The organism is Acidimicrobiia bacterium (assembly GCA_035651955.1).
Lineage (GTDB): Bacteria > Actinomycetota > Acidimicrobiia > IMCC26256 > JAMXLJ01 > JAMXLJ01.
This window is the reverse complement of sequence record DASRES010000046.1, coordinates 1-57671: the sequence shown is the minus strand read 5'-3', so window position 1 is coordinate 57671 and position 57671 is coordinate 1. Positions and strand designations below refer to the sequence as shown.

Below are 57671 nucleotides of genomic sequence, written 5' to 3'. Positions count from 1 at the left end.
TCGGACGTCGCGGCGGGCGCCGCATTCGGGCTCGCGCTCGGGCTGGTCGCCCGCCGGGTGATCCCCGATCCTTCACGGTGAGACCGTCGAAAAGGTCGTGAGGCGACAGGTTCGTGGGAATCATTCATCGGGTCGCCCGGTTGTGACCGTCGTCGCAGACGCAGGAGGTGTGCCCGTGCCGCGCTCGTTCGCCGTGACCTGGGACTATCGCTGCCCGTTCGCCCGGAACGGTCACGAGGCCGTCGTGAACGCGCTCCGCGAGGGGCGCGACCTCGACGTCCGCTTCCTGCCGTTCTCGCTCGACCAGGCCCACGTCGAGGAGGGCGAGGCCCCGGTGTGGGAACGCCGGCCCGGTGAGTGGGGCACGGGCGTGCTCGCGCTCCTCTACGGGATCGCCGTGCGCGACTCGTTCCCGGAGCGGTTCCTCGACTTCCACGTCGAGGCGTTCGCGGCCCGTCACGACCACGGGTTGAAGCTCGGTCACGAGGACGTCCTGCGCGACGTGTGCACCAAGGTCGGCCTCGACCCCGACGCCGTCGCGAGCGAAGCGCACTCCGGTCGTCCGCTGAAGACGCTCGCCGCGGAGCACACCGAGGCGGTCGACAACTGGTCGGTGTTCGGCGTGCCGACGTTCATCGCCGGCGACGAGGCGGTCTTCGTCCGGTTCATGGAGCGCGGGCGCGTCGACGACCTCGACCGCGCGCTCGACCTGCTCGACTGGACGCGCCTCAACGAGTTCAAGCGCACACGGATCCCGCGATAACGCGACCGGCGAGCGTTTGCGCCGCCTCCGGCGAACGGCGACGCTGACACGATGCCCGAGACCACGGACGGCTCCCGCGACGGCTCGGTGCGCCGCATGACGGACACCGAGTACGTCATGTGGACGCTCGACGACGACCCTGCGCTGCGGTCGGACTTCGTGAACGTGACGGTCCTCGCGTCGCGGCCCGACGAGGCCCGCCTGCGCGCGAAGGTCGTCGGCGCGCTGCGCGCCGTGCCGAACTTCGCGGACCGTGTCGTCACGGCGCCGTTGCGACTCGCGCCGCCCGAGTGGCAGCCGCCCCGCGAGATCGACCTCGACTACCACCTGCGCAAGGTCGCGGTGCCGGCCCCGGGCGGGATGCGCGAGCTGCTGGACCTCGCCGCGGTGCTCGCCGCGACGCCGTTCGACCGCACCCGCCCGTTGTGGGAGTTCACGCTCGTCGAAGGGCTGGCCGACGGTCGGGTCGCGCTCCTCGAGAAGGTGCACCACGCGATCACCGACGGCGTCGGCGCGCTGAAGCTGTCGATGTCGCTCGTCGACTTCGAGGCCGATCCCCCCGCCACGCGCACGACGTCGGACGAGATCGCCGACGACGACGTCCCGCTCGCCGGTCTCGTCGTCGACGACCCCGTCGACCGCACGACGCTGGTGGACACGGTCGCCGACGCGCTCTCCTTCGTGGTGCGCCGGCAGCTCGGGCTCGCGCGGTGGAGCCTGCGCGCGACGGCGGATCTCCTCGCTCACCCGCAGGACGTCGCCGAGCGAGCGGCGGACACGGCGGCCCTGCTCGCCTCCGTCCGGCGCCAGGTGCTGATCACCGAACCGGGCCGGTCGCGCCTGTTCGCGACACGTTCGATCGCGCGGCGCTACGAGACGTTCACCGTGCCGTTCGAGCCCGCGCGTCAGGCGGCCCGCGCGCTCGGCGGGACGCTCAACGACCTGTACGTGGCCGGCGTCGCGGGCGCGCTCGGTCGCTACCACGAGCGGCTGGGCTCACCCGTGGACGAGCTGCGCATGGCGATGCCCGTCAACCTCCGGTCCGACGGCATGGCGAGCGCGGGCAACGCGTTCGCGCCGACGCGCGTGCTCGTACCCGTCGTCCCGAAGGACCCCAAGGAGCGGTTCGACGCCGTGCGGGCGAGGCTCGCGGGGCTGCGCGACGAGCCCGCGCTCGGCGCGGTCGGCTCGTTGTCCAGCCTGCTCGCGACGCTCCCGCCCGCCGCGCTCGTCGCGATGGCTCGCCTCCAGTCGGGCACGATCGACTTCGCGACCTCGAACCTGCGCGGGAGTCCCGTCGATCTCTACACCGGCGGCGCGCGCATCGTCGCGAACTACCCGATGGGGCCGCGCGAAGGATGCCCGCTGAACGTCACGATGCTCTCCTACGGCGGCGAGCTGCAGATGGGCCTGAATCTCGACCCGGCCGCGGTGACGGATCCGGACGCGCTGCTCGCGTGCCTGCGCGAGGCGTTCGACGACCTGTTGCTCGCCGGGACCTGACCTTGACGCGCGCGCCCGGCTACGGGCGGTGCATGCGCACGCCCGGCTCGGCGAGCGCGTCCTCCCACTCGGCGTACCCGGGGTCGCGCCACCGGCGGTGCTCGCACTCGCTGCACTCGTCGACGACGTAGAGATGCAACGTCGGCGCGTCGTCGGCCAGCTCGAGGATGTCGGGGACGCGCGGGTGTGGCGGTGCGGCGTCGAGCAGGTCGACGAGCGCGACGACGGCCACGACGCGGCTCCGGCAGTCGGGGCACGCGGAGACCGTCGCGGCATCCAACCCACCGGCCAGCGCGAGCAGGCTCGACGCCTCGGCGGGGTCCAGCTCGACCCGGTTCCCGTCGTCGTCGACGAAGGTGAGACCGCCCCGGGACGGTGTCTCGCGCCTCGCCATACGGGCAAGCTACCGCCGCGCGGGCGGCCGGTGACCACGGTCGCGCGGGCTCGACCGGGTCGGCCGGCGAACCGGGCGAACGCCGCGAATCGACCACGTCCCCGGTCTAGCCTCGGGCCGTGCGAGCGCTGACGATCGCCGACGGCGGGCGGCTGGCCGTCGAGGACCGCGAGCGGCCCCGGCCGGGCCCCGGCGAGGTCCTCGTCCGGGTCCACGGGGCCGGTCTGAACCGGGCCGACCTGCTCCAGCGGGCGGGCCGGTACCCACCGCCGACCGACGCGCCGCCCGACGTGCCCGGGCTGGAGTTCGCCGGCGTCGTCGAGGAGACGGGCCCGGGCGTGACCGAGCCGGCGGCCGGCGACCGCGTGTTCGGGATCGTCGGCGGCGGGGCGCAGGCGGAGTACGTCCGGACCCGGGCCGAGCACTGTGCCGCGGTGCCGGAGAGCCTCGACCTGCGCCTCGCCGGGGGTGTCCCCGAGACGTTCATGACCGCGCACGACGCGCTGGTCACGCAGGCCCGCCTGCAGCCCGGCGAGCGCGTGCTCGTGCACGCGGTCGGGTCCGGTGTCGGGACCGCGGTCGTGCAGCTCGCGAGCGCGTGGAAGTGCCCGACGGTCGGCACGGCACGCCACCGCTCGAAGCTCGAGGCCGCGGACGGGCTCGGGCTCACCCGCGGCGTGCTCGCGCCGTCGCCGTTCGACGCGCACGCCCTCGCGCAGCAGATCACGGAGGTCGCAGGACCGTGCGACGTGACGATCGATCTCGTCGGCGGCTCGTATCTCGAGACCGACGTCCACGCGGCCGCGCCGCGCGGGCGCATCGTGCTCGTCGGCACGCTCGCGGGCGGTTCGTCGGCGTTCCCGATCCTCGTCGCGATGGGCAAGCGCCTCACCGTGATGGGGACGGTCCTGCGCGCGCGGTCGAACGCGGAGAAGGCCGAGGTGACCGACGCGTTCGCGGTCGACGTCGCGCCGCTGCTCGGCGACGGAGGCATCGCGCCCGTCGTCGACGAGATCGTCCCGCTCGCCGACGCGGAACGCGCCTACGAGCGGCTCGCGTCCGACGAGACGTTCGGCAAGGTGATCCTCGACTGCACGTGACGCGCTTCTGCGCGTCAGCCCACCGCGACGGTCACCGCGCCCGGGGTCGTCGCGGTGTCGACCCGGAACGGTCGCGGCGCGTCGAGACCGATCACCCAGCTGAGCACGCCCTCCGTGGCGTCGAGGAGCTCGACGTCGCGCACGTGCGCGAGCCCGGTCGGGTGCAGCGACGTCGGGCCGGTGTAGGTCAGTGGCGCGCTCGGGTTCGTGAAGTCGGTGATCGACGCGCGGTCGAAGCGCACGACGAGGAACGCGTCGCCCTGCACCGCGTGCACGCGGCCTTCGCCCGAGTCGCGGAACGGCGGGGTGCCGGAGCGCACGTCGTAGCCGGGGACGATCGCCGCCGGCGTGCCGCGGAAGATGAACGTGACGTCGTCGCCACAGTGCCGCGAGGCGGTCGTCAGGCCGGTCATCCGCACGACATCGGTGCTGGGCGGCGTCTGCTGCTCGGTGGTCGCGCCCGGCCGGCAGGACGTCGAGGTCGTCGAGGTCGTCGACGCCGACGTCGTGCTCGTGACGCCCGAGCCGGCCGAGCGCTTCGAGCCCGAGCCGGACCCGCACGAGGCGAGCGCGACGGCCGCGACCACGACGACGGCGACGCGCGCCGAGGGGGGCGGTCCGTGAGACCTCGTCATCGTTACCATCGTGACCCGTCGCGCATCGGGCGTGACGTCACCCCGGGAGGACGACTCGTGGAGCAGGCGTCGCTCGCCGAGCGACTCGGTTACGCACCACACGACAAGCTGCTCGTCGTCAACTGCGACGACCTGGGCTCCACGCGCTCCGCGAACGTGGCCGTGTACGAGGCGCTGCGTCACGGCGTCGCGACCAGCGCGTCCCTCATGGTGCCGTGCCCGTGGGCGCGCGACGCGGCGGCGGGCTACCGCGGCGAGGACGTCGGCGTGCACCTGACGCTGAACTCCGAGTGGGAGACGTACCGGTGGGGGCCGATCACGCACTCGCCGAGCCTGCTCGACGGCGACGGCGGGTTCCCGCGAACGGTCGATGACGTGTGGGACCACGCGGACCTCGAGGAGGTCCGCAAGGAGTGCCGCGCGCAGATCGAGCGCGCGATCTACTGGGGCTTCGACGTCAGCCATCTCGACTCGCACATGGGCACGTTGCAGCTGCGACCCGAGTTCTTCGACGTGTACCTCGAGCTCGCGGTCGACTTCGGGTTGCCGCTGCGGATGGCGGGCGCGAGCGGTGAGCAGGCGATCGGGTTCCCCTACCGGCGACTCGCAGCCGAGGAAGGCGTGGTGTTCCCCGACTTCTTCGTGCTCTGCCCGGTCGGCGCGCGACGTCGCATCGAGCGCGTGCTGTTCGAGCTGCGGCCGGGCGTCACCGAGGTGTACCTCCATCCCGCGGTCGACTCCGACGAGCTGCGCTCGTCGCACCCCGACTGGGCGGGACGGGTCGAGGACCACGCGTACCTCACGTCCGACCCGTCGCTCCCCGATCTCGTCGAGCGGGCCGGCGCGATCCTCGTCGGCTACCGCGAGCTGCGCGACCTCCAACGCGCGGAGGCGGCCGCGTGAGCACCGTCACCGCGGCGGAGCTCGCGGACCTGGTGCACGCCGCGCTCCCCGACGAGGACCTCAGCGCCGCGGACCTGCTCACCTGCTGCGGCGGTGAAGGGTCGGTCACGATCGGCGACGGCGACGCCGCCGCGGTCGTCAACGTCGCGCGCTGGTCCCCGGTGGCGACGCCGATCGCGTGGATCCTGCTGCTCGCGGTCGCGCCCGAGCGCCAGGGCGAGGGCCGCGGGCGCGCGCTCGTCGAGGAAGCCGCCGTGTACGCGCGCGAGCAGGGCGCGCGCGAGCTGCACCTCGGGAACGCGATTCCCCGCTACGTCTGGCCCGGTGTCGACTTCCAGCTCACCGCCGCGCTGTCGCTGTTCGAGGCGTGCGGGTTCGAGCCGTACGGCGCGGAGATCAACATGGCGATCCCGACGGCGTTCCGCGCCCCCGTCCCGGAGGGTGCCGTCCTCACGGTCGAGGACGGCGACGGCGCGGTGCAGCTCGCGACGCGCGTGCACCCTCACTGGGCCGACGAGGTGCAGCGCGCGACCGCGAACGGCACCTGCTTCGTCGCCCGCGACATCCACGGCGCAACGCTGGGCCTCGCGTGCCACTCCGTGAACCGGCGCGCCCTCATCGGCCCGATGGCCACCGACCCCGAACGACAGGGTCTCGGGATCGGCACCGCGCTGCTCTCGACGCTGTGCGCGGACATCGCCGAGCAGTACGGCGTCGACGAGGCCGAGATCTCGTGGGTCGGGCCGGTCGGCTTCTACGCGAAGGCCGGTGCGCGCGTCAGCCGCGTGTTCCGCACCGCCCGCCTCGCGCTCTGACCTCGCCCGCCCGTTTTGTGAAGCGTCAAGCACACATTGTGTGGTTGACGCGTCAGAGAAACGTGGTGGAGGCGCGCAGCTTCTCCTGCATCGCGCCGTACTCCGCCGTGCGCGTCGCCGGCATGGTGGGCAGGAGCACGCCCATGTCGCCGTTGACCTTCGCCCGTCCCCGCATGAACGCGACGTTCGGGTCGAGCTCACCCTGCTGCACGGCCACCGCGTCGGCGTACGGGATCGTCACGGTCACGTCGGCATCGGGACGAGTTCCGAGCGTCGCCTCGCGCAGCTTCCCGCCGTCGAACACGAGCACGTACGACACGTCGCCGTCCGGCGCGCCGGTGACGGTGTGCTGCACGGTTCCGGTCGCGTCGCCGTAGTCGATCCCGGCCGCGTCCCCGCGGAGCTCGTCCAGCCACTCCTGCGTGAGGAACACGGGCATCGTCAACGCGACGCGCTCGTGCGCGCGTCCGTCCGGACGCCGGCGAAGAGGTCGTCCTCGACGTCTCCCTCGGCGACACCGTTGTCGACCAGCGACCGCGCGAGCGCGTACTCCTCCCAGGGGAAGACCTCCCGCACGACGTCGTCGGGAAGTCGCATCCAGAAGCCGGTCGGGTCGACCTGCGTGCGGTGCGCCAGCAACGCTTCGCGCCGCTTGTGCAGGAAGTCGGACACGTCGACGAGCGTCGTGAACCGGTCCGGACGCTCCTCGAAGCCGCGCTCGAACCACGACGCGTACGGGCTCTCCTCGCCGCGCTGCTGGAACGCCTCGTGCAACGCCTTCACGCGCGCGACGGAGAAGCCCGTGTAGTACATCTTCGACGGCTGCCACGGCTCGCCCGCGTCCGGGAACCGCTCGGGATCACCGGCCGCGTCGAACGCGACGACGCTGATCTCGTGCACCCGGATGTGATCCGGGTGGGGGTAGAACTTGCGATCGTCGCCGTACGTGACGATGACCTGGGGTCGCTCCGCGCGGATGATGCGCACGAGACGGCCGACCGCTTCGTCGAGCGGCGCGTTCGCGAAGTTGTCGGGGCGCGCGTTCGTCTCGGTGTCGGGCATGCCGGAGTCGTGGTAGCCGAGCATGTAGAGCTTCGAGTACCCGATCGCGTCGACGCTGTCGCGCAGCTCCCGCATCCGCACCTCGGGCAGGTTGGCGCGCACCTCGGGCGTGTCGACCGCGGGGTTCAGGATGTCGCCCGCCTCCCCGCCGGTGCAGCACACGAGCACCGTGCGGACGCCCTCGGCCGCGTACTTCGCGACCGTCGCGGATCCCTTCGACGCCTCGTCGTCGGGATGGGCGTGCACGGTGAGCAGGCAGAGCGGGTCGGCGTCCGGCATCCCTCGAAGCTACCCGCTTCCGTGCCGCGGACGGCCGGCCTCGACCGCCTCGCGTGACGGCCGCAACACCCAGACGTCCACGCGGCCGATGTCACGCACGCGCCGCGGGCGGAGCCGCCGCCACGTGAACGCGTCCTCGCCGGCGAGCGCGTCGTAGACGTCGGCGGACACGAGCACGGCACCGGGCTTGGCGATCTCGACGAGACGGCTCGCGAGGTTCACCGTCGGGCCGAAGTAGTCGCCCTCGCGAGCGACGACCGGACCGGCCGCGAGCCCGGCGCGCGCGACGGGGAGCACGTCGTCGCTCTCGACCGCGCCGGTCAGCGCGAGGGCGATCGACGCGCCGACCTCGCACTCGTCGGCCGCGAACATCACCTCGTCACCGATCATCTTCACGACGCGTCCACCGCGCGCCGCGACGGCGTCGTACGCGAGCGCCTCGAAGCGCGCGACGAGACGCGCGAGCTCGTCGGGTTCGAGCTCCTGGCTCAGCGCGGTGTAACCGACGAGGTCGACGAAGCCGATCGTCAACGGCCAGCCGGACTGGTCGCCGACGTCCTGGTTCGCGAGCTTCCGCCACAACGCCGCGCGTGTCTGCAAGCGGAGCGTGTAGTCGAGGAGACGCGCGAGCGTCGACCAGTTCGTCCCGTCCATCACTGCCACCGCGAGTGCCTCGTCGTCCACGCCCGACGACCAGCCGGCCTCGATCGCGCCTGCGATCTGGTCCGAGAAGAACTCCGCCAGCCGCGCGAGCCCCGACGCGACCGCGCGTGCCTGCTCGACGAACTCGTCGGCTTCGTCGCCGATCGTCATGCGCGCCGTGTGCAGGAACGTGTCGAGCATCTCGGCGTCGCGGTCGGTGAACACGGCCGCGCCCGCGGGCGGATCCGGGAACCCGAGCGCGCGCCAGATCCGGTCCGCGAGCGCGCGGTCGACGCCCGTCTTCGCCGCGACCTCGGCCTGGTCGTAGCGCGGGCGGCCGGGCACGAGCAGGCGGTCCGCAGTCAGCAGCGCGAGCCAGTGCTCACGTTCGGCGCGCGCGATCTCCTCCGCGGACGCACCGCGCCGTTGCAGGAAGCCGCGCAACCGGAGATCCACGGTCCGGACGATACGTGCGGACAAAGCCCGGCCGTGGGCGGACGCCCGGGACGGCCGGGCCCGAGGGAGCCGACGATACGTGCGGACGAAGCCCGGCCGTGGGCGGACGCCCGGGACGGCCGGGCCCGAGGGAGCCGAGGACGCGCATGGGCCCGGTGGGGACGCGGGCCGCGGTGCGGGGCAGAATGGCCGCTCGTGCCTCCCGCCCTCTCGGTCTCCGGCGTGACGAAGCGCTTCGGCCGCCGTCGCGTGCTCGACGGCATCGATCTCGACGTCGACCGGGGCGAGGCTGTCGCACTCATCGGCGAGAACGGCGCGGGCAAGAGCACGCTGCTGAAGATCTGTGCCGGGTTCCTCGGCCCCGACGGCGGCACGGTGACGACCAGCGGTCTCGTCGGGTACTGCCCACAGGAGCCCGGGCTCCTCGACCTGCTCACGGCGGACGAGCACCTCGTGCTGTTCGGCCGCGCGCAGGGGCTCTCGCGTGCCGACGCGCTCGACCAGGGACGGCAGCTGCTCGGCGAGCTCGGCTTCCCGGTCGGCCGGCCGGTGCAGACGCGACGCCTGTCGGGTGGATCGCGTCAGAAGCTCAACCTGGCGCTCGCGCTGCTGGGCACGCGCGACGTGCTCCTGCTCGACGAGCCGTATCAAGGCTTCGACCACGGGACGTACGTGAGCTTCTGGCACCACGTCGAGCGCTGGCGTGACGAGGGCCGCGCGATCGTCGTCGTCACGCACATGCTGGCGGAGCTGCACCGCGTCGACCGAGTGGTCGAGCTGCAGCCCGCCGCCCAGGCCGTCGCATGACGACGACCATCGGGAGGGTCCTGGCGACGGCCGAGGTGCTCGGTCGCGACCTGCTGCGACGCCGGCTCGCGCTCGTCATGCTCGTCGCGCTCCCGGTCGCGTTCTACGCCGCGACACGCTGGTCGGAGGGCGGCTACGCGTACACGTCGGGCGGCATGGGGATCAGCTGGTCGATCGCCGGCGCGGCGCTGTACTCCGCGCTCGCCGCGCGACCCGTCGACCGCCGACTCGTCCTCGACGGCTACCGGCCGGCCGAGCTGCTCGCGGGACGGGTCGTGGTCCTCATGGCGTTCGGGCTCTCGCTCGCGCTCGCGTTCGGCGCGCTGATGTACGGCGTCGCCGTGCCTCGCGACGCGATGTCGTTGTTCGTGTCGCTCGTGCTCGTGGCCGGCATCGCGGTGCCGTTCGGGCTCGCGATCGCCGCGCTCGTGCCACGCGAGCTCGAGGGCACGTTGCTGCTCATCGGTGTCGTCGGGATCGAGATGAGCCTGCCGAGCGGGAGCGCGCTCGAGGGCGTGATGCCGTTCGGCGGTCCGCACCGGCTGCTCGCGCTCGCGTCGGGTCGCCACGGCGGCTTCGCGCCACCGGTCCTGCGCGCGGTCGCGTGGTCCGTGCTGCTGCTCGCGCTCGCGACCGCCGCGTGGTGGGAGCGTGTGCACGTCACCCGGCACCCGCGCGCGGTGCCCCACGCGCGCCATGTCGGACGGGTCGCCCTCGGCCTCATGGCCGCGGGCGCCATCGTCCTCCTCGCGCTCGCCTGACTCCCACCCAGCTTTTGGGAAGCGAAGCGGCCACCATGTGGCCGGTTCGCTTCACGAAACCGAGGGCGAGACGACCTCAGCTCTGGTCGGTGAGCGTCACCTTGATGCGCATCGTCGAGCTGCCGCGCACGACGGTCGTGAGGACGGAGTCGCCGGGCTGGTGCGGCCGCAGCGCGCCGATGAAGTCCTCGACCGTGTTGACCGGCGTGGTGTCGACCTGGGTGATCACGTCACCGGCCTGGATGCCGGCCTGCGCGGCGGGGCTGCCCCCGACGACGTCGAGCACGACGACGCCCTGCGACGCCTTCAGCCCGAACTGCTGCGCGATGTCGGGCGTGAGGTCGGTGATCTGCACGCCGAAGAAGGGGTGCACCGCCTTCCCGTTCTTCAGCAGCTGCGGGACGATGTCCGACACCGTCTCCGCCGGGATCGCGAACCCGATGGACACCGCGCCCGTCGACGGCGGCAGGTACGCCTCGTTGAGGCCGATGACCTTCCCGTTGCCGTCGACCAGCGCGCCGCCGGAGTCACCGGGCGAGATCGCGGCGTCCGTCTGGATCAGGTTGACGAGCGAGCGTGTCTGCTGCGCGGAGCCCGGGATCGATCGTTGCAATCCCGAGACGACGCCCGCGCTGACCGTGTTCTGGAAGCCGAGCGGGCTCCCGATCGCGATGGCGAGCGCGCCGACCTGGGGCAGCGCCGTCTCGAACTGCGCGGCCGGGAGACCGGTGCGGTCCGCCTTGACGACCGCGACGTCCGTCACGGGATCACCGGCGACGACGTGACCCGCCACGCGGCGGCCGTCGGCGAACGCGACCGTGAGCTGGCTCGCGTTCGCGATGACGTGGTCGTCGGTGACGATCGTCCCGTCCGCGTTCCACACGACACCGCTGCCGAGACCCTGGTCGGTGATGATCGTGACGACCGACGGCGACAGCTTCTGCACGATCGCGGGGATCCCCGGCTGCGCGGCGGGAACCTGCGCGGCGCTGTTGGACGACGACGTCGACGTCGAGCTCGCCGACCCGCCCTTGGCCGACTTCCCGCTGCCGCCGCTCGAGCACGCCGCGAGCACGAGAGCCAGGACCGCCACGACGGTGACCACGCCGCGGTTGATGCGCGTCACGAGTCTTGTGTGCCCCACGCGGCGTACGACCATACCGGCGCGCTCACGCGTTCCTGAGCACGTCCTTCCAGGGCAGCTCGCGCGACGGGTCGGGCTCCTTGGGCAGCCCGAGGACCCGCTCGCCGAGGATGTTGCGCATGATCTCGGACGTACCGCCCTCGATGGTGTTGGCCTGCGCGCGCAGGAACCCGACCGCGACGCTGCCCGCGTCGTCGCGGTCCGTCGGCATCCACCCGACGCGGCCCTCGCCCCGCAGGGCGGCCCCTTCCCAGGCGATGCCGCGGGGCCCCTCGAGGTCGACCGCGAGCTTCTGCAGCCGCTTGTTGTACTCGGCCTGGAAGAGCTTCGTGACGGAGCCCTCGGGCCCGGCCTCGGCGCCGCTCTTGCGCCGGGCCGCGGCGCGCTGGTTCGTCAGGCGGATGAGCTGGCCCTCGATCCACGCCTGCGCGAGCCGCTGCCGCATCACCGGATCCTCGACCGGGTGGTGACGCGCGATCAGACGGTCGACCGCGCTCCCACCGACGGCGTCGCCGCTGACCGAGCCGGCACCGGACAGCGACACACGCTCGTTCATCAGCGTCGTGATCGCGACGCGCCACCCGTCGCCCTCACCACCGAGACGCATCGAGTCCGGGATGCGGACGTCGTTGAGGAAGACCTCGTTGAACTCCGCGTCACCCGTGATCTGGACGAGCGGCCGGACCTCCACCCCGGGTGCATGCATGTCGACGACGAAGTAGCTGAGGCCGCGATGCTTCGGCACGTCAGGGTTCGTGCGCGCGAGGAGCATCCCCCACTTCGCGCGGTGGGCGAGCGTCGTCCACACCTTCTGGCCGTTCACGACCCACTCGTCGCCGTCGCGCACGGCGCGGGTCGAGAGGCCGGCGACGTCGGATCCGTTGCCCGGCTCGCTGAAGAGCTGGCACCAGATCTCCTCGTTCGTCGCGATCTTGGCGACGAGGCGCTGCTTGAGCTCCTCGCTCCCCCACGTCAGGACGGTCGGGCCACCCATCCCGATGCCGATGATGTTCATCGGCCGCGGGACCCGGTAGTGGTTGAGGACGTCGTTGACGTGCTTGGCCTGCCCCGGCGTGAGTGACAGCCCCGCGCCGTACTCGGCCGGCCAGGTCGGCGTCGCGTAGCCGGCGCGCCCGAAGCGCACGCACCACTCGTCGTAGTCGAGCTCCCTGCGCAGGCGCGACACCTTCTCGTGGTCGCCGGCGTCGACGGCCTCCATCCACCCGGCGGGGAGGTTCTCGCGCAGCCACGCGACGGTCTGCTCGCGCAGCTGCTCGGGGGTGCGCTCGGGGGCGTCGACGGCCATGGCGGTCTCCAGTGGTGCGAGCGAGCGGGGCGACCGATGATCGTACCGGCGTCTTGACCGGCCGGTCAGGTGGGGCCCGGGCGCGCGGGAACGGTGTCGCTACCCTGGGCCGGTTGAGCGTCGACCGCCCGCAGCTCTCCCCGACGCGGACAGGACCACTCGACGTCCCCTCCGACGGGTGGACGTCGGCGCGCGCGCGTCGCCCGGCGGTGCTGCGCGTCGCGACGTGGGCCGCGGTGAGCCTCCTCGGTGTGCTCCTCCTCGCCGCGGCCGGGCTCGTCCTCGGCGACCGGCTCGCCGCGCGCGGCCGCGTCGCGCACGACGTCGAGATCGCGGGCGTGAAGGTGGGCGGCACGTCCGACGCGGTCGCGGCGCGACGGATCGCGCCGGTCGTCGCCCGCGTGCGCACCGGGCCGATCTCGGTCGTCGTCGGCGGGCAGCACCTGTCGATCGACCCGAGCGCGATCGGGCTAACCGTCGACGACCACGCGACGGTGCGCGCCGCGCGGCGGGTCGGGCACGACGGTGGAGTGGGCGCGCAGGTCGTGGACAGCATCGCCCGGCGGTTCCGGCCCGACCGTCTGCCGCTCGTGATCCACGTCGACGGGCAACGGCTCGCCGGCGTGCTCGACGGCTGGAGCGTCCAGGCCGCCGGTGGGCTCGACCCGGGTGCGGTCGTGTTCGACGGTGCCGTCGTCCGGGTCGCGCCGCCGCAGGCGGGCCACGGGATGCAGCGCAGTGCGGCGCGCGCCGCGCTCCTCGACGCATTGGGCAACGGCCGCGTCCACGACATCGCGCTGCCCGTCGGTCGCGTCGACCCACCTGCCAGCCGCGCCGAGCTCGAGCGCGCCGCGGCACGCGCCCGCCGCGTGCTCGCCGCGCCGGTGACGATCGTGGTCGACGGCCACCCGTTCACGCTGACGCCCCCACAGCTCGCCACCGCGCTCACGACGACCGTGCACCGGCACCACGTCGCGATCGCCGTCGACGCGACGAAGCTGCGCGCCGCGCTCGGCCCTCCCCTCGCCGCGCTCGAGCAGCCACCCGTCGACGCGTCGTTCGCCGTCAGCGGGACGCACGTCAGCGTGGTCCCGTCCAAGCCCGGGCGGATCCTCGCGACGGGACCGGTCGGAGACGCGATCCTCCGCGGCGAGCGGACCGTCACCGCGACGCTCGCCGACGTGCAACCCGCGCACGACACCGCGTGGGCGCAGCGGCTGAACATCACCGAGCTCGTGTCGACCTTCACGACGCATCACCCCGCGGGCGAGCCACGCGTCGAGAACATCCACCGCGCGGCGGACATCCTGAACAACACGATCGTCGAGCCGGGCCAGATCTTCTCGATGAACGACACGATCGGTCCGCGCACACCCGAGCGCGGGTTCGTGAAGGCGCCGATCGTGCTCGAGGACAGCTTCGGCGAGGACTACGGCGGCGGCGTGAGCCAGCTCGCGACGACGACGTACAACGCGATCTTCTTCGGCGGTTACAAGGACGTCACGCACGCCGCGCACCTCGTGTACATCAGCCGGTACCCGCTGGGGCGCGAGGCGACCGTCAACTACGGCGCGATCGACCTGAAGTTCCAGAACGACTCGCACTCGGGGATCCTGATCCGCACGTCGTACACGTCGACGTCGATCACGGTGTCGTTCTACGGCAACACCGAGGGGCGAACGGTCCGCGCCGAGGGCCCCGACATCCTGAAGACGACGCCCGTCACGACGGAGTACGTCGACGACCCGACGCTGCCGCCGGGCGCGACACGCGTCATCCAGCAGGGCGACACCGGCTACGACGTCGTCGTGTACCGCGTCATCTCGCGGCCGGGCCAGCCCGACGTCCGCGAGCGCTATTACACGCACTACGACATGTTCCCGACCAAGATCGCCCGCGGCGTCGCGCCGGGGACGCCGACGACGACCACCACCACGCCGCAAGGGACGCCGCCGGCCGCGAACGTCGGGGACTGACTCCCGCGCTGCCGATCCGCGCCGCCGATCCGCCCGATCCGCGCCGCCGATCCGCTCAAGCGGCCGCGCCGCCCGTCCGATACCGCGGCGTGTCCCGGATGCTCGCCGCGCTCAGCCTGACGGTCGCGCTCGCCGCGGCCGCGACGGCGTGCACCGGCACCATCCGCACGACGGGCGTACCCGCGGACGTCTCGCCCACCGCGCGCGAGCGCGCGATCGCGGCGGATCTCGTGGCGCGCGCGAACGCCGAGCGCGCGGCACGGGGACTCCGCCCGCTCGCGTGGGACGGCGCGCTCGCCGCGAACGCGTACCGGTGGAGCGGGACGATGGCCGCGTCCGGGTTCCGCCACAGCGACATCCACCCGCTGCTCGGCCGGTTCGTCGCCGCGGCGGAGAACATCGGGACCGGTGATCACGGGACGACCGCGGGCGACATGCACGTCGCGTGGATGCGATCGGACGGTCACCGCCACGATCTGCTCGCGCCGAACCTCGACCGCGTCGGCATCGGGGTCGTGTGCGCACCCGACGGCACGATGTGGGCGACCGAGCAGTTCGGATCGACGCGCTCGGGGAGCTTCGGCGCGCTGCCGCCCGTCGACCCGATCGCGCGCGCCGACCGCGGCACGCTGACGTGCTGAGCGCGTCCCGCGCGGGCGCTCAGTTGGTACACAAGTCGCGGTCAGAGGCGCGACTTGTGTACCAACAGGGTCACTCAGTCGGCCGCGTGCGGATGGCGCTCGAGGAGCTTGGCGCCGTACACCGCGGCCTGCGTGCGTCGCTCCATGCCCAGCTTCGCGAGCAGGTTCGACACGTAGTTCTTCACCGTCTTCTCCGCGAGGTGGACGCGGTCCGCGATCTGGCGGTTCGTGAGGCCCTCGGCGATCAGCTCGAGGATGCGCCGCTCCTGGTCGGTGAGCGACGCGAGGCGCTCGTCCTCCTCGGGCGGGTGACGCAGCCGGTCGAGGACGCGCTTCGTGACCGCGGCGTCGAGCAACGACTGACCCGCCGCGACGCGACGGATCGCGTCGACGATGTCCGGGCCCTTGATCTGCTTGAGCAGGTAGCCCGACGCGCCGGCCATGATCGCCTGGAACAGGGCTTCGTCGTCCGCGAACGACGTCAGCATCAGGCACTGGATCTCGGGATGGCGCGACCGCACCTCGCGGCACACCTCGACGCCGTTGCCGTCGGGCAGTCGCACGTCGAGGACCGCGACGTCGGGACGCGTCGGCGGGATGCGCGACAGCGCCTCGTCGGCCGTCCCGGCCTCACCGACGACCGTCAGGTCGTCCTCGGCGTCGAGCATGTCGCGCAGGCCACGGCGGACGACCTCGTGGTCGTCGAGCAGGAACACCCGCGTCGGCTCGCCGGCATTGCCCACGGCCATCCTCCGTGTGCGATCCTCTCGGCCCAGTGGGTCGCAGTGGGGTCTCGAACGACGAGCGGCTGAGCCGACTGCTCGACGCGGTGCTCAGCATCGCGTCCGATCTGAGCCTACCGGTCGTGCTGCGGCGGATCGTGGAGTCCGCGTGCGATCTCGTGAGCGCTCGGTACGGCGCGCTCGGCGTGATCGGCGACGACCAACGGCTGAGCGACTTCATCAACGTCGGCATGGACGCGCAGACGTTCCGCGCGATCGGGACGCTGCCCGAAGGACGCGGGATCCTCGGCCTCCTGATCGTCGACCCGAAGCCGCTGCGGTTGCGCGACCTGACGACCCACCCGGAGTCGTTCGGGTTCCCGCCCCACCACCCCGCGATGCGCTCGTTCCTCGGCGTCCCGATCCGTGTGCGCGAGCACGTGTTCGGGAACCTGTACCTCTGCGAGAAGCAGGGCGCGGACGAGTTCTCCGACTCGGACGAGGCGCTCGTCGTCGCGCTCGCGACGGCCGCGGGCGTGGCGATCGAGAACGCGCGCCTACACGAGCGCGTCTCGGAGCTCGCGGTCATCGAGGACCGCGAGCGGATCGCGCGCGATCTGCACGACAAGGTGATCCAGCGCCTGTTCGCGACGGGCATGGCGTTGCAGACGACGGCCCGCATCGCCGCACGCCCCGAGGTCGGCGCCCGCATCGCGCAGGCCGTCGACGATCTCGACGAGACGATCCGCGAGATCCGCAACACGATCTTCGCGTTGCACGAGCGCACCCGGCGCGGCCTGCGGGTCGACGTCTTCGCGCTCGCCAGCGAGGCGCGCCACGCGCTCGGCTTCGATCCCCACGTGCACCTCGAGGGGCCGATCGACAGCGTCGTGCCCGAGCCGATCGCGGCGGATCTGCTCGCCACGCTGAACGAGGCGCTCTCGAACGTCGCGCGGCACGCGCACGCGTCACGCGTCGACATCGCGATCGCGGTCGACAGCGACGTGTCGCTGCACGTCGTCGACGACGGCACGGGCATCGACGAGTCCGCGCCCACGACCGGCCACGGCCTCGCCAACATGGCGGTCCGGGCGAAGGAGCGCGGCGGGCGCTTCACCGTCCAGCGGCGCCCGCGTGGCGGTACGACGCTCGAGTGGCGGGTCCCGCTCTCGGACCTGTGACGGCGTGCGGTTCCTCGTCGTCAACTGCGGGAGCTCGTCGCTGAAGTTCGACGTCGGCGACCTCGACGGCACGGAGCTCCGGCGGGTCGCGTCAGGCGAGATCGAGGAGATCGGACCGCACGCGGTGCTCGACGCCGTCGCGGACGGCGCCGCGACGAAGGTGCGAGTCGACGCACCCGACCACGCACGCGCGCTGCGCGTCGCGCTCGACTGGCTCGAGACGGCCGGGGCGGGCACGGGCGTCGACGCTGTCGGGCACCGCGTCGTCCACGGTGGCGACCGGTTCGTCGACGCGGTCGTGATCGATGACGACGTACTGCGCGGCATCGAGTCCATGACGGAGCTCGCGCCGTTGCACAACGCGCCCGCGCTCGCCGCGATCCGCGGTGCGCGTGACGCGCTCGGCACCCGTGTCCCGATGGTCGCGGCGTTCGACACCGCGTTCCACGCGTCGATGCCGGCACGCGCATCGCACTACGCCATCGATCCCGACCTCGCTCGCCGTCACCACGTGCGTCGGTACGGGTTCCACGGTCTCGCGCACCGGTCGATGCTCGACCGGCTCGACGCGCGGCACGCGCTCGCGCCACTCGACACGGCACACGCGCGCGTCGTCGCGCTGCAGCTCGGGAACGGTTGCTCGGCGGCGGCCGTCGACCACGGCCGCTCGATCGACACGTCGATGGGTCTGACCCCGCTCGAAGGGCTCGTGATGGGGACGCGCTCCGGTGACGTCGACCCGAGCCTGGCCGGCTACCTCGCCCGCATGGAGAACGTGGACGTCGACACCGCCGACGGGTGGCTCAACACGCGCTCGGGACTGCTCGGGCTCTCGGGACGGTCACGCGACATGCGCGACGTCCTCGACGCCGCGCACGACGGCGACGCACGCGCCACGCTCGCCGTCGAGATGTTCTGCTACCGCGCCCGCCGCTACGTCGGCGGCTACCTCGCCGCGCTCGGCGGCGCGGAAGCGGTCGTGTTCGGCGGCGGGATCGGCGAGCACTCGCCCGAGGTCCGCGCGCGCATCCTCGACGGCATGCAGTGGTGCGGCATCGAGGTCGACCCGCGGGCCAACGACACCGCCGTCGGCGGCCGCGAGGCACGCATCTCGACCGACGGGTCCGCGATCGCGGCGTGGGTCGTCCACGTCGACGAGGCCACGGTCGTCGCACGCGACACCCTCCGCGTGCTCACCACCGCCTGAACATGCGGCACTGACCGTCGGAAACCGAACGTCAGTGCCGCATCTCTGGGCGGCGGGTGAAGCGGAGCGCGATCTCGAGCGCGGCCGCGGCGACCGCCGCGATGGCGACGCCCTCTACGACCACGTCGGCCGAAGGAAGGTGGAGCGCGTAGAAGTCCTGCAGGCCGGGCACGGCGACCGCGACGACGAAGGCGAGGACCATCGCGCCCAGCAGCAGCGCGCGCCACCAGTTGACCGGGCGCGCGAGCACGAACAGCACCCACAAGGCGTAGGTCATCAGCACGACCGTCGCGGTCGTGCGCGCCTCCACGAGGGGGACGCCCGAGGCGCGCGCCACCCAGTAGGCCGCGAACGTCGCGATCGCGGCGAGCGTCCCGGCAGGCACGGCGAAGCGCAGCACACGGTCGATGAACCCCGGGACGTACCGCCGCGGATTCGGTGCGAGCGACAGGAAGAACGCCGGGATGCCGATCGTGAGCGAGCTCACGACGGTGAGATGCCGGGGCAGGAACGGGAACGGCCAGCGCGCGACGCCGATCGCCAGCGCGAGCAGCATCGCGTACACCGTCTTCGTGATGAACAGGTTCGCGACGCGCTCGATGTTCGCGATGACGCGCCGGCCCTCGGCGACGACGCCGGGCAGCGTCGCGAACCGCCCGTCGAGGAGGACGAGCTGCGCGACCGATCGCGTCGCAGCCGCGCCCGAGCCCATCGCGATGCCGATGTCCGCGTCCTTGAGCGCCAGCGCGTCGTTCACGCCGTCGCCGGTCATCGCGACCACGTGACCGTGGGACTGCAACGCGCCGACCATCGCTCGCTTCTGATGGGGCGTGACCCGCCCGAACACGGTGTGTGTGTCGAGCACGCCGGCGAGCGCGTCGGTCTCCTCGGGGAGACGGCGCGCGTCGTACGGCTCGTCGGCCCCCGGGAGCCCGACACGCTGCGCGACGGCACCGACCGTGCGCGGGTTGTCACCGGAGATGACCTTGAGCAGGACGCCCTGGTCGGCGAAGTAACGGAGCGTCTCGGCGGCGTCGGGCCGGATCTGCTCCGCGAGGAGCACGAGCGCGACGGCCTGCAACGGCGCGGGCAGCTGCTCGCCCGTCAGCGCGGCATCGGACCGCGCGAGCAGCAGGACACGCCGTCCGTCGGACGCGAGCTGGTCGGCTCGCACGCGGGCGGGATCGTCGTGCGGTGCGTGGGCGAGGACCATCTCGGGTGCGCCGATGACCCACGAGCCGTGCCCGTCGAAGCTCGCCGCGCTCCACTTGCGCGCGGAGGAGAACGGGATCCCACCGGTGCGCGTCCAGCCGTCCGGCGCGGGGAACGCGTCCGCGACGGCACCGAGCGTCGCGTTGCGGTTCGGGTCGTCGGCCAGCGCACCCAGCGCGGCGCCCGTGACGTCGCCGTCGGCGCCGGTCAACGGCTCGAGCCGGTCGAACACGACGTCGCCCTCGGTGAGCGTGCCGGTCTTGTCGAGGCAGACGACGTCGACGCGCGCGAGACCCTCGACCGCCGGCAGCTCCTGCACGAGGACGCGGCGCCGCGCCAGCGTCACCGCCGCGACCGCGAACGCGATGCTCGTCAGGAGGACGAGCCCCTCCGGGACCATGCCGACGACGCCGGCGACGGTACCGCTCAGCGCCGCGCGCCATCCGTCGTTCGCCTTGAACTGGCTCAGCGCCAGGATCGCGGCGGTCGGGACGATCGCCCACGTCACCCACTTCAGGATGAGGTTGATGGCGTCCATCAGCTCGGAGCGCACGAGCGTGAACCGACGCGCCTCGGCCGCGAGCTTGCGCGCGTACGCGTCGGCGCCGATGCGCGTCGCCTGGACGTCGCCCGCGCCGGCGACGACGAAGCTGCCCGACAGCACCCCGTCGCCGTCGCGCTTGGTGACCGGGTCCGACTCGCCGGTGAGGAGCGACTCGTCGAGCTCGAGACCGTCGGACGCGCGCACGACACCGTCCGCGGGCACCTGGTCGCCGGTGCGGAGCTGCAGGAGATCGTCGAGGACGACCTGCTCGACCGCGATGTCGCTCGCGCGCCCCGCGCGCACGACTCGCGCGCGCGGCGCGCTCAAGACGGCGAGACGGTCGAGCGTGCGCTTCGCCCGCACCTCCTGGACGATGCCGATGAGGGTGTTCGTCACGAGGACGATGCCGAACAGCGCGTCCTGCAGCGGCCCGACGACCAGGATGACGACGAGGAGCGCGCCGAGAAGCGCGTTGAAGCGCGTGAAGACGTTGGCGCGGACGATCTCCTCGAGGCTGCGGCTCGACCGCTCGCCGGTGTCGTTGACCTCGCCACGCGCGATCCGCGCGGCGACGTCGTCGTCGGACAGGCCGTCCGGACCGGTGACGAACGAGGGATCCCCGCCGGGCCGCGAGGCGACGGGAGCCGGCGACGCGGTCACCGTCCGACGGTAGCCGACCGCGACGGGCCGGCCGGGTCGAAGAACCTGCGACGGTGCGGACGAAGCCGGACCGTGCGCGCACGCGCGGGGATGGGCCGGCGCGAGGGAGCAGACGACGTCCTACGCTGCGCGCGGATGGCCCGGGCGTACCCCTCGCAGTGGGAGTCGGACGTCGTGCTCGCCGACGGCGGCACCGTGCACGTGCGGCCGATCCGGCCCGACGACGACGCCGCGCTCCTCGCGCTCTACGAGCGCATGTCGTCCGACTCCATCTACCTGCGGTTCTTCTCACCGGTCTCCGCACCGACCGCGCAGCAGCTCGAGCGGCTCACGAGCATCGACTACGACGACCGGATGGCGCTCGTCGCCGAGCTCGGCGACCGCATCGTCGCCGTCGCGCGCTACGACCGTCTCGACGACCGCAACGATGCCGAGGTCGCGTTCACGGTCGAGGACGACCAGCAGGGCCGCGGCCTCGGGACGATCATGCTCGAGCACCTCGCCGGGATCGCGCGCCGCGAGGGGATCACGCGCTTCCTCGCGTCGACGTTGCCGTCGAACCGCAAGATGCTCGACGTGTTCCGCAGTGCGGGCTTCGAGGTCGAGCGCCGCTTCGCGGACGGAGTGGTCGAGCTGACGTTCCCGATCGCGCCGACAGCGGCGTCGCGCGCCGCGCAGGAGCAACGCGAGCACCAGGCGGAGGCGCGATCGACGGCGCGCGTGCTCGCACCCCGGTCGATCGCGGTCGTCGGCGCGGGGCGCCGGCGCGGCACGATCGGTCACGAGGTGCTGCGCAACCTCATCGCGGGCGGGTTCAACGGTCCCGTCTACCCGGTCAACCCGACCACGACGTCGGTGGCGAGCGTGCGGTCGTGGCCGAGCGTGCTCGACATCCCCGACGACGTCGACGTCGCGGTCATCACGGTTCCCGCGCCGCTCGTCGAAGGCGTCGTCCGCGAGTGCGCGCAGAAGCGGGTGCGGGGCCTCATCGTCATCACGGCCGGGTTCGCGGAGACGGGCGAGGACGGCCGCCGGACCGAACGCGAGATCGTCGAGCTGGCGCGGCGCCACGGCATGCGCATGGTCGGTCCGAACTGCATGGGCGTGGTCAACACGAACCCCGACGTGCAGATGAACGCGACGTTCGCGCCGTTCACGCCGACGCGCGGGCGGGTGGCGTTCTCGTCGCAGTCCGGCGCGCTCGGCATCGAGCTGCTCGCCCAGGCGAGCCGGCTCGGCCTCGGCGTGTCGTCGTTCGTGTCGATCGGCAACAAGGCCGACGTGAGCGGCAACGACCTCCTCCAGCACTGGGAGGACGATCCCGACACCGACGTCATCCTCCTCTACCTCGAGTCGTTCGGGAACCCGCGCAAGTTCGCGCGGCTCGCCCGGCGGATCTCGCGCCACAAGCCGATCGTCGCGGTGAAGAGCGGCCGCTCGCGTGCCGGGACGCGCGCCGCGTCGTCGCACACGGCCGCGCTCGCGAGCCCCGACGTCGCGGTCGACGCGCTGTTCCGCCAGGCGGGCGTCATCCGCGTCGACACCATGGAGCAGCTCTTCGAGACGGCGCAGGTGCTCGTCAACCAGCCGTTACCGAAGGGCCGGCGCGTCGCGATCATCAGCAATGGCGGCGGGCCCGGGATCCTCGCGGCCGACGCGTCCGAGGGCGCGGGACTCGAGGTGAACGAGCTCGGCCCGGCGACACAGCAGGAGCTGCGCTCGTTCGTGTCGCCGGACGCGAGCGTCGCGAACCCCGTCGACCTCGTCGCGTCGGCGAGCGCGGAGACCTACGAGCGCGCGATCCGTACCGTGCTGCGCGACCCGGACGTCGACGCGCTGCTCGTCATCTTCGTCCCACCGCTCGTGACCGCGGCCGAGGACGTCGCGCGCGCGATCCAGGCCGGATCGACCGCCGCCGGCGACACGCCCGTCGTCGCGTGCTTCCTCGGCCGGCAGGGGATCCCCGACGCGTTGCAGCACCCGCCGGAGCGCGGCGACGCAGCTCGGCGGGCGATCCCGTCGTTCTCGTTCCCGGAGTCCGCCGTCGCCGCGATGGCGCGCGCCGCGGAGCACGGCGAGTGGCGCCGCCGTCCCGCGGGCACGGTGCCGGCGCTCGACGGCGTCGACGTCGCGCACGCCAAGGAGCTCGTCACGGACGTCCTCGCCGCGGCGGGCGGCGAGCGCGTGTGGTTGGACAGCGACGTCGCGTTCGCGCTGTGCGACTGCTTCGGCATCCCGCACGTCCCCGTGCGGCGCGTCACGACCCCGGACGACGCCGCGAGCGCGGCCGAGGAGCTCGGCTTCCCCGTCGCGCTGAAGGTCGCGGCCGGCTCGATCGTGCACAAGAGCGACGTCGGCGGCGTGCACCTCGGCCTGTCGAGCGCGCCGGCCGTGCGCGACGCGTACGCGCACGTCGTGTCGTCGACCAGCGAACGCACCGTCGTCGTCCAGCCGATGGCCGCGGTCGGGGTGGAGACGATCGTCGGCGTCACCCACGACCCGTCCTTCGGGCCGCTCGTGCTGTTCGGGATGGGCGGCGTCACGGCCGAGCTCATGCGCGACACCGCGCTGCGCATCGTGCCGATCACCGACGTCGACGCGCGCGAGGTCGTCCGGTCGTTGAAGATGTCGCCCCTGCTGTTCGGCTACCGAGGGAGTGCGCCGGTCGACGTCGATGCGCTCGAGGACGTCGTGCTGCGCGTCGGCCTGCTCGCCGACACGCTCGCCGAGGTGAGCGAGATGGACTGCAACCCGGTGATCGTCACGCCGGACGGCGCCACGGTCGTCGACGTGAAGGTCCGCCTCGCACCGACCACCGAGAGTCCCCTCCGCGGCCTGCGCCGGATGCGCGCGGTCACGTGATCCGGTCGTCCATGCGTCGCTCGCCGTTGCTGTACGACGATGAACGACGCATGGACGATCAGGACGGCGTGTCGCCGGCGCCGTCGAACGCCTGGTTGGCGTAGCCGGCGAGACCGTGCAGCACGCCGGTCAGCTCGAGCGGGAGCACGAACTTCGTCGACGGTGACGCGCCGAGCGCCTTGAGCGCCTCCAGGTACTGGATGCCCATCGTCTTCGCGTCGACGGTGCTCGCGGCCTGGAACACCGCGGTCAGCGCGGCCGCGAAGCCCTCGGCCCGCAGCAGCGCGGCCTGCTTGTCACCCTCGGCCTGCAGGATGTTCGCCTGCCGCTGGCCCTCGGCCTCGAGGACGGCCGACTGCTGGGACCCCTCCGCGCGCAGGATCTGCGCGGCCTTGTCGCCCTCGGCCTCGGTGACGACCGCGCGCCGCGTGCGCTCCGCCGACATCTGGCGCGTCATCGCCTCCTGCACCGCGGGGGGCGGGATGATCTCGCGGATCTCGACGTTCGTGACCTTCACGCCCCAGCGCTCGGTGATCTCGTCGAGCTTCGTGCGGAGGATCTGGTTGATCTCGTCGCGCTTGGCGAGCACGTCGTCGAGGCTGATGTCACCGACGACGGAGCGCAGCGTCGTCGCCGCGATGTTCTGCGCGGCGCCGGTGAAGTTGGCGACCTGGATCACGCTCGACTCGGCGTCGACGACCTTGAAGAACGTGATGAAGTCGATCGAGATCGGCGCGTTGTCCTTCGTGATCGCGGTCTGGTGCGGGATCTCCAGGTAGAACTCGCGCAGGTCGACCCAGGTCGCGCGGTCGATGAACGGGATGATGATCACGATCCCCGGCCCGCGCAGGCCGATCATGCGACCGAGCCGGAAGAGCACGATCCGCTGGTACTCGCGCACGATCTTGATCGACGACCACAGCACGATCAGGAACAGCACGACGACGACGGCAACGACGACGAACACCGCGGTCAACTGGTCACCTCCGCACCGGGTGCGTCGCTGCTCGCCGCACCCTCCGATCCGACCGGGACGACCTCCACGGTCAGTCCCGACGTGTCCACCACCCGGACGGTCGCGCCCGCGGGGACGGCACCCCCCTCACACCCGACCACGCGCGCGCTCCACTCCTCGCGGTTGATGCGGACGACGCCTTCGGGCGCGAGGTCGCGCACGACGACACCCTGCGCGCCGACGACGGACGTCCCGACGCGCACGGGCACATGGTGCGACCGGACCGCGGCCCGCACCGCGAGGAAGAACAGCACCCCGAACCCGAGCGCCAGCGTGAACACCAGCGGGCGCGAGACCCGGACGGGCCCGTTGTACAGGTACAGCCCGCCGAACACGAAGGCGACGAGACCGGCGGCGACCGGCGCGCCGTGCGCATGCAGCTTGACGTCCAGCACGAAGAGCACGAACGCGGCGACGAGCAGGATGATCCCGGCGAGGTTCACGGGCAGCACCGAGAACACGACGAGCGACGACAGCACCAGGACGAGCCCGACGACGCCGTACACCTGCACGCCGTGGTGGATCAGCGCGAGCACGAGCAGCGCGATGCCCGCGACGAACAGCACGAACGCGATGTTCGGGTCGTCGAGGGCATGGAGGAGCGACTCGCCCCACGTGAGGTGCTCGGTCCGCACCGTCGCGCCGGCGGTCGTGAGCGTGACCGGTCCTGCCGCGGTGGCGACGACCCGCCCGTCGACCGCGCGCAGCAGCGCGTCACGACTGGGTGCGAGCAGATCGGCGACGTGCAGGCGGACGGCGTCGGCCGCCGAGATGCTCACCGAGTTGCGTACCGCGCGCTCCGCCCAGTCGGCATTGCGACCGCGGGCCTGCGCGAGCGAGCGGATGTACGCGGCTGCATCGTTGGTGACCTTCGTCGACTCGATCTGACCGGTGATGCCGACCGGGTGCGCAGCCCCGACGTTCGTTCCCGGCGCCATCGCCGCGACGGGGCAGCCCACGAGGATGAACGTCCCTGCGGACGCCGCACGCGCGCCCGACGGGCCGACCCAGCACACGACCGGTACGGTCGAGCGCTCGATCGACTTGATGATCGACCGCATCGACGAGTCCAGACCGCCCGGTGTGTCGAGCCGGACGAGGACCGCCGCCGCGTGCGCGTCCGCAGCCCTCGTGAGCCCCCGTTCCGCCATGCGCGCGACGAGCGGGTCCACCGCACCCGTCACCGGGATCTCGGAGACGACCGGCCGCGCGCGGCGCGGCGTGGTCGCCGCGACTGCCGCGCCCGCCTGGAGGAGCGCGACGAGGACGAGCGCGCCGACGGCCGCTGCGGCAGCCGCCCGTCCGGAGAGCACCGTTACCTCGGGCCCGCGGCAGGGACGAGATCGACCTGGCCGGTGTCGTCGTCCTCGATGACGCGGTAGCCGCACAGCTCCGCCAGCCGCGCGCGGCCCTCGTCGGGTCCGCTGCCGACGAGCTCGTCACCCGCGGCGAGCCGGAACCCGCCGCGCGGGCGGTAGGACCAGCGACCCGAGCGGCGAATCGCGAGCAGGTAGAAGCCGGTCTCGGTCTCGAGCGAGACCTCGCTCAGCGTGCGACCTTCGAGCAGCGACCCCGCGCCGACGGGGATGCGCGCGATCACCTCGTCGGACTCGCCGAGCGCGGCGACGAGCACCGGGTGCATCTCCTCGCCCTGCTCGACGACCCACACCATCTGTTGCGCCGCGTCACCGATCTCCTCGGCCGCGCCCCCCAGGTGCAGCAGACCGCGCAGCGGGGACGGGTCGATCGTCTCGCTCGCGGCGCGCAGGACCCACAGCTCGAGCCGCTCGCGCATCTCGTCGAGCCGCTCCTCGAGTTGCGACACCTCGGCCGCGAGCCCCTGGTCGTCGAACAGGAGCGCGCTGTACGCGAGGCCGACCGCGACCTCGGAGACGTTCTTCATCTCGACGAGCACGTCGACCGCGCGGTCGAGGTCGGACAGCGCGGGGTCCTCTTCGAGGGCGGGCGCGCGCCACTCGGGCGCGCCGGCGAGCACGCGCAGCTCCGCGATCCCGTCCACGGGACCGCGCAGGATGAGGATGTCGTCGGGGACGAGCACCTCGTCGCCGTCGGGGTCGATCACCCACTGCTTGCCGCGCCGGATCGCGACGACGCGCATGCCGGTCTCGATCGGCAGCTCGAGATCGGCCAGCGATCGGTGCGCCATCGCCGAGTCGTCGCGGATGCGGACGCGGTGCGACACCTCCTCGGCCGCGGCGAGGTCGGCCACGAGCGCAGCCGGGATGCCGAGACGCCGCGTGACGATGCGCGAGACGTCGACCGCCGCGTTCGCCATCCGCTCGATCGCGGACACGAGCTGCAGGACACCCGACATCTGCTCCGCCTCGCGCGGCGAGCGGGCCGCGAGGACGCAGGTCTCGCGCATCTGGTGGGTGAGGTCCCGGAGCCGGTCCTCCAGCTCGTGGACCTCGTCCGCCATCCCGGCGTCCGAGAAGAACAGCGCCGCGTACGCCAGGTCGACCATGAGCTCGGAGGAGTCCTTCGCCTCCGAGAGCATGTCCTTCAGGTTGGCACCCACTGCTCGCGAATGTACCGCCGTCACGTGAGCCCGAGGATCACGATCGCGAGGATCAGCGCGAACGCGCCGAGCAGGTCGAGACTCGACGTGACGATCGGGATGCCGTGGTTGTCGGGGTCGAGACCGAGCCGGTACGTCGCGACCGCGCCGTAGTACCCGACGAGCACCGACGCCGTCGTCGCGAACGCGCCCGCGAGCATCGACACCGCGATCATCTCGACCGGCCCCGGGCTGTGCAGGCCGGCGACGAGCGCCGCGATCTGCGACGAGATCCCGAGGAACAGGAACACCGGGACCGCGTACACGTACGTCAGCAACACGTCCTCACCCACTGCCACGAGCGGGGAGCGCGTCGGTTCGATCGTGCCGAGGTGCAGCTTCGTCGCGACGCGCGCGGACAGGATGCCGCCGAGCGAGCCGGAGTCCTCGAGGAAGGGCGGCACGAGCACGAGCAGCGCCGGGTACGTCAGGAACGACTCGAAGCGCTTCTCGATCGTCAACCCCGCGACGACGTCGACCGCGCCCGCCAGCGCGAGGATCGGCAGCGACTCGACCATGATGCGATGCAGGATCGGCAGCCGCGACCGCAGGCTCACGACGAACGCGCCGACGCCGAGGACGATGCAGAGCACCGCGACGACGGGCGTCACGTAGTGCACGCCGACGAGGTAGGTCGCGGCGAACAGGCTGGGCAGGGTCACCATGTCGCCGGCGGCCGTGACGATCGGCGCCGCGACGTTGTCGAGGTCCCAGCCGCGCTGGACGCTGAGGTGCGCGACCCACACCGTCAACGCCATGACGACCACCGACGCCAGCACCGCGCCGATGACGGAGATGACGATGAAGTCGGTGATCGAGATCGTGTGATCGAGGCCGAAGACGACCGAGATCGCGCGCGCCAGCACCGCGAGCACGAGCGAGATCGACAGCGACAGCGCGATCGACGCCGACAGGTTCTGGCCGACGAGGGTGTCACGCCGGCGCGAGAGGCGGAACGTGCCGGCGTGGATCGCGGTGCCGAGCCGGCTGCCGAGCGCGCCGAAGATGTTGCCCCGCATGCCGATCGCCGCGGGGACGAGGACGAGCAGACCGGGCAGCCGTTGGAGCGTTCCGGTGATCGACCCGAGCGTCAGGCCGGCGAGGAGATCACCGCCCGACGAGATGAAGAGCGCGACGAACCCGGCCCGTACGCCGGCGGCGTCCGAGCGAACGAGCGCGACGAAGCGCGCCACGACGGTGCGCAACTGCCGCCGCACAGGGACTCGGAGGCTCGACGAGGGCCGACTTCATGGAGCGCTCAGGGTAACCGTTCCCCACGGCACGACCCGTCGTACGCTGTGCACGGATGCCGACGCGGTTCCCGGGCTTCGCGAAACGTCAGCTCGTCCTCATCGAGACGGACGTCGACGGCGCGATCGTCGCGTGGCGAGCGATCGTCGACGCGGTGCAGACCGGGCGGCTCGTCGTCGCGGTGCACGACGACCCCGTCCCGCGAGAGCTCCGTGAAGGCGCGGCGGTCTCGATCACGACCGTGACGAGCACGAGCGTGTTCACGGTCGACGGCGCAGTGACGCGACGGAGCGACTCGACGCTCGCGCTCGCACTGCGCGACGACCACGCTCCCATGCAACGCCGGCAGTTCGTTCGTGTCGCGGCGCGGCCCGTCGTGCGGTGCCTGCTGCTCGACGACCGCGCGAACGAGTTCACGCCGTTCGACGCGTACGTGCACGACATCGGCGGCGGCGGGATGGCACTCGAGGCGGACGTGATCGCGCCGCGGGACGCGACGGTCGTCGTGTCACTCGCGATCCCGGGCGATCGACCGCTCGTCGCGATCGCGACCGTGTTGGAGCACGCGTCGTCGCGAGAGCGGCAGGAGCGCCACGAGGAGTACCTCCTGCACGTCGGGTTCAGCGCGATCAGCGAACGGGACCGCGAGCGGCTGGTCCGCTTCGTCTTCACGTGCATGCGTGAGGACCGCGGGACGGTGGTACGCCGGCGTTAGCGGCGGCGGGATCGCGCTCGACACCGCGGTCGCTGACCGCGATCCCTCGCGGTGGGCAGCTCCGCGCCCGCGCCTGCGCGTCCGGTCGCGTCAGTGGAAGTCACGCGAGCGGAGCGCGCCGGCGACGCTCAGCGGCAGCGGCCGGATCCGTTGCGCGACGAGGTTGATCACGCCCTGGTGCCGTTCGAGGACCCCGCGCACGCGTAACGCCGGCGAGGTGCGCGCGACCGCGCGGTAGCGCTTCCACGCGCCGGGCGTGCAGATCACGTTCACGAGGCCGGTCTCGTCCTCGAGGTTGAGGAACACCGTGCCCTTCGCGGTGGACGGCTGCTGGCGGTGCGTGACGACGCCGCCGACCTCGACGATGTCGCCGTGCGTGAGCTCGCGCAGCGCGCTCGCGGTGACGATGCCGCTCGCGGTGAGCTCGTCGCGGACCAGCTCGGTTGGATGGCGCGTGGGCGACAGGCCGAGCGCCCACAGGTCGGCTGCGGTCTCCTCGACCTCGGTCATGCCGGGCAGCGCGGGCGCGTCGGCGCCCGTCACGACGCCGGGGAGCCGTTCGACGACGAGATCGCCGCGTTGCCGCGGCGCGACGTCGCGGACCGCGCCCGCGGCCCACAGCGCGTCGCGCCGCGTGCGCCCGAAGCACGCCTCGAACGCACCCGCGGTCGCGAGCGCCTCGATCGCGTCGACGGGTGCGGCGGTGCGGCGCACGAAGTCCTCGAGGTCCGCGAACGGCGCGCGCGCACGCTCTTCGTCGATGCGATCGAGCAGCGCGTCGCTCAACCCACGCACGTAGCGCAGGCCGACGCGCAGCGCGTGCGTCGACGGATCGGCGTGCCAGCCCGGCTTGGGGAAGCCGACGGGCCCGGCACCGGCCGTGCGGGGCTCGAGCGTGCAGTCCTTGCGCGACGCGCTGACGTCCGGCCCGAGCACCTCGACGCCGTGACGGATCGCGTCGCGCACGATCGTGTGCGGCGAGTAGAAGCCCATCGGCTGCGCGTTGAGGAGCGCGCACGCGAACTGGGCCGGGTAGTGCAGCTTCACCCACGAGCTCGCGTACACGAGGTAGGCGAAGCTCACCGAGTGGCTCTCGGGGAAGCCGAAGTCGGCGAACGCCTCGAGCTTCTTGGCGACGTCGGCCGCGACCTCGCCGGTGATCCCGTTGCGCGCGAGCCCGTCGAGCAGCCGCTCGCGCATGCGGGCCATGCGCGCGTGCGAGCGCTTCGAGCCCATCGCCTGGCGGAGCTGGTCGGCCTCGCCGGGCGTGAAGCCGGCCGCGTCGATCGCCATCTGCATGAGCTGCTCCTGGAACAGGGGCACCCCGAGCGTCTTGCGCAGGCACGGCTCGAGGATCGGGTGCGGGTAGGTGACGGGCTCCTCGCCGTTGCGCCGGCGCAGGTACGGATGCACCGAGCCGCCCTGGATCGGCCCGGGCCGGATGAGCGCGACCTCGACGACGAGGTCGTAGAACGACTCCGGTCGCAGGCGGGGCAGCGTCGCCATCTGCGCGCGGCTCTCGACCTGGAACACGCCGACGGTGTCGGCCGCGCTCAGCAGCGCGTACACCTCGGGCTCCTGCGGGATCGTCGCGAGGTCGACGTCGACACCCTCGTGCTCGCGGATCAGGTCGACGGCGAGGTGCAGCATCGTCAGCATCCCGAGGCCGAGCAGGTCGAACTTCACGAGCCCCGCGGCCGCGCAGTCGTCCTTGTCCCACTGCAGCACCGAGCGGTTCTCCATGCGGGCCCACTCGACCGGACAGCACTCGACGAGCGGGCGGTCGGCCATGACCATCCCGCCCGAGTGGATGCCGAGGTGGCGCGGGAAGTCGAGCACCTGCCGCGCGAGGTCGACGACCAGCTCCGGCACGGCGGGCGCGATGCCTTCCTCGGTGAGATCCTCGAACGCATCAACGTTGCTGCGCCAGCGGTCGATCCACTTCGTCAGCGCGTCCGCGTGGCCCGGCGACAGGCCCGCGACCTTCGCCATCTCGCGCAGCGCGGAGCGCGGCCGGTACGTGATGACGTTGGCGACCTGCGCGGCGCGGTCACGCCCGTAGCGCTCGTAGACGTACTGGATCACCTCCTCGCGGCGCTGGTGCTCGATGTCGAGGTCGATGTCGGGCGGCCCGTCGCGCTCGGGTGAGAGGAAGCGCTCGAACAGGAGCCCGAGGCCCACCGCGTCCGCCTTCGTGATGCCGATCGCGTAGCAGACCGCGCTGTTCGCCGCGCTCCCCCGGCCCTGGCAGTAGATGTCGTTCACGCGGCAGAACTCGACGATGTCGTGCACGAGGAGGAAGTAGCCGGGGAACCCGAGCTCCTCGATCACCGCGAGCTCGTGCTCGATCTGGCGCATCGCGTCGTCGTGCTGTTCGTGGGTGCTCGGGTAGCGCAACGCCGCGCCCCGGTACGTGAGCTCACGCAGCCAGCTCATCTCGTCGTGGCCGTCGGGCACGACGTGGTCGGGCAGGTTCGGTGCCGCGTGTCGCAGGTCGAACGCGGCCTGACGCGCGACGTCGACGGTCCGTTCGACCGCCCCCGGATAGCGCGCGAAGCGGCGACGCTGCTCGGCCGCGCCCCGCAGGTGCGCGAGCGGCGACGCGGGCAGCCACCCGTCGAGCTCGTCGAGCGAGCGACGTGATCGGATCGCGGCGAGCGCGTGCGCGAGGCGCCGCTGGCGCGGCGTGGCGTAGTGGACGTTGTTCGTCGCGACGACGTCGACGGCGGCGCGCGCCGCGAGCGCGGCGAGCGCGTCGTTGCGATGACGGTCGAGCGGGTCGCCGTGGTCCCAGAGCTCGACGAGCACGCGTTCGCGCCCGAACGCGTCGACGAGCCGGTCGAGCGCGCGTGCGGCGGCGGCCGGTCCGTGCTGCGCGAGCGCACGCGGCACGCCTCCTTTCCGGCATCCCGTCAACACGAGCCACGAGTCGTTGTCGCGTGACGTTCGGTAGCCGTTCGCGTGCACCGGTGCTCGCGCGTCCTCGGCGAGCGACGCGAGGTCGAAGCGAGGTGCACCCTTCTCGCCCCGCAGCTGCGCCGCGCTGATCGCGCGCGCGAGCCGCGCGTATCCCACGGGCCCGTCTGCGAGCACGAGGACGTGCTCATCATGTTCTCCGGTCGCGCTCGCAAGCTCGCCGCTCCAAAGCGTCAGCTCGGCGCCGAAGACCGTCGGGAGCGAGAGCTCGCGCGCCACCTCGGCGAAGCGCACGACGCCGTACAGCCCGTCGTGGTCGGTCACCGCGAGCGCGTCGAGGCCGAGCCGCACCGCCTCCTCGACGAGGTCCTCGGGATGGCTCGCGCCGTCGAGGAACGAGAAGTTGGTGTGGCAGTGGAGCTCGGCGTACCCGCCGGCGCGCGCGCCGGTCATCTCAGCGTGCTCCGCGCATGGCACCTGCGGTGCCGGGCCGCTCGGGCCACCGCTTCCGCCCGGCCTCCCGGCCGTGCTCGCTCAGTCGTACACCGCCTCGACCGTGGCCCGGCCCCGGCCGAGCGCGACGAGGCACGCGACGTCGACGCCGTCCGCGCGCACGACGACCTGCCAGCGCGCCTCACGGCGTCGGGCGCGACCGTCCCACCACCGCACGTCGTGCACCCACGGTCCGGTCCACGCGACCACCGGTCCCCCGCCGCCCGGCAGCGCGCCGCTGCGCACCATCGCGGGCTCCCCCGACGCGTCACCACGCGCCGACACGCGCACGGGCGTCCCGTCGTCGTCGAGCACCTCCGCGGGCACGGGCGGCTCGAGCACCCGCGCCGGTGCCGGCGACGGGATCGCGCCGGGCCACGGGGCGGCGACGTCCGCGGTCGCGGCGCGCGGCTCGCCCCACGGCACCCAACGGACGCGCTCACCGGGCGTGCGGCCACCCTGCACGACGGGTGACACGACGGCGTCCGGCCCGAGCAGGCCCTGGACCCGGGCGAAGGTGCGCGCGGCGCGGTCCGCCGTCGCGGCGTCGCCACCCCAGAAGCCGAGCTGCCGGCCCGTCGCGGGGACGACCTCCTCGGGCACGAGGCGCAGCAAGGTCAGCCCGCCGGTGACCGCGTCCGCGGCGACGAGCTCCTCGTCCCGGGCACCGGCGCCGTTCCCGAGCCAGCCCTCGAGCTGCCAGCGGACGCGCTCGGCCAGCGCCGCGGGCGTCAGCGCGCGGTCGTGCCGCCACCCGCGCGCCAGCCGCTCGCCGTGCTCGGTCTCGGCTTCGACGAGCACGTGCGTGCAGCCGAGCCCGCGCGCCGCGAGCGCGCCGAGCAGGCGGTCGGCCATCGTCTTCGCCGCGAACGTCGCGACGTCGACGCGCGCGGCGGGCGGATCGAGCTCGTGCGTCTCGACGAGCTCGGGCGGCGGGGGCTCGAGCACGGGCGGCCGGAGGTCGAGCCCGCGCGCGAGCCGGTGCGCGCGATGTCCCTCGGGACCGAAGCGCGCGAGCACCGCGGGTGCCGGCAGCGCGTCGAACGCGCCGAGTGTCCGTATGCCGAGACGCGCGAGCAGGTCGGCGAGATCGGGATCGCCGAGGACGCGGACGGGCCACGGGTCGAGGAACTCGCGCGTCGCGTCCGGCGCGACGACGGTGTCACGCCGCGCCGCGAGCCGGGCCGCGAACCGGCTCCCGGCGATCCCGACCCGAGCCGGGACGTCACCGAGCCCGGCGTCCGCGATCGCGGCGCGCACGCGTGCGACCAGCGCGTCGTCGCCACCGAAGTACCGCGACGGCCCGCGCGTCGGGAACGACAAGCGCCCCGGTCGCTCGAGCTCGACGCGTGGCGTGAGCACCTCCACCGCGCGGGCGAGCACCTCGAACACGCGCGCCTCGGCCGCGAGGTCGGCGTCGAGGACGGCGACGCCGGGACAGCGCACCTCGGCCTCCCGCCGCCGCAGCCCGGGCACCGCCCCCTCCGCGCGCGCCTCGAATGACGCGGCGCGCACCAGTCCCGAACGGTGCGACCCGGGTGGCTCGAGCACCACGACCGCGCGCTCGTGCAGTGCGGTGTCCGTCCGTCGCGCGACAACGACGGGCCAGTCGGGGACCCATACGCAACACGTCCGTGTGCCGGCGTCGTTCACGGGACCCGCGCGTCAGCCGGCGCGTGCGTAGGGCTCGACGTGCAGCTCGCGCGAGCGTACGGCCGCACCGTGCGCCACGACGGAGACGTCGAGCGCGCGGCCGGTGAGGAGACCCTCGCCACGGCCGAGGCCGCGCCACCGTCCACCGCCGGCCCGCAGGCGCACCGCGGCCTCGACGGGCCAGGGCCCGAGCGCGACGAGCACCGCGCCACGCTCACGCGTGCGCCCGACGAGCCGGCGTGCCTCACCCGCGCGCACCCCGGCCGGCACACCGGCGACGACGAGCGCGACACCGTCGAGCAGCGCGCCGACGACCTCGACCCAGCGCGCCGGCGCAACGCCGCGCACGACGGCGAACCGCTCGACGTCGACCCCCGTCTCGGCGGCGGCCAACCCGCCGAGCGACGTGTCGGGGTCGACGGCCGCGGCCCACTCGCCCGCCGCGGTCACGGCCGCCGCGAGCTGCAGGGCGACCGTCGTCGCTCCCGCGCCACGCGGGCCGTCGACCGCCACGACCGTGCCCCGCTGCACGCCGCGCCACGGCAGCAGGTCGCCGATGCCGGTGTCGACCGGGATGGTCCGCTCGTGTGCGAACACGACCGGACGGGCCCGCCGGGCCACGTTGTCAAGGTGCTCGCGTGCCGCGTCGTCACGCCGGGGAAGTGCAGCCAGGGCCACGGGAATGACCGTACCGAACACATGTTCGCATCCGCAAGTGGGCCCGGCGACACCCCGGGCCCTCGCTGCTAGACAGAGCCGGACGCGTGCGACGCAGGCAGGGGGTTGACGGTTGCGGCGACGGATCAGCACCGCCCTGCTCGTCGTCGCCGCGTTGCTGCTGCCCGTCGGCGTCGTCGCGTCGTGGGCGCGCGACACGCTCTACGACAGCACGACGTTCAGCAACCGCACGGTCGACATCCTCCGCTCGTCCGCGGTGCGCACCGTGCTCGCGCGCCGTCTCACCGAGGAGCTCGCGCGCAGCGGCAACGAGCAGGCGGTCAACTTCCGCCCCGGCCTGCAGCTCGCGATCCAGACCGTCGTCGACACCGACGCGTTCCGTTCGATCTTCCGCACCGCGGTCCGCCGCACCCACGCGGCGATCCTCAGCGGCCAGAACGGGTCGGCCGGGCTGAACCTCCAGGACTCGGTCGCGATCATCACGAGCTCGCTGCAGGCGTCGGAGTCGCCCGCGCAGGCGGGTGAGCAACAAGGTGGTCTCGGGGACAGCCTCTCGGACGTCACCCACCGCCTCGGGGACCTCGGCATCTGGAAGCTCGACCGGACGATCGCGTCGATCGCGTGGATCGCGATCCTCGGTGCGCTCGCGGCCGCGACCGGTGCGCTCGTGCTCGCCGGCGACCGGCGGCGGTGCGTGCGCCGCCTCGGCTGGGTGCTCGTCGTCGACGGCGCGGTGATCGTGCTCGCGCTCCAGCTGCTCGGCTGGTGGGCGCAGCGCCAGGTCGACGGCGCCGACCTCGCCGACGCGGTCGGCGGCGCGTTCACGCGCGGCACCGCGGACCTGCGCGCGGTCGGGCTGTGGATCGCGGGATACGGGCTCGTCGCGGTCGCGGCCGCGACGGTCGGGGTGCGGTACACCCCGGCGGTCGTCGCGGACCGCTTCCGTGGCTGGGTGGACCGCCGCCGCGCGACGACGTTCGGCACCGTCGTGCTCGGCGTGCTCGCGCTGCTCGCGGGGCTGTTCCTCGTCCAGGACCCGTCCGGGAACGTGCGCCTCGTCGCCGTGGTCGCCGGCATGTGGCTCAGCTACCTCGGCATCACGGAGATCCTGCGCCTCGTGCGGTCGCTCCCGGTCGGCACGTCGCCACGAGCGCAGCGGCGGCACGTCGCGCTCGTCGCGTCGACGGTCGCGGTGCTCGTCGCGCTGGCGAGCGTCGGGCTGTTCTTCAGCGCCGCGGGCGCCGCGAAGCGCGCGGACGCGGCCGGGAAGGTTCCGTGCAACGGCGACGAGTCGCTGTGCGACCTGCGCATCGACCAGGTGATGTTCCCGGGCACGCACAACTCGATGTCGTCGTCGCTGTACCCGGGGTTCCTGTTCGGCGAGCAGCTCGACACGATCAAGGGGCAGCTCCAGTCGGGCATCCGCGCGTTCCTGATCGACACGCACTACGGCGTGCCGTCGCGCGTCCGCCTCCCGGGTTCCGACACGCGCATGGTGCTCACCGACCGCGCCGCGGAGCTGCGACAGCCGGCGGGCGAGACGGTCGACCCGCAGGTCGCCGAGCGCGCCGCGCGCCTGGCGGCGCGTGCACCGCGCGCGGCCGACGCGCAGCGTGACATCTACCTGTGCCACAACTACTGCGAGCTCGGGGCGGTGCCGTTCTCGAGCGTGCTCGCCGACTTCAAGACGTTCCTCGACACGCACCCCGACGACGTCGTGATGACGATCATCCAGGACGCGACGACGCCCGCCGACACTGCGGCCGCGATCGAGGCCGCGGGGCTCGGTGACCGCGTCGCGACGCTGGAGCGCGGGAAGCCGTTGCCGACGCTGCGTCAGCTCATCGACGAGCGGCGCACGCTGCTCGTCTTCGCGGAGCAAGGGGGCCCCGGCGCGCCCGCCTGGTACCAGCGCGCGTACGACTGGTTCCAGGAGACGCCGTACGACTTCCAGTCGACCACGCAGTTCAACTGCAAGCCGTTCCGCGGCGGAACGGGCAAGCCGCTGTTCCTGCTGAACCACTGGATCACGAACACCACGCCGGACCCGTCGGGCGCGTCGTCCGTGAACTCGGGCGCGACGCTCACGAAGCGCATCGAGACGTGCATCGCGCAGCGCGGCGCGCTCCCCAACGTCGTCGCGGTGAACTTCTCGGAGCGCGGCGCGCTGGTGTCGACGCTGCGGAAGATCAACCGCGCGACGTTGACCAAGGTGCACGAGGCGAAGGCGCGCGGCAACGGTCCCGGCAGTACGTCGCCGGCGCCCGGCACGTCGAACCCCGTCCCGCCACCGGAGATCGCGGTCGGGACGGTCGCGCCGGTCCCGGACGCGACGCCGATCGCCACGTTGACGGGCGGGGATCCCCAACGGTTCTGCGCGACGATCGAGCCCGCGGTCCGGGCCGTCGTCGCGTGGGCGCAGACGATCCTCGGCGACTCACCGGCGTCGGCCGGCGTCACCGACCTGCTCTACGCGCCCGTGCTCACCCGGACCCTCGGCCCGTACGTCGAGACCGGACCAGTGGAGCTCGCCCGGCGGGCCACGCCCATCCTGCAGCGCGCGCAGGCTGCCGAGGACGCGCTGCGCGTCCTCGGCGTGAGCGACGCGGACATGGCACGTCTCGCCGACCAGGCGAGCGCCGAGCTGGGCTCATCCGTGACGCCCGACGGGATCGCGGTCGCCGCGCACCTGCGCACGACCCTGGAGCGAACGGTGCCCGCGGACCGGCTCGAGGCGAGCGCGGCAGTGTTCGAAGCCGGTCAACCCGACCCGGCCACGCAGCTCGACCTTGGCTACGTCGCGCCGAGCGTCGGGCAGGCGTCGGGCTTCGCGTGCACCGCCGTCACGGGGTCGCTGTGAGGTCGCGTCGCATGCAGACGCGCGCGTCGGGATCGAGCCCGTGCGCCGTCTCGTGCGCGCGGACGTCTCGCAGGCCCGGCGTGATCTCGTCGTCGCGCAGGGTGCGAAAGCCGCAACGCTCGTAGTAGGGCGCGTTCCACGGGACGTCGCGGAACGTCGTGAGCGTCAGCGCGTGCATGCCGCGTGCCTGCGCCCACGTCGCGACCTGCTCCAGCAGCGTCCGTCCGTAGCGGTTGTGATGGTGCTCGCGCGCGACGGACACCTGCTCGACGTGCGCGCACCCGTCGACGACGTCGACGAGCACGAACGCCACTGGCGCGTCGCGGTCGTCGGCGACCACCCATGCGTGACCGCGCCGCACGTAGCCGGCGACGTGCTCGGCGGACGGGAGCTCGGCTGCCGCGACGTCGTGCATCCCGGCGTCGTCGAACACCGTGCCCGACGACGCCTCGATGCGCCGGATGTCGTCGACGTCCGAGACACGGGCAGGCCGGACGTGCACGGCTACGCGGTCGCGTCGTAGTACCGGAAGAGGCCTTCGATCGCCGTCGTCGCCTCGGGCAGGAGCGCGTCCCACCGCTCGGCCGGCGCCTCCACGGTGACGACGTTGGAGTACACGGTGACGTTCGTCGCGCCGAGATCGAACAGGCGCGACGCCAGCACGTCACACGGTCGCGCACCCTGTGCCGCGTCCCGCGACGGGTACCGCTCGATCGCCATGCCGGTGAGCGTGCGGTCGAGGTCGAAGATGACGACGGACGGGCTCGCGCCCCGCCGCGCCGTCACGCCGATGTCCTGACCCACCTGCAGGAGACTAGAAGAGCCGACCCGGCGCGGGTTCGAGCCCGCGCCAGCACAGGTGGTCCATGAAGATCCACGTCCGGCGGTGGATCGCGCTCGGCCCGTACGCGGCGAGCGCCATCTTGTGCACCGGCGCGGGATAGCCCCGGTTCGACTCGAAGTCGTACGCCGGGTAGTGCTCGGCCTCGTCGCCCATCATCGCGTCCCGCGTCACCTTGGCGACAACCGACGCGGCCGCGACCGCGAGACACGTCATGTCGGCCTTGATGCGCGTCGTCACGCGGGTGCCGAGCCCGAGGTAGTCGTGGTTACCGTCGAGGATGATGCGGTCCGGCTCGTAGCCCTGCGCGGCGATCTGGGCGAGCGCCCGTCGCCCGGCCGCGCGCAGCGCCGCGGTCATGCCGAGCGTGTCGCACTCCTCGTGTGAGGCGTGACCAACGCCGATCGCGACGGCCCACCCGCGGATCCGCTTCGCGGCGCGCTCGCGCTCCTCGGGCGTCAGCAGCTTGGAGTCGCGGACGCCACGGAGGTGCTCCGGGGCGGGGATGACGGCGGCCACGGTCGCGGGCCCGGCCCATGCGCCCCGGCCGACCTCGTCCATCCCGCACACGACGCGGTCGCCGGACTCCCAGCACTTGCGCTCCATCCGCAGCGTCGGGAACGGGACGACGGGGCTCACGCCACCGGAAGGTAGCGCGGCCCTCCTCGCGCGCGATGCACCGACCCGTGCACGCGCCGCGACCCCGTTCCGCCGGTGGACGAACCGCCGTACCATCGTCCACGTGGGCCCCGGCACGCGGGTGGAGGTGCGTTCCCGTTTCGACGCCTCCTGGTCGCGCGGGTTCGAGATCGCCGAGGTCGTCCAGGACCGCGAGCCGTCGTACCGGGTACGTCGCCGCTCCGACGGGAGCCTGCTGCCAGTGCTGTTCACCCACGACGACGTGCGCGAAGAGCGCCGCCGGTCGTCGATGTGGTGGTACTAGCGCGCGTCGTCGTGGAGTGACGCGACGAACTCGTCGAGCGGCACTGCCTGCATGGTCGTGCTGCGCATCGTCCCGCGCGCGGCGAGCATGACCGCGACGCGCGCGACGGTCTTCTCGTCGGGAGCCTCCAGCACGTTCACGAAGTCGTACTGACCGAGCACCGCGTACTGCGCGATCACTCGCACACCCATCGCCTCGACCTCGCGCGTCACCGCGTTGATGCGGTCGGGGTTCTCACGCACGGTTGCCCAGCCGTCGGGACCGATCGTGCTCAGCATCACGTAGGTCGGCACGACGTCAACCCTACGCCGTCATCCGCCGACGCGGTCGCGCTCCAGCTTGGCGATGTTGCCCGCCTCGGTCGGGTCGGCATCGGTCGCGAACCACGCGTCGAGCATCTCGTTCGCGACGTCCGGGCTCGTGAGCCGCAGACCCATCACGAGGACGTTGGCGTCGTTCCACCGCCGCGCGCCCGCCGCGGTCTGCGCGTCGGTGCACAGGGCGGCGCGCACGCCCGGGACCTTGTTCGCCGCGATCGACGCGCCCGTGCCGGTCCAGCAGAACAGCACCGCGGTGTCGCAGTCGCCGCCGGAGACGAGCTCGCCGACGCGCCGGCCGACGTCGGCCCACTCCAGCTCGTCGCCGCCCGGTGGACCGACCGCGACCACGTCGTGGCCGCGCGCGACGAGGGCCTCGGCGACCGCGTCCGTGAGCGGGGTGCGTTCGTCGGAGCCGAGCGCGACCTTCACGCGCGTGAGCGTACGCGCCGGACGACCGGCGCACCGCGGCGCGCCGAAAGCGCCCGTGTCACAGCGCGACGGGGACGGTGAGGGAGGGCGGGCCCGCGTCCGCGAGATGGTCGTGGACGAGACGGATCGCCGTGGCGCCCTCGCCGACTGCCGACGCGACGCGCTTGATCGATCCGTGGCGCACGTCGCCCGCCGCGAACACGCCCGGGATGCTCGTCTCGAGCGTCGCGGCCGTCTCGCCGCCGGGCCGGCCGCTCGCGCGGAGGTCGCGCCCCGTGAGGACGTAGCCGCGGTCGTCGCGTTCGACGTCGTCGGGTAGCCACTCCGTGTGCGGCTCGCCGCCGATGAGGACGAACAGCGCGTCGACACGGACGTCGCACGTCTTCCCGGTCGACCGGTCGCGCAGCACGACGTGCTCGAGCCGCTCGTCACCGCCGCCGTCGACGACCTCGGTGCCGGTGTGGACGGTGATCCGCGACGACGACTCGATCTCGCGCACGAGGTAGTCGGACATCTTGGCGCTCAGCGATGGGCCGCGCACGACGAGTCCCACCGACGCCGCGTACCTCGCGAGGTGGAGCGCGGCCTGGCCCGCGGAGTTCCCACCGCCGACGAGGAACACGTCGCGCCCCTGCATCGCCTTCGTCTCGCCGACGGCCGCTCCGTAGAACACGCCCGCGCCGACGAGCGCCTCGAGCGCAGGGACGCCGATGCGGCGCCACGTCACACCGGTCGCGACGACGACCGAGCGCGCCGCGACGGCCGTGCCGTCCTCGAGGTGGACCACGAAGCCCGCGCCGCGCTGCTCCAGCGCCGTCGCGCGCTGGGCGAACACGAGATGCGCACCGAACAACCAGGCCTGCTCACACGCGCGGTGCACGAGGTCGGCGCCGCTGATCCCGTGCGGGAACCCGGGATAGTTGCGGATCATCGGGCTGTTGCCCGCCTGCCCGCCCGACAGCGTCTGCTCCAGCAGCACGGTCGTCAGACCCTCGGATGCGGCGTACACCGCGGCGGCGAGCCCGGCGGGGCCGCCGCCGACGATCAGGACGTCGCAGACGTCGACGTCGGCGCGCACGCTCGCGCCGACCGCCCGCAGGAGCTCCGGCAGCTTCGGGTCCACCATCACCTGGCCGTCGTGACGGATCACCACCGGGAGCCGCGACGCGTCGGCACCGACCTCCGCGAGGAGCCGGCGTCCGTCCTCCTCGTGCACCGAGTAGACGCGGAACGGCATGTCGAAGCGGATCATCAGCTCGCGCAGCTCGTACAGCCGCGCGTCGCCCGGCGCGCCGACGACGCGGAACAGCTCGACGGACGGGTCCTGCTCCTTCGCCCACGTCGCGAGGAAGTCGCCGACGCTCCGGTACAGCTGCTCGTCCGACGTCCACGGCCGCACGATGTGGTAGTCCGCCTGTCCCAGCGTGATCGCGCGCACGACGGGACTGGTCGACGAGTAGTCGCGGTCGACCATGAGCACGCGCTTCGCACCCGGGTGGAGCTCGTGCGCGCGCGCGAGCAGCTCCACGCCCGTCGTGTCGTGCATCGCGTCGTCGACGAGCACCAGCGCGACGTCGTCACCCGAGGCGCGCAGCTCCTCCAGCGTGGCGAGCGCGGCCGCGGCCGTGCGCTCGCCACGAACCGAGAAGTCCTTGCCGAACCGTCGGTCGAGATCGCTCCAGAGCGTGTAGAGCGCGCGTTCCTCGTCGTCGACCACGAAGATGACGGGTAGCCCCATGCCTGCCTCCCGCGTTCCGCCGCGTTGCGCGAGCCGGGCCCGGGAGGGACCCCCGTGCCGGCCCTATCGTGGTCGAGATGGCCACCCGCCCGCGCCCGATCTCCGTCGCGATCGTTCCCCACACGCACTGGGACCGCGAGTGGTACGCCCCGTTCCAAACGTTCCGGCTGCGGCTCGTCGAGCTCATGGACCGGCTGCTGCCGATGCTCGAACAGGACCTGTCGTACGCACGCTTCCTGCTCGACGGCCAGACCGCGGTGCTCGACGACTACCTCGCGGTGCGACCGCAGGCGCGGCCCGCGCTCCACCGGCTCGCCGCGGCGGGTCGGCTGTCCGTCGGCCCCTGGGCGGTGCTGATGGACGAGTTCATGGTGTCGGGCGAGACGCTCGTGCGCGATCTCCAGATGGGGATCGCTCGCGCGACCGAGCTCGGCGGCCCGATGGAGGTCGGGTACCTGCCGGACATGTTCGGGCACGTCGCGCAGATGCCGCAGATCCTGCGCGCGGCCGGGCTCGAGCACGCGGTCGTGTGGCGTGGCGTGCCGAGCGCAGTGACGAAGACCGCGTTCTGGTGGGAGGCACCCGACGGGTCGCGCGTCCGCGCCGAGTACCTGTACGGCTCGTACTCGAACGGGCGCGACATCCCCGACGACGCGAAGCAGCTCGTCGCGCGCGCACGCGGGTACGAGCTGGAGCTCGGCGACGCGCTGCTCCCGGGTGGCTCGATGCTGCTGATGAACGGGACCGACCACCAGCTCCCGCAGCCGTGGCTCGGCCGCGTCGTCGCCGAGGCCAATGAGATCCAGGACGACTACCGGTTCGCCGTCACGTCGCTCGCGGAGTACGTCGCGACCCAGCCCGTCGACGGGCTCGACGTGTGGCGCGGCGAGCTGCGCTCGGGTGCGCGCGCCAACGTCCTCATGGGCGTGGCGTCGAACCGCGTCGACGTCCACCAGGCGTGCGCGGCGGCCGAGCGCGCGTTGGAGCGGCGCGCCGAGCCGTCGAGCGCGCTGTTCCTGCCACCGGAGGCGTACCCGGGCGCGTTGCTCGACCTCGCGTGGCGGAACCTGGTGCTGAACTCCGCGCACGACTCGTCGTGCGCGTGCAGCGCCGACGAGGTGGTCGACCAGGTCCTCGTCCGGTACCACGAGGCTCGTCAGATCGGAGACGGCCTGACGTCCGCCGCGGTGCACGCGCTCGCGCGGTCCGTCGACGCGCCGGCGGGCGCGACGGTCGTCGTGAACCCGACATCCCGCGCACGCGGAGGGCTGGTCGCGGCGCGGGTCCCTGGCGACGCCCGCACGGAGCCCGTCCACTTCGTGTCGAGTGACGGCGTGCCCGTGCCGGTGCAGGTCGTGGACGTGAGCGCCGGGGAGGGCTTCTCGGCCACCGTGACGGGCGAGAAGGTCCGGTGGGTCCTCGAGATGATGCGCGGGACGGAGTTCGCGGGCGCGGGCATCGCGTCGTACGACGTGTCGGACCTCGACGACGGCACGGTGGAGGTCGTGTTCCAGTCCGCGCTGCCGGGGGGCTCGACCGTCGACGACCTCGAGTCGCTGCGCGACCACGTGCTCGCGCTTGGCACCGCGGGACGGACGGTTCGCTTCCGCGCGATGCGGCCATCGACGAGCGGGGTGCTGTTCGCGGCCGACGACGTGCCGGGGTTCGGCTGGCGCACCTACCAGGTCGCGCCGGGCGCGGGGCCGTCGACCGTGTTGCGCGCCGCGGGGCGTGACCTGGCAAACGAGCACCTGCGCGTGCGCGTGGACGACGACGGCACCTTCACTATCTCGACGGCCGAGGGTGTCGTGGTGGAGGGGTGCAACCGCTACGTCGACGGCGGGGACGGTGGCGACACGTACAACTGGTCGCCACCCGAGCGCGACCTCGTCGTGGAACGACCCGACGCGGTGGCTGTCTCGGTCGCCGAGGACGGCCCCGTACGCGCCGCGCTCCTCGTGCGCGCCACGTACCGGTGGCCGGTCGCGTGCGTCGGCGACGAGCGCGCGTGTGTCGCGCGCTCGGACGAGACGGAGACCGTCGTCGTCGACACACGGCTCGAGGTCCGCATCGGTGAGCGGTTCGTGCGCGTCCACACCGAGCTCGACAACCGCTGCCGTGACCACCGCCTCCGCGCCCACTTCCCGTTGCCCGCGCCCGTCGAGCGATCGAGCGCCGAGTGCGCGTTCGCGGTCGTCGAGCGCGGGTTGACGAGCGAGGGAGGCCCGCACGAGGTGGCGCTGCCGACGTTCGTCTCCCGACGGTTCGTCGACGCCTCGGACGGCGAGGTCGGCGTGGCGCTCCTGCACGACGGCCTTCTCGAGTACGAGCTCGTCGACGGACGCGAGCTCGCGCTCACGCTGCTGCGCGCGACCGGCTACCTGTCGCGTTCGCAGATCGTCATGCGGCCCAACCCCGCCGGCCCGCTCGACCCGCTCGACGGCCCGCAGCTGCAACGGCGGCTGCGGTTCGACTACGCGGTCGCGCCGCATGCCGGCACGTGGCACGACGCCGACCTGTACGCGCTCGCCGACGAGCTCCTGGTGCCGTTGGAGCGGGCGCGCGCGACCGGCACCGGCACGCGCGCGACCAGCGGACGCGCGCTCGCCGTCGACGGCGCCGAGGTGTCGGCGGTGCTGCGCGAGCCCGGTGGCCTCGCCGTTCGTTGCTTCAACCCGTCCGCCGAGACGGTGGTCGCGACCGTCGAGCACGACGGCGCGCCCGCGCGCGGCTGGCGCGTGGACCTGCGCGGCCGGCCCGTCGACCGGTTCGAGGGCTCCGTCGAGCTGCGCGGCTGCGAGCTCGCGACACTGCGACTCGACTGAATCCGCCTCCCGCCTTCCGACGGCGAGTCGTGCTGCTGGACGGCGCCTCCCGCAGCACGCACGATGGTGCGCCACCCGCGGCGAAGGAGGGGGAATGAAGGCAGGAACGCGTGGTGAGGTGACGGTGCGCGTCGAGGCACCCGCGGAGCGCGTCTACGAGCTGGTGTCGGACGTGACCCGCATGGGCGAGTGGAGTCCCGAGACCACGCGGTGTGTCTGGCTCGACGGCGCGACGGGCCCGACCGTCGGCGCACGGTTCAAGGGGACGAACGCGCGCGGGTTCGTGCGCTGGTCGACGAAGCCCAAGGTCGTCGCGGCCTCGCCGGGACGCGAGTTCGCGTTCGTGACCGGGCATCTCGGCAAGGACATGACGAAGTGGACGTACACGTTCGCGCCGGCGGAGTCGGGAAACGCGACGGACGTCACCGAGTCGTACGAGCTGATGCGCGACAACCCGTGGTACTTCCGGATGGCCGAGCGCCACCTGATGCGCGTCGACGACCGCGTGAGCGACCTCGAGCGGGGCATGCGCGCGACGCTCGAACGCATCAAGGCGGTCGCGGAGCGCGACGTCCAGGCGCGCTGAGCACGCGCCGTGGCGCACGACCGGCGGTTCCGCTTCGGCGTCGACGTCCAGGCCCCGTTCGACGGGCTGTCGTGGGCCGAGACGTCGCGCGAGGTCGAGGAGCTCGGCTACGCGACGCTGTTCGTCCCCGACCACTTCGACGAAGGCTTGGGGCCGATCGCCGCGCTCGCGGCCGCCGCCGCGGCGACCTCCACGTTGCGCGTCGGCACGCTCGTCCTCGACTGCGACTTCCGTCATCCCGCGGTCCTCGCGCGCGAGCTCGCGACGGTCGACGTGCTGTCCGGCGGACGGCTCGAGGTCGGTGTCGGCGCGGGCTGGAAGCGTCTCGACTACGAGCGGTCCGGGATCGCGATGGATCCACCCGGGACGCGCGTCGACCGGATGATCGAGCACGTGCACGTGCTCCGCGGGCTGTTCGGCGACGGGCCGCTCACGTTCCACGGTGCGCACTACGACATCGACGAGCTCGACGGCACACCGAAGCCGTCGACCCCGGGCGGGCCGCCGATCCTCGTCGGCGGCGGCGCGCGGCGCGTGCTGCGGTTCGCGGGCGCGCACGCGGACATCGTCGGCGTGAACGCGTCGATCCACTCGGGTGAGATCGACGTCGCCGCCGCGCACGACGGGTTGCCGGCGCGGATCGACGAGAAGGTCGCGTGGGTGCGCGAGGCCGCGGGCGCACGCTTCGACGACCTGGAGCTCAACGCGTGGCTCGCGGTCGCAGAGGTGACGGACGACGCCGGGGCCTTCGCGGAGGCGCTCGGCGCCGCGTTCGACGCCGATCCGAAGGACGTGCTCGCGTCGCCGCTCACGCTCGTCGGCTCGGCTCGCGAGATCGCGGAGCGGCTCCACGAGCGCCGCGAGCGCTGGGGCTACTCGTACGTCGTCGTCCCCGGCGACAAGGCTCACGACTTCGCGCCGATCGTCCGCGAGCTGACGGGACGCTGAACGGTTCGTCGGGGCGCGCGGGACGATCCGCCGCCCGTCGGCGCGCGGGACGATCCGCCGACGTCGGCAGCCGTAGCTCAATCCGCCGCACGTCGGCGGCCGTAGCTGTCGGCATGGACCTGGCGTTCGACCGGTCGGGCACCGGCGAGCCGCTGGTGCTGTTGCACGGGCTGGGATCGTCGCGCCGCGCGTGGAACCCGGTCGCGGGCGTGCTCGCAGAGCGGTTCGACGTGCTCGCGATCGACCTGCCGGGGTTCGGCGGCTCGGCCCCGCTCCCGCCGTCGGTCGAGCCGACTCCGGCGCGCCTCGCCGCTGCGGTCGGCGAGCTGCTCGACGGTCTCGGGATCACGCGGCCGCACGTCGCGGGCAACTCGCTCGGCGGTTGGGTCGCGATGGAGCTCGCTCGGACGCGCGCGTTCGCGTCGGTCACGCTGCTGAGCCCGGCCGGCCTGTGGCGCGGGACGACACCGCGCTACACCTTCGTGAGCCTGCGCACTTCACGGTGGCTCGCCGTCAACGCGTCGGGACTCCTGCACCGGCTCGTGCGGTCGAGCGCGGGTCGCGTCGTCGTCCTCGGTCAGACGCACGGTCATCCCGCCCGGCTCACACCCGAGTACGCGCACGCGGCGATCGACACCCTGCGAAGCGGCGCGGGCTTCGACGCGACGCTGCGCGCGACCGCGACACGGCGCCTCGTCGCGGTCGAGCCCGTCGACGCGCCGGTGACGGTCGCGTTCGGCTCACGCGACCGGATCTTGCTCCGGCACCAGTCACGCCACCTCGATCAGCTGCCGCCCGACACGCGTGTCGAGCACCTGCCCGGGTGCGGTCACGTGCCGATGGCGGACGACCGCACCGCGGTCGCAGCACTCATCACCCGAGCCGCGACACGCGCCCGCGTCGGCGCGGAGTGAACGGGCGCGGAGCGGGCGCGCTCGCCATTCAGCGCGGCGACTCATCGAAGTCGATCTGCGGCTCACCGACGCGGACCGTCATCTGCTTGCCGAGGCGAACGAACCCGAGCCGCTCGCCGAGCGCGACGGACGCCGGGTTCGACACTGCCGAACGCCACTGTGCGACCAGTCCCGCGGCAACGGCATCGGCGAGGGCCGCGCACGCGGCCGTGTGCGCGCGCCCTTGGCGGCGGTGGACCGGGCGGACGCTACGCAATCTGGGCCAACCACCCCTCCCACACGACGTAGCCGGCGACCGCGCTGACCTCGTCACCAGACACCGTGCAGTACCGGCACGCCAAGTCGCCGTGCAATCCGCTCTCCTCCCATTCGGACGGCAACATCGAGGCCGCGAAGTCGGCAAGACGAGGGTCGTCCAGCTCGATCGTCGACACCGAGGTGAGATCTCTCTCCGGGGCGGACTCCGCATACGCGAGATGTGCTGGACCACGCACGTCGAGCTCGAGGGCCCAGCACTCCAGCCCATGCGTCGACGTCGAACAGCCGCTCGCGATCCCACTCGACGGTCGCTCGCGCGATCACGATCGGTCCGCGGACGAACACGTCGTCGTAGATCTGCACGAGCACGATCGCGTTCGATCGAGGGTCGGTCGCGATCGACACTCCACCTGTATCGGAGACACCGAGGCGCGATGCCCAGTACCGCCGAATCGCGGCGATGGTCGAAGGGAGAAGCTGTTCGTCGTCGCTCATACGGTCAGTAGAATTGTCTCTGAATAGTTGACGCGCGTGCGAGGATGTGCGCATGGCTGCTGTGTCTGCGCGTCGTCCGGCGTTGTTGTCCGAGGGTCAGGTCCGTGAGCTCACGGGTGTGACGCGCGCTCAGTTCGCGCGGCTGATCGCCGAGGTCGGTCCGATCTGGGAGGCCGAGCGTGAAGCGCGCCTCTCCGCGCGGAAGCGTCGACGCGCGTTCGGCGCGGGCCGCAAGCACGACGTGCCGTTCGCGGGCCGGTTGTTGGTGACACTCGTGTATCTGCGGTGGAACGTCACCTATCGGATGCTCGCGGCGGTGTTCGACACGAACAAGGACACCGTGAACCGCGCGGTGATGGAGCTCACACCGCTGCTCGCCGCCGTGGGGATCACCGCCCCGGACGGGACGCGCCTCGGCGACGACGACGCGCTCGCGGCCCAGATGCGAGCGTTGTCGAAGGCGCAGCGCGCCGCGCTGGTGGACGGGAGCTTCGTACCGGTCCCGCGCCCATCCAAGGGCGGCTGGGAGGCGCAGAAGGCCCAGTACTCGCCACACCGGCATCGGCACGTCAACACGTTCCAGACACTCAGCGACGATCGCGGGAACCTGTTGTGGATCGGCGACGCGTGCGACGGCGCGACCCACGACCTCAGCGCGATCGCCGAGTCCGCGGTCGCGGCGACGCTCGCCGAAACGGAGGTGACGGTGATCGCCGACAAGGGCTACACGGGCATCAAGGCCCGGCTCGGCCTCGCGCGGGTCTTCACCCCGGCCCGTCGCCGCAAGGACGACACCCGATCCGAGACGGTCCGCGACGCGGAAGGCGCGTTCAACACCGAGATCGCGCGGCAGCGCGTGAATGTCGAACACGCGATCCGCCGGCTGAAGACGAACAAGATCCTGCACGGCTACCGCCGGCGTCGCGACACGCTCACCGACACGCTGCACGCATGCGCGTCCCTCGCGACCATGGCGACGTGAACACCCGGATCTCACGCACCGCGAGAACGCACGCACCAACCGCTACTGCGCGACAGGTCTAGTAGGCGGCGCGCGCGTCACGACCATGTGCGCCGACGTGCTCGTTCCTGACCGCGCACGAACGGAAGAAATTTTGGCGGGGTCGCTCCAGACGGGCGTTCACTGACATACCCCTCGTTCATACTGCATGCATGCTCGACGTCGCGGAGGTGCGCGAGATGCGAGACCGGGTCGGCGCGTTGCTGCGCGCGCTCGAACCGGACGCGGTCGCGCTCGCGGACGCGGAGCCGATGTGGAGGGCGTTCGACAAGATCGAGCGGCACGCCGCGAACGCGAAGACGCTGCTCGCCCGGCGCGTCGAGGAAGCAGCCACGTGGCGGCAGCGTGGGCATCGCGACGCGGCCGAAGGCATGGCGAAGCAGTCGGGGACGACACGCGGCGCGGCGCGTCAGCAGCTCGCGCTGTCGAAGAAGCTCGACGCCCATCCCGCGACCGAGACCGCGATGCGCAAGGGTGAGATCTCGCCCACCCAGGCCGCGATCGTCGCCAGCGGCGCGAACGGCAACGCGGCCGCCGAGCGGCGCCTGTTGGACAAGGCGTTGACCTCGACGGTCGCCGCGCTCCGCCAGGAGGCGGCTCGAGAACGCTCCAAGTCCGATCCGGACCCCGAGGGGACGGAACGGCGGATCCACGCAGAGCGCCGCGCCCGGTCGTGGACCGACGAGGAGGGCCGCTGGCACTTCAACGCCACCGGCACCATCCGGGACGGGAGCCACGTCGCGCGCGTGCTGGAGCGGCTCGTGAACGAGGAGTTCACGAAGGCGCGTCGGGAAGGACGCCGGGAGGAGCGCGACGCGTACGCGTTCGACGCGTTCGTCGGTGTGTTCCGTGACTACGACCAGCGACCTGACGACAGCTCCGACAAGCCGAAGCGGAAGCATCGCTGCCCGTCGTACCTGTCGATCCTGCGCCTCGACGACGAAGCGCTCCTGCGCGGCGACCTCGCCGGTGACGAGCTCTGCGAGATCGCCGGGCTCGGACCGGTCCCGGTCACCACGGCGCGGAAGCTGCTGGGCGAGAGCGTCCTCAAGCTCGTGCTGACAAAAGGGGAAGACGTCGCCAACGTCACCCATCTCGGGCGCGGGCCGAAGGTGGCACAGAAGATCGCGCTGCTCTGGCAGTCACCGTGTTGCAGCGTCGACGGCTGCACCCGCACCCGGATCGAGTTCGACCACCGCGAACCGTGGGCGAACACGAAGCACACAGGCTCGACGAGCTCGACGCGCTCTGCACGTTCCACCACGATCTGAAACACCGCGACGGCTGGGCCCTCGTCGACGGCACCGGCAGACGGCCCATGGTCCCATCCGACCATTCGGATCATCCGAAGAACCGGCCGAAGGCCGACACGAGCTAACCGCCCGGGCGCGACACCGATCGGTGCAACAGCACTTCCCCCGAATGCTCCGTCGTCGACCAGGCGGGGTCGAGCCCGGGCGCGCGCAGCACGACCGGACCGCGCGCCTCGCGGACCTCCCAGAGGAGAGCGGGATGCTCGCCGTGCCAGCGGACCGAGTACGACACCAGCCCGGAGCGCGTCGGCGCGTCGCGCACGTCGAGCGAACGCCCACGCCAGTCGTCAGGGAGCTGAACCACGACGTCGATCTCGCCGACGCCGCGATCGACGACCAGACGATCACACACGTCGCGCAGGACTCCCCCGCCGACCCGACGAGCACGTGCGGCGCGACGCGCGCGCCAACCGGCCCGGTGCCACGCTGCGCCGGCCTCGGCGTCGAACCCCCAGTCCTCCAGGGCGACCAGCAGCGCGGCATCCGGGCGCGCGACCGACGACGACGCGAGCAGCGCGTCGGCGCGCGCCGAATCCACGTCGGCCTGCAACCGCTCGCCCGGCACCGTGACCTGCATCCCCCGACCGAGCTGCGCGCGCCAGCCCGCGACGACCTCGTCGGCCGAGGGAAGCCGCGCCAGCAGCACGTCGTCGGGCACGTCCCGAGCGAGCGCGAGCGCGAGCCGGAAGACGGTTCGGTGCGCCACGGGCCAGAGGACCACGAGCTCGCTCGCGTCGACGCCCGAGAGCGGCTCGCCGGTCGCGCCACCCGACGTCGCGACCGAGACCGCGGTGGCCCATCGCGCCGGCGGGCGCGGCGCGACGACGAGCGGCCGGCCGTCCGCGCGCACCACCCCACCGGCGACGACGTCGAAGCGCGACCGCCGTCCCCCGAGCGCCAGTCCGAGCACGAACGGCACCGGCGAGTCGTTCTCGACCTCCAGCACGACGAGGTCACCCGGGCCACCGACGCCGAAGACGCGCTGGCGCGCGTCACCACTCGGCACGCGCATCGCCGTCTCGAACCCCGGCGCGGGCGTCAGCCGCCGCTGCCGGACCGCGACGTCGACCGCGGGGTCGTGCCAGCGGTCGTCCGCGCCGACGAGCCAGCCGCACCGGAACCCGCGCGGCAAGGTGACGGCACCGCGCGCGTCGACCGCGGCCCGCCGCGGCGAGCCCAGCACGCCGACATCGCTCACGCCTTCTCGGGCTTCGCTTCGCGCAGCATCAACGTCGGGACGATGTCGGCCGGCTTGCGCCCCTCGTACAGCACCTGCCCGACCTGCTCCGCGATCGGCATCTCGACGCCGTGCTTCGCCGCGAGCTCGAGGACCGCGGCGGTGCTCTTGACGCCCTCCGCGACCATGTGCATCTCGGCGACGATGTCGTCGAGGCCGCGACCCTGCGCGAGCGCGACGCCGACCGTGCGGTTGCGGCTCTTGTCGCTCGTGCACGTCGCGACGAGGTCGCCCATCCCGGCGAGACCGGCGAACGTGAACGGCTCGCCGCCCAGGGCGACGCCGAGCCGAGCGAGCTCGGCGAGGCCGCGAGTGATCAGCGCGGCCTTCGTGTTGTCGCCGTACCCCATGCCGTGCGCGATGCCGGCCGCGACCGCGATCACGTTCTTCAACGCGCCGGCGATCTCGCACCCGACGACATCCGGGTTCGTGTACACGCGGAACGTGCGCGTCATGAACAGGCGCTGCAACGCGGTCGCGGTGTCGCCGTCGTCGATCGCGACGACGGACGCCGTGGGCTCGCCTTCCGCGACCTCGCGTGCGAGGTTCGGCCCGGTGAGCACACCGATGCGGGCGGGGTCGTGGTCCGACAGCACGTCCGCGACCACCTGGGTCATCCGTGCGTTCGTCCCCTGCTCGACACCCTTCGCCAGGCTGACGACCGGGACGCCGGCCGGGATGCAATCCCGCGCGAGGTCCAACACGTCGCGGAAGCCGTGCGACGGCACGGCGACGACCACGACGTCGGCGTCACGGCACGCCTCGTCCATCACCGCCGTCGCGCGGAGATCCTCGGGCAACGGGATCCCGGGCAGGTACGCGTCGTTCTCGTGGCGCGCGCAGATCGTGTCCGCGAGCCCCGGCTCGCGCGCCCACAGGACCGTCGGCGCGTTCGTCGCGACGAGCGACGCGAACGCGGTCCCCCACGACCCCGCGCCGATGACGGCGACCTTCATGCGCGCGACCGCGTCGTGTGCGAGAACGCGCTCTGCGGGGTGCGGACCCACCAGTCGTCGTCACCGGGAGCCGGACGTTGCGGGTACAGCATGCGTGCACGCGCCACCGACGACGCGATCGCGCCCATCACCCGATCGGTCGCCGCGACCACGTCCTCCCCCGGCGCGACCGCCATGGGCGCGCCGACGACGACGGACTCGGCGACACCGGCGCGCCAGCTCGGCTTCCGCCCCTTGAACAGGATCCGCTGCGCGCCCCACAGCCCCACGGGCGTGACCCGCACGCCCGTCTGTTGCGCGAGCCGGGCGACCCCCGACTTGCCGGGCAACGGGTCGAGGTCCAGCGAGATCGTGCCCTCGGGGAACACGACCACGCACTCGCCGTGCTCGAGCGCGTCGACGGCCGCGTCGAGCGATCCCGCGGCGCCGGCCGTCTCCCGCTGGACGGGGATCTGACGTGTCGCGCGCAGGAGCGCCCCGAGCGCGCGATGGTCGAACAGCTCTGCCTTCGCGAGGAACCGGACGTTGCGGTGGCGTCGGTTCGCGACGTACGCGAGGACCAACGGGTCGAGATACGAGACGTGGTTGCTCGCGATGAGCACGGGCCCGCGCACAGGGATGAGGTGCCCACCCTCGACGGTCCAGCGCATGCCGAAGTGCATCGCCGGCCACAACGCGGTCCGCGCCAATCCGTAGGCCGGCTCCACGGTCGGTAGCATACGCACGCGCATGCGACGCGACTGCTTCCTCATCGCGCAGCTGTCCGACCTGCACTGCGGCTCGCCGTCGTTCGATCCCGAGCTGCTGACCACGGCCGTGCACGAGATCCTCGCGATGCAGCCCGATCTCGTCGTCGTGGGCGGCGATCTCACGGCCGACGGCTACGCGAACGAGTTCCGCACGGCGGCGCGGTTCCTCGAGCCGATCCTCGACTCCGGGCTGCCGACGGTCGTCATCCCCGGCAACCACGACGCCAAGAACGTGGGGTACCTCCACTTCCGCGACACGTTCGGTCCGGGTGACGTCGACGGCAAGGCCGACCGTGCGCTCACGCTCGCGCGCGAGCCGGGAGCGGCCGCGCTCCGCTCGGTGCGCGTCGTGGCGCTCGACTCCACCAAGCCGGACCTCGCGGAGGGCGAGATCGGCCGCGAGCGCTACGGGTGGATCCGCCGCCAGCTCGACGCCGGTGCCGATCTCGACGTCGTCGCGCTGCACCATCATCTCGTGCCCGTGCCCGGTACCGGACGCGAGCGCAACACGGTGTGGGACAGCGGCGACGTGCTCGCGCTGCTGTCCGACCTCGGCGTGCAGCTCGTCCTGTGCGGGCACAAGCACGTGCCGTACGTGTGGTTGCTGAACGGTGTGCTCGTGGTCAACTCGGGCACGGTGTCGACGTACCGGGTGCGCGGGTACGTCCGGCCGTCGTACAACGTCATCGAGGTCGACGAGCAGGAGATGCGCGTGACGTTCCGCTACCCCGGCTCCGGTGAGCGCTTCGCGGCCCGGCTCGCACGCGACACGTTGCAGCTCGAGACGAGCCCCGAGCTCGCCGGCATGTTCACGAAGACGACCTGGCACGCCTGAGGCCGATGCTCGTCCGGTTCTTCTTCTCCGCGGTCGACCCGGCAGACCGGGCCGAGATCGCGCGGATCTTCGCCGAGGACGTGAAGCCCGCGTTCGAGGCGGAGCGCGGCTGCGTCGGCGTCGAGCTGCTCGTGAGCGCGGACCAGAGCGCGGGCGGCCTCATCGAGGGCGTGGTCGTGTCGCGCTGGCGCAACGACGGTGACATCGAGCGCGCGATCGACTCGCGTGGCGTCAAGGAGTCGCTCGTGCGGGTGCGGCAGCTCCTGCGCCTCGAGCCCGTCATCCGGACGTACGTCGTCGTCGACGGTGGCCCGTGACCGCCCCCACCGCGGTCGTCGTGCCGATCCGCGCGTTCGCGCTCGGCAAGGCGCGTCTGGCGGGCCGTCTCGACGCGAGCGCGCGCGAGCAGCTCGCACGCACCATGGCCGGGAACGTCGTGCGGGCCGCGGGTGGCGCACGGGTCGTCGTCGTGTCGAGCGCGCCGGAGGTGCGTGACTGGGCGGCGTCGCTCGACGTCCCCGTGATCGACGATCCCGGCACGCTCGACGGCGCGGCGCGGGCCGGCTGCACGTGGGCGAGCGACGCCTCGCGCGTCTGCGTCGTCCACGCCGACCTGCCGTACGCACGCTCGCTCGACGCGCTCACGCGCGACGCGGCGATGCCGGTCGTGACGGTGGTGCCGTGTCACCGCGACGACGGCACCCCCGCGATGTCACTGCCGGGCGAGGTCGCCGCGTCGTTCCCGTTCGCGTACGGGCCTGGCTCGGCGCGTCGTCACGTCGCGGCGGCGCGCTCGCTCGGCCTCGCCGTGCGGGTCGTGCGCGACCCGCAGCTCGGGTTCGACGTCGACGTACCGGACGACCTCGCCGTGCTCGCGGCACGCGCGTGACCGTCGATCTCGACGTCCCGCGGTGCGCGCTCGCGGTCGGGGCACACGCGGACGACGTCGAGTTCGGGTGTGGAGCGACGCTCGCGAAGTGGGCCGATGCCGGCTCCGAGGTCCACCTGCTCGTGCTGACGGACGGGTCGAAGGGGACCTGGGAGCGCGACGCGGTCGACCTCGTCACGACGCGCGAGAAGGAGCAGCGAGCCGCCGCGCACGCGCTCGGGGCGGTGGACGTCACGTTCCTCGGCGTGGTCGACGGTGAGCTCGACGAGCGGGAGGCGTACCGCGCCGCCGTGTGCGAGGTGATCCGTGGCACGCGGCCCGACGTCGTGCTCGGGCACGACCCGTGGAAGCGCTACCGCCTCCATCCGGACCACCGGCACGCCGGCTTCCTCACGCTCGACGCGCTCGTCGCGGCGCGCGACCCCCAGTTCTTCCCCGGGCAGCCGTTCCCGCCGCACCGCCCGTCACACCTGTTGCTGTTCGAGGCCGACGAAGCCGATCACGCCGAGACGGTCGACGGCACGCTCGGGCGCAAGATCGACGCGCTGCTCGCGCATCGCAGCCAGTGGCGCTCGACGATGGGGATCGACGACGCCGTCGACGAGCAGACCACGGCGTTCGCCGACCGGATCCGCGACGAGGCGGAGGCCGACGGCCGTAGGGCCGGGCTCGCAACCGCGGCCGAGATCTTCAAGCGCATCGACGACCTGTAACGGACGCCGACGACGACGCGCAACGAGGGGGGCGCGTACGCCCCCCTCGAAACGTTCGACGCCCGAGCGTCAGCTCGCGGTGGACTTGCGGGCCCGCTTGGTCGTGCGACGACGGCGTGTCGCCGGCGCCTTGCTGGCCGTCGACTTGCGGGCGCCCTTCCGCGCGGTCGTCTTGCGACCTGCGGCCTTGCGCGTGCCCTTGCGGGCCGTCGTCTTCCGTGCGGTCGACTTGCGCGTGCCCTTCCGGGCCGTGCTCTTGCGACCGGTCGACTTGCGCGCGGTCGTCTTCCTCGCCGCGGCCTTGCGGGTGCCCTTGCGCGCGGTGCTCTTGCGAGCCGTCGACTTCCGCGCCGTGGTCTTCCGGGTGCCCTTGCGCGCGGTGCTCTTGCGAGCGGTCGACTTCCGCGCCGTGGTCTTCCGGGCGCCCTTGCGTGCGGTCGTCTTGCGGGCCGTGCCCTTGCGGGCCGTGCTCTTCTTGGCGGCTCTCTTCGCCGTAGCTCTCTTTGCCGGAGGCACGGTCACCACCCTCCTTCGTTGGATGTGTGTTGACGCTCGACCCGTGTCCCGGGTCCTAGTTCACGGCGGACTTGAAGCCGGCGCCTGCCGTGAACTTCACGCCCTTGGATGCCGCGATCTTGACGGGTTCGCCGGTGCGCGGGTTGCGCCCCGTGCGTTCCTTGCGATCCGTTCGGGAGAAGCTGCCGAAACCGGGAAGCACCACCTTCTCTCCCCGCGCAACCGCTTCCTTGATGTGTTCCATCATGTGGTGCAGCGCAGCCTCTGCGTCCTTCTTCGTCAGGCTTGCGCCGTCGGCGATCTTGTCGACGAGCTCGGCCTTGTTCACGCGTCTACCTCCGCCCGTTGCGAGTTTCATCCGAGATGAGAACCCATTCGCGCGTCGAGGTCAAGCATTTCCTCGCGCGCGGCGACGTACACACTCACGTATCGCGCGCTGCATCGCGACGCGCGACGAAGCGCGCTTGCGCGCGTCACGCGCGCGCCGATGTCGACGCGCGTGCGCGACGCTCGCGTGTCGTGGACGCGCTCGAAGACGGGAATTTCGATGCATTCGTCGTGTGGGCGGAGGCCCGCGACGACGCGATCGCGCTCGACATCGCGATCGTCGCGGGCGCGCGCAAGGGCGATGTCGTCACGGTCGTGACGCGCGCGTATGCGCATCGCGACGCGCTCGCGCTCGTCGGTCTCCCGTGCACGCTCGTCGTCGAGCGCGGCGAGCCGCGCGTCGCGTTCGCGACGTGAGCGCGCGTTGCCGCGCGGCGGCGCGCGACGCCGGACGCGACGAAGCCCGGGTCGCGGACCCGGGCTTCGTGGATGGCAGCCCCGAGCAGATTCGAACTGCCGCTTCCGCCTTGAGAGGGCGGCGTCCTGGGCCGCTAGACGACGGGGCCGTGCGGATGACGTTTCAGGCCGTTGACCAGGGGTTTTCCGGGTCGTCGGCTCGCTCGGGGGGGAGGACTCGAACCCCCAATGACAGGGCCAGAACCTGCTGTGTTACCGATTACACCACCCCCGAAGGTCCGGTCAGGATAGCGGCTCCTAGTGGGATTCGGACCTGGGTCTCGATGCGCTTGCTGGCGCGGGTGAGGGACCCGAAGCCGAAGATCCGACCGATCGAGACCCCGAACGCCTCCGAGGCGAAGCGGCGCCATTCGTCGAGGCCGGAGATCGGGCTGGTGTGGGTCGGGGACGTGACGGCGTCGAGCCCCACGTCGGACGCGATGAGTCGGATGCGGAGGGAGTGGAACGGGTCGGAGACGAGCACGACGTGGCGGATGCCTTCGGGCCGGAGGAAGCGCGCCGCGGCGAGGAGCGATTCCCACGAGCTGTGGCTCGTCGACTCGCGTTGGATGGCTGAGTCGGGGACGCCCCGGGTGTGGAGGTAGTTCGCCCCGGCGCTGGATTCGGTG

At 72.6% G+C, this 57671-nt stretch carries 57 protein-coding genes, 2 tRNA genes and 1 pseudogene (1 of these 60 running past the window's edge); 28 read left to right on the top strand and 32 right to left on the bottom strand.

Annotation, left to right across the window (positions count from 1 at the left end):
* From VFC33_11115 to VFC33_11105, 3 genes are all read left to right on the top strand, one after another.
* On the top strand, nt 1-81 hold the final stretch of the coding sequence (locus VFC33_11115) for a phosphatase PAP2 family protein (GenBank protein ID HZR13787.1). The gene continues 471 nt to the left of window position 1, outside the view; only the last 81 of its 552 coding nucleotides appear in the window; its start codon lies off the left edge, out of view; it ends in the stop codon at nt 79-81.
* Between the two features lie 94 nt (nt 82-175).
* Nucleotides 176-763, top strand: coding sequence for a DsbA family protein (locus tag VFC33_11110; protein ID HZR13786.1), 588 nt, complete (start codon nt 176-178; stop codon nt 761-763).
* A gap of 51 nt (nt 764-814) precedes the next feature.
* Entirely contained in the window at nt 815-2266 is a 1452-nt protein-coding gene (locus tag VFC33_11105) for a wax ester/triacylglycerol synthase family O-acyltransferase (GenBank protein ID HZR13785.1), read from the top strand.
* A 19-nt stretch (nt 2267-2285) separates the two neighbouring features.
* Here the strand turns inward: VFC33_11105 and VFC33_11100 are convergent, their stop codons facing one another.
* On the bottom strand, nt 2286-2660 hold the full coding sequence (locus VFC33_11100; GenBank protein HZR13784.1) for a hypothetical protein: 375 nt from the start codon (nt 2658-2660) through the stop codon (nt 2286-2288).
* A gap of 119 nt (nt 2661-2779) precedes the next feature.
* On the opposite strand from VFC33_11100, the gene VFC33_11095 reads away from it, so the two are divergent.
* Nucleotides 2780-3760, top strand: a complete 981-nt coding sequence (locus VFC33_11095; protein ID HZR13783.1) for an NAD(P)H-quinone oxidoreductase — start codon at nt 2780-2782, stop codon at nt 3758-3760.
* Between the two features lie 14 nt (nt 3761-3774).
* On the opposite strand, the gene VFC33_11090 is transcribed toward VFC33_11095, so the two are convergent.
* A complete protein-coding gene (locus VFC33_11090) occupies nt 3775-4173 on the bottom strand; it encodes a hypothetical protein (protein HZR13782.1) in 399 nt (132 codons plus the stop codon).
* A 13-nt stretch (nt 4174-4186) separates the two neighbouring features.
* On the opposite strand from VFC33_11090, the gene VFC33_11085 reads away from it, so the two are divergent.
* The 3 genes from VFC33_11085 to VFC33_11075 all read left to right on the top strand — a co-directional run bounded on the left by VFC33_11085 (nt 4187) and on the right by VFC33_11075 (nt 6113).
* Nucleotides 4187-4384: a hypothetical protein gene (locus VFC33_11085; protein HZR13781.1), complete on the top strand. Its 198-nt coding sequence runs from the start codon at nt 4187-4189 to the stop codon at nt 4382-4384.
* 68 nt (nt 4385-4452) lie between these two features.
* Nucleotides 4453-5298: a polysaccharide deacetylase family protein gene (locus VFC33_11080; GenBank protein HZR13780.1), complete on the top strand. Its 846-nt coding sequence runs from the start codon at nt 4453-4455 to the stop codon at nt 5296-5298.
* Nucleotides 5295-6113 carry a GNAT family N-acetyltransferase gene (locus tag VFC33_11075; protein HZR13779.1) on the top strand — a complete coding sequence of 273 codons (819 nt, stop codon included), beginning with the start codon at nt 5295-5297 and terminating at the stop codon, nt 6111-6113. The genes VFC33_11080 and VFC33_11075 overlap by 4 nt, the downstream gene beginning before the upstream one ends.
* Before the next feature lie 52 nt (nt 6114-6165).
* Here the strand turns inward: VFC33_11075 and VFC33_11070 are convergent, their stop codons facing one another.
* From VFC33_11070 to VFC33_11060, 3 genes are read right to left on the bottom strand one after another with little or no spacing between them, the layout of a single operon-like run.
* Entirely contained in the window at nt 6166-6552 is a 387-nt protein-coding gene (locus VFC33_11070) for an SCP2 sterol-binding domain-containing protein (protein HZR13778.1), read from the bottom strand.
* Between the two features lie 2 nt (nt 6553-6554).
* A complete protein-coding gene (mca, locus tag VFC33_11065) occupies nt 6555-7454 on the bottom strand; it encodes a mycothiol conjugate amidase Mca (protein HZR13777.1) in 900 nt (299 codons plus the stop codon).
* A gap of 9 nt (nt 7455-7463) precedes the next feature.
* On the bottom strand, nt 7464-8552 hold the full coding sequence (locus VFC33_11060; protein ID HZR13776.1) for an adenylate/guanylate cyclase domain-containing protein: 1089 nt from the start codon (nt 8550-8552) through the stop codon (nt 7464-7466).
* A 195-nt stretch (nt 8553-8747) separates the two neighbouring features.
* On the opposite strand from VFC33_11060, the gene VFC33_11055 reads away from it, so the two are divergent.
* Nucleotides 8748-9359, top strand: coding sequence for an ABC transporter ATP-binding protein (locus VFC33_11055; protein HZR13775.1), 612 nt, complete (start codon nt 8748-8750; stop codon nt 9357-9359).
* Nucleotides 9356-10120 carry a hypothetical protein gene (locus VFC33_11050; protein ID HZR13774.1) on the top strand — a complete coding sequence of 255 codons (765 nt, stop codon included), beginning with the start codon at nt 9356-9358 and terminating at the stop codon, nt 10118-10120. The genes VFC33_11055 and VFC33_11050 overlap by 4 nt, the downstream gene beginning before the upstream one ends.
* Nucleotides 10121-10196: 76 nt before the next feature.
* Here the strand turns inward: VFC33_11050 and VFC33_11045 are convergent, their stop codons facing one another.
* A complete protein-coding gene (locus VFC33_11045; protein ID HZR13773.1) occupies nt 10197-11264 on the bottom strand; it encodes a trypsin-like peptidase domain-containing protein in 1068 nt (355 codons plus the stop codon).
* Between the two features lie 25 nt (nt 11265-11289).
* Entirely contained in the window at nt 11290-12570 is a 1281-nt protein-coding gene (locus VFC33_11040) for an acyl-CoA dehydrogenase family protein (GenBank protein ID HZR13772.1), read from the bottom strand.
* A gap of 113 nt (nt 12571-12683) precedes the next feature.
* On the opposite strand from VFC33_11040, the gene VFC33_11035 reads away from it, so the two are divergent.
* Together VFC33_11035 and VFC33_11030 are read left to right on the top strand one after the other, a co-directional pair.
* Nucleotides 12684-14546: a VanW family protein gene (locus VFC33_11035; protein HZR13771.1), complete on the top strand. Its 1863-nt coding sequence runs from the start codon at nt 12684-12686 to the stop codon at nt 14544-14546.
* 98 nt (nt 14547-14644) lie between these two features.
* Nucleotides 14645-15187 (top strand): CAP domain-containing protein, encoded by a 543-nt coding sequence (locus VFC33_11030; GenBank protein HZR13770.1) that lies wholly within the window; start codon nt 14645-14647, stop codon nt 15185-15187.
* Nucleotides 15188-15261: 74 nt separating this feature from the next.
* Here VFC33_11030 and VFC33_11025 read toward each other — a convergent pair whose 3' ends face one another.
* On the bottom strand, nt 15262-15930 hold the full coding sequence (locus VFC33_11025) for a response regulator transcription factor (GenBank protein ID HZR13769.1): 669 nt from the start codon (nt 15928-15930) through the stop codon (nt 15262-15264).
* Nucleotides 15931-15962: 32 nt separating this feature from the next.
* Between VFC33_11025 and VFC33_11020 the strand changes: the two genes are divergently transcribed.
* Entirely contained in the window at nt 15963-17090 is a 1128-nt protein-coding gene (locus tag VFC33_11020) for a GAF domain-containing sensor histidine kinase (protein HZR13768.1), read from the top strand.
* Nucleotides 17091-17094: 4 nt separating this feature from the next.
* Nucleotides 17095-18297: an acetate/propionate family kinase gene (locus VFC33_11015; GenBank protein ID HZR13767.1), complete on the top strand. Its 1203-nt coding sequence runs from the start codon at nt 17095-17097 to the stop codon at nt 18295-18297.
* 31 nt (nt 18298-18328) lie between these two features.
* On the opposite strand, the gene VFC33_11010 is transcribed toward VFC33_11015, so the two are convergent.
* On the bottom strand, nt 18329-20713 hold the full coding sequence (locus VFC33_11010; protein ID HZR13766.1) for a cation-translocating P-type ATPase: 2385 nt from the start codon (nt 20711-20713) through the stop codon (nt 18329-18331).
* Nucleotides 20714-20848: 135 nt separating this feature from the next.
* Between VFC33_11010 and VFC33_11005 the strand changes: the two genes are divergently transcribed.
* Nucleotides 20849-23575, top strand: a complete 2727-nt coding sequence (locus tag VFC33_11005) for a GNAT family N-acetyltransferase (protein HZR13765.1) — start codon at nt 20849-20851, stop codon at nt 23573-23575.
* Nucleotides 23576-23633: 58 nt separating this feature from the next.
* Here the strand turns inward: VFC33_11005 and VFC33_11000 are convergent, their stop codons facing one another.
* From VFC33_11000 to VFC33_10985, 4 genes are read right to left on the bottom strand one after another with little or no spacing between them, the layout of a single operon-like run.
* Nucleotides 23634-24551 carry an SPFH domain-containing protein gene (locus VFC33_11000; GenBank protein HZR13764.1) on the bottom strand — a complete coding sequence of 306 codons (918 nt, stop codon included), beginning with the start codon at nt 24549-24551 and terminating at the stop codon, nt 23634-23636.
* Nucleotides 24548-25903: a nodulation protein NfeD gene (locus VFC33_10995; protein ID HZR13763.1), complete on the bottom strand. Its 1356-nt coding sequence runs from the start codon at nt 25901-25903 to the stop codon at nt 24548-24550. Before VFC33_10995 ends, VFC33_11000 begins: the two co-directional genes overlap by 4 nt.
* A gap of 2 nt (nt 25904-25905) precedes the next feature.
* Entirely contained in the window at nt 25906-27129 is a 1224-nt protein-coding gene (locus VFC33_10990) for a TrkA C-terminal domain-containing protein (protein ID HZR13762.1), read from the bottom strand.
* A gap of 20 nt (nt 27130-27149) precedes the next feature.
* Nucleotides 27150-28361 (bottom strand): magnesium transporter, encoded by a 1212-nt coding sequence (locus tag VFC33_10985; protein ID HZR13761.1) that lies wholly within the window; start codon nt 28359-28361, stop codon nt 27150-27152.
* A 113-nt stretch (nt 28362-28474) separates the two neighbouring features.
* Here VFC33_10985 and VFC33_10980 point away from each other — a divergent pair, with 113 nt between their 5' ends.
* Entirely contained in the window at nt 28475-29134 is a 660-nt protein-coding gene (locus tag VFC33_10980) for a PilZ domain-containing protein (GenBank protein ID HZR13760.1), read from the top strand.
* Between the two features lie 90 nt (nt 29135-29224).
* Here the strand turns inward: VFC33_10980 and VFC33_10975 are convergent.
* The 3 genes and pseudogenes from VFC33_10975 to VFC33_10965 form a co-directional block, all read right to left on the bottom strand.
* Nucleotides 29225-32479, bottom strand: a pseudogene (locus VFC33_10975) (error-prone DNA polymerase).
* A 105-nt stretch (nt 32480-32584) separates the two neighbouring features.
* Nucleotides 32585-34195 (bottom strand): DNA polymerase Y family protein, encoded by a 1611-nt coding sequence (locus VFC33_10970; GenBank protein ID HZR13759.1) that lies wholly within the window; start codon nt 34193-34195, stop codon nt 32585-32587.
* Nucleotides 34196-34207: 12 nt separating this feature from the next.
* Nucleotides 34208-34873, bottom strand: coding sequence for a hypothetical protein (locus VFC33_10965; protein HZR13758.1), 666 nt, complete (start codon nt 34871-34873; stop codon nt 34208-34210).
* A gap of 112 nt (nt 34874-34985) precedes the next feature.
* On the opposite strand from VFC33_10965, the gene VFC33_10960 reads away from it, so the two are divergent.
* Entirely contained in the window at nt 34986-37733 is a 2748-nt protein-coding gene (locus tag VFC33_10960; GenBank protein ID HZR13757.1) for a hypothetical protein, read from the top strand.
* Here VFC33_10960 and VFC33_10955 read toward each other — a convergent pair.
* Genes VFC33_10955 through VFC33_10945 form a run of 3 tightly spaced genes read right to left on the bottom strand, consistent with a single transcriptional unit; the run spans nt 37717 to nt 39180 of the window.
* Nucleotides 37717-38235 (bottom strand): GNAT family N-acetyltransferase, encoded by a 519-nt coding sequence (locus VFC33_10955; GenBank protein HZR13756.1) that lies wholly within the window; start codon nt 38233-38235, stop codon nt 37717-37719. The genes VFC33_10960 and VFC33_10955 overlap by 17 nt on opposite strands.
* Before the next feature lie 2 nt (nt 38236-38237).
* On the bottom strand, nt 38238-38537 hold the full coding sequence (locus tag VFC33_10950; protein ID HZR13755.1) for a hypothetical protein: 300 nt from the start codon (nt 38535-38537) through the stop codon (nt 38238-38240).
* 10 nt (nt 38538-38547) lie between these two features.
* Nucleotides 38548-39180, bottom strand: coding sequence for a ribonuclease HII (locus VFC33_10945; protein ID HZR13754.1), 633 nt, complete (start codon nt 39178-39180; stop codon nt 38548-38550).
* Nucleotides 39181-39316: 136 nt separating this feature from the next.
* Between VFC33_10945 and VFC33_10940 the strand changes: the two genes are divergently transcribed.
* Nucleotides 39317-39517, top strand: a complete 201-nt coding sequence (locus VFC33_10940; GenBank protein ID HZR13753.1) for a hypothetical protein — start codon at nt 39317-39319, stop codon at nt 39515-39517.
* Here VFC33_10940 and VFC33_10935 read toward each other — a convergent pair.
* Genes VFC33_10935 through VFC33_10925 form a run of 3 tightly spaced genes read right to left on the bottom strand, consistent with a single transcriptional unit; the run spans nt 39514 to nt 42004 of the window.
* On the bottom strand, nt 39514-39810 hold the full coding sequence (locus tag VFC33_10935) for a GYD domain-containing protein (GenBank protein HZR13752.1): 297 nt from the start codon (nt 39808-39810) through the stop codon (nt 39514-39516). The two genes, VFC33_10940 and VFC33_10935, sit on opposite strands and share 4 nt — an antisense overlap.
* An 18-nt stretch (nt 39811-39828) precedes the next feature.
* The gene (locus tag VFC33_10930) at nt 39829-40266 is read right to left on the bottom strand and encodes an RpiB/LacA/LacB family sugar-phosphate isomerase (GenBank protein HZR13751.1); all 438 of its coding nucleotides are present in this window, start codon (nt 40264-40266) and stop codon (nt 39829-39831) included.
* 58 nt (nt 40267-40324) lie between these two features.
* A complete protein-coding gene (locus VFC33_10925) occupies nt 40325-42004 on the bottom strand; it encodes an FAD-dependent oxidoreductase (GenBank protein HZR13750.1) in 1680 nt (559 codons plus the stop codon).
* Between the two features lie 77 nt (nt 42005-42081).
* On the opposite strand from VFC33_10925, the gene VFC33_10920 reads away from it, so the two are divergent.
* From VFC33_10920 to VFC33_10905, 4 genes are all read left to right on the top strand, one after another.
* On the top strand, nt 42082-44829 hold the full coding sequence (locus VFC33_10920; GenBank protein ID HZR13749.1) for a glycoside hydrolase family 38 C-terminal domain-containing protein: 2748 nt from the start codon (nt 42082-42084) through the stop codon (nt 44827-44829).
* A gap of 94 nt (nt 44830-44923) precedes the next feature.
* The gene (locus VFC33_10915) at nt 44924-45415 is read left to right on the top strand and encodes an SRPBCC family protein (GenBank protein HZR13748.1); all 492 of its coding nucleotides are present in this window, start codon (nt 44924-44926) and stop codon (nt 45413-45415) included.
* A gap of 9 nt (nt 45416-45424) precedes the next feature.
* A complete protein-coding gene (locus VFC33_10910) occupies nt 45425-46363 on the top strand; it encodes a TIGR03621 family F420-dependent LLM class oxidoreductase (GenBank protein ID HZR13747.1) in 939 nt (312 codons plus the stop codon).
* A 113-nt stretch (nt 46364-46476) separates the two neighbouring features.
* Nucleotides 46477-47277: an alpha/beta fold hydrolase gene (locus VFC33_10905; GenBank protein HZR13746.1), complete on the top strand. Its 801-nt coding sequence runs from the start codon at nt 46477-46479 to the stop codon at nt 47275-47277.
* Nucleotides 47278-47305: 28 nt separating this feature from the next.
* Here VFC33_10905 and VFC33_10900 read toward each other — a convergent pair whose 3' ends face one another.
* Together VFC33_10900 and VFC33_10895 are read right to left on the bottom strand one after the other, a co-directional pair.
* Nucleotides 47306-47533, bottom strand: coding sequence for a GNAT family N-acetyltransferase (locus VFC33_10900; GenBank protein ID HZR13745.1), 228 nt, complete (start codon nt 47531-47533; stop codon nt 47306-47308).
* A complete protein-coding gene (locus tag VFC33_10895; GenBank protein ID HZR13744.1) occupies nt 47526-47711 on the bottom strand; it encodes a hypothetical protein in 186 nt (61 codons plus the stop codon). Before VFC33_10895 ends, VFC33_10900 begins: the two co-directional genes overlap by 8 nt.
* Nucleotides 47712-48082: 371 nt before the next feature.
* Here VFC33_10895 and VFC33_10890 point away from each other — a divergent pair, with 371 nt between their 5' ends.
* Together VFC33_10890 and VFC33_10885 are read left to right on the top strand one after the other, a co-directional pair.
* A complete protein-coding gene (locus VFC33_10890) occupies nt 48083-49012 on the top strand; it encodes a transposase family protein (protein ID HZR13743.1) in 930 nt (309 codons plus the stop codon).
* 191 nt (nt 49013-49203) lie between these two features.
* Nucleotides 49204-50322 (top strand): hypothetical protein, encoded by a 1119-nt coding sequence (locus VFC33_10885; GenBank protein ID HZR13742.1) that lies wholly within the window; start codon nt 49204-49206, stop codon nt 50320-50322.
* Between the two features lie 103 nt (nt 50323-50425).
* Here VFC33_10885 and VFC33_10880 read toward each other — a convergent pair whose 3' ends face one another.
* The 3 genes from VFC33_10880 to VFC33_10870 are packed head-to-tail and all read right to left on the bottom strand — an operon-like array spanning nt 50426 to nt 53264.
* The gene (locus tag VFC33_10880; GenBank protein ID HZR13741.1) at nt 50426-51562 is read right to left on the bottom strand and encodes a hypothetical protein; all 1137 of its coding nucleotides are present in this window, start codon (nt 51560-51562) and stop codon (nt 50426-50428) included.
* The gene (locus tag VFC33_10875; protein ID HZR13740.1) at nt 51559-52557 is read right to left on the bottom strand and encodes an NAD(P)H-dependent glycerol-3-phosphate dehydrogenase; all 999 of its coding nucleotides are present in this window, start codon (nt 52555-52557) and stop codon (nt 51559-51561) included. The genes VFC33_10880 and VFC33_10875 overlap by 4 nt, the downstream gene beginning before the upstream one ends.
* Nucleotides 52554-53264 (bottom strand): lysophospholipid acyltransferase family protein, encoded by a 711-nt coding sequence (locus tag VFC33_10870; protein ID HZR13739.1) that lies wholly within the window; start codon nt 53262-53264, stop codon nt 52554-52556. The genes VFC33_10875 and VFC33_10870 overlap by 4 nt, the downstream gene beginning before the upstream one ends.
* Nucleotides 53265-53286: 22 nt before the next feature.
* On the opposite strand from VFC33_10870, the gene VFC33_10865 reads away from it, so the two are divergent.
* The 4 genes from VFC33_10865 to VFC33_10850 are packed head-to-tail and all read left to right on the top strand — an operon-like array spanning nt 53287 to nt 55743.
* The gene (locus tag VFC33_10865; protein HZR13738.1) at nt 53287-54141 is read left to right on the top strand and encodes a metallophosphoesterase; all 855 of its coding nucleotides are present in this window, start codon (nt 53287-53289) and stop codon (nt 54139-54141) included.
* 5 nt (nt 54142-54146) lie between these two features.
* Complete coding sequence (locus VFC33_10860; GenBank protein HZR13737.1) at nt 54147-54458, top strand: antibiotic biosynthesis monooxygenase; 312 nt, start codon at nt 54147-54149, stop codon at nt 54456-54458.
* Nucleotides 54455-55030 carry a 2-phospho-L-lactate guanylyltransferase gene (gene cofC / locus VFC33_10855; GenBank protein HZR13736.1) on the top strand — a complete coding sequence of 192 codons (576 nt, stop codon included), beginning with the start codon at nt 54455-54457 and terminating at the stop codon, nt 55028-55030. Before VFC33_10860 ends, cofC begins: the two co-directional genes overlap by 4 nt.
* Entirely contained in the window at nt 55027-55743 is a 717-nt protein-coding gene (locus tag VFC33_10850; protein HZR13735.1) for a PIG-L family deacetylase, read from the top strand. The genes cofC and VFC33_10850 overlap by 4 nt, the downstream gene beginning before the upstream one ends.
* A 69-nt stretch (nt 55744-55812) precedes the next feature.
* Here the strand turns inward: VFC33_10850 and VFC33_10845 are convergent, their stop codons facing one another.
* Nucleotides 55813-56265, bottom strand: a complete 453-nt coding sequence (locus VFC33_10845; protein ID HZR13734.1) for a histone H1-like repetitive region-containing protein — start codon at nt 56263-56265, stop codon at nt 55813-55815.
* Between the two features lie 49 nt (nt 56266-56314).
* A complete protein-coding gene (locus VFC33_10840; GenBank protein ID HZR13733.1) occupies nt 56315-56587 on the bottom strand; it encodes an HU family DNA-binding protein in 273 nt (90 codons plus the stop codon).
* Between the two features lie 191 nt (nt 56588-56778).
* Between VFC33_10840 and VFC33_10835 the strand changes: the two genes are divergently transcribed.
* A complete protein-coding gene (locus VFC33_10835; protein HZR13732.1) occupies nt 56779-57003 on the top strand; it encodes a hypothetical protein in 225 nt (74 codons plus the stop codon).
* Nucleotides 57004-57076: 73 nt separating this feature from the next.
* On the opposite strand, the gene VFC33_10830 is transcribed toward VFC33_10835, so the two are convergent.
* The 3 genes from VFC33_10830 to VFC33_10820 form a co-directional block, all read right to left on the bottom strand.
* Nucleotides 57077-57152, bottom strand: a tRNA-Glu gene (locus VFC33_10830).
* Nucleotides 57153-57205: 53 nt separating this feature from the next.
* Nucleotides 57206-57277, bottom strand: a tRNA-Gln gene (locus tag VFC33_10825).
* The coding region (locus tag VFC33_10820) for a YdcF family protein (protein HZR13731.1) at nt 57263-57671 on the bottom strand (409 nt) is incomplete at its 5' end. The genes VFC33_10820 and VFC33_10825, both read right to left, overlap by 15 nt.

What these genes read in the sequence shown, in the direction of transcription:
- VFC33_10915 (HZR13748.1), top strand. Translation starts at nt 44,924, where the DNA reads ATGAAGGCAGGAACGCGTGGTGAGGTGACGGTGCGCGTCGAGGCACCC.
- VFC33_10885 (HZR13742.1), top strand. Translation starts at nt 49,204, where the DNA reads ATGCTCGACGTCGCGGAGGTGCGCGAGATGCGAGACCGGGTCGGCGCG.
- mca (HZR13777.1), bottom strand. Translation starts at nt 7,454, where the DNA reads ATGCCGGACGCCGACCCGCTCTGCCTGCTCACCGTGCACGCCCATCCC.
- VFC33_10945 (HZR13754.1), bottom strand. Translation starts at nt 39,180, where the DNA reads ATGGAGCGCAAGTGCTGGGAGTCCGGCGACCGCGTCGTGTGCGGGATG.
- VFC33_10875 (HZR13740.1), bottom strand. Translation starts at nt 52,557, where the DNA reads ATGAAGGTCGCCGTCATCGGCGCGGGGTCGTGGGGGACCGCGTTCGCG.
- VFC33_11040 (HZR13772.1), bottom strand. Translation starts at nt 12,570, where the DNA reads ATGGCCGTCGACGCCCCCGAGCGCACCCCCGAGCAGCTGCGCGAGCAG.
- VFC33_10860 (HZR13737.1), top strand. Translation starts at nt 54,147, where the DNA reads ATGCTCGTCCGGTTCTTCTTCTCCGCGGTCGACCCGGCAGACCGGGCC.
- VFC33_10865 (HZR13738.1), top strand. Translation starts at nt 53,287, where the DNA reads ATGCGACGCGACTGCTTCCTCATCGCGCAGCTGTCCGACCTGCACTGC.
- VFC33_10925 (HZR13750.1), bottom strand. Translation starts at nt 42,004, where the DNA reads ATGGGGCTACCCGTCATCTTCGTGGTCGACGACGAGGAACGCGCGCTC.
- VFC33_10920 (HZR13749.1), top strand. Translation starts at nt 42,082, where the DNA reads ATGGCCACCCGCCCGCGCCCGATCTCCGTCGCGATCGTTCCCCACACG.
- VFC33_11070 (HZR13778.1), bottom strand. Translation starts at nt 6,552, where the DNA reads ATGCCCGTGTTCCTCACGCAGGAGTGGCTGGACGAGCTCCGCGGGGAC.
- VFC33_11050 (HZR13774.1), top strand. Translation starts at nt 9,356, where the DNA reads ATGACGACGACCATCGGGAGGGTCCTGGCGACGGCCGAGGTGCTCGGT.
- VFC33_11005 (HZR13765.1), top strand. Translation starts at nt 20,849, where the DNA reads ATGGCCCGGGCGTACCCCTCGCAGTGGGAGTCGGACGTCGTGCTCGCC.
- VFC33_10890 (HZR13743.1), top strand. Translation starts at nt 48,083, where the DNA reads ATGGCTGCTGTGTCTGCGCGTCGTCCGGCGTTGTTGTCCGAGGGTCAG.
- VFC33_10905 (HZR13746.1), top strand. Translation starts at nt 46,477, where the DNA reads ATGGACCTGGCGTTCGACCGGTCGGGCACCGGCGAGCCGCTGGTGCTG.
- VFC33_11090 (HZR13782.1), bottom strand. Translation starts at nt 4,173, where the DNA reads ATGACCGGCCTGACGACCGCCTCGCGGCACTGTGGCGACGACGTCACG.
- VFC33_10980 (HZR13760.1), top strand. Translation starts at nt 28,475, where the DNA reads ATGCCGACGCGGTTCCCGGGCTTCGCGAAACGTCAGCTCGTCCTCATC.
- VFC33_11100 (HZR13784.1), bottom strand. Translation starts at nt 2,660, where the DNA reads ATGGCGAGGCGCGAGACACCGTCCCGGGGCGGTCTCACCTTCGTCGAC.
- VFC33_11105 (HZR13785.1), top strand. Translation starts at nt 815, where the DNA reads ATGCCCGAGACCACGGACGGCTCCCGCGACGGCTCGGTGCGCCGCATG.
- VFC33_11030 (HZR13770.1), top strand. Translation starts at nt 14,645, where the DNA reads ATGCTCGCCGCGCTCAGCCTGACGGTCGCGCTCGCCGCGGCCGCGACG.